This is a genomic window from Actinomyces urogenitalis (genome assembly GCF_002861525.1).
Lineage (GTDB): Bacteria > Actinomycetota > Actinomycetes > Actinomycetales > Actinomycetaceae > Actinomyces > Actinomyces urogenitalis.
Window position 1 is genome coordinate 1 of sequence record NZ_PKHA01000004.1, and the last position, 57,027, is coordinate 57,027.

Sequence of the window (57,027 nt, forward strand, 5' to 3'; positions counted from 1 at the left end):
AAGTAGGGTGGAGCACGTCGAGGTCTTTCGGGATGGCGAGCGTGAAGAACTTCCATCATCCGGGAGACCTCGACCCCTACCCGGCCACCGACGCGCTCAACCGACTACACCCTCGTTCGTGAAGAGCCGGTTTCCTCTGCTTATTTCACGAGCCAGCTTCCTGCTGGCGGGTGGTGCTGATGGGGCTCCGGTCGTGGTGCCCGAGGGTACTGGCCTTCGTGCTGCTCGCGGCGGGGTCGTCTGCCTGCGGTCCTGAGACGGCTGAGCGGGAGGTCGGTGCTGACGTCTCGTCCATGTCCCCTAGTGACATCTCCCCGGACGGAACGGTGTCGGTCTCGGGCTTGACGATCAAGGACTATGAGAAGGGGAGCCTGCCTTCCTATCCCTATGAGGGGGTTGACCCCAGGCTGTGGGGTTACGCCTATGACCTCCACGTGGCCTCGTGCATGGTGGACCGAGGTAGAGTGGCGCCACCGGTGCAGGAGTTTGACTGGAACGCCCCAGAGGCGGAGACGCTTTCTGGTGGATGGGGCCGACCCCGAACGGTTGACGAGGCAAGGCAGTACGGATACCACGCTGCCCCCTCAGAGCTCCGTGACTTTGTGATGGCGGCCGAAGCCTTCCTCGCCTCTCAGGGGGAGGCCTACCACGAGGACTTTGAGGACTGTAGACGCCGTGTGATGGAAGACCCCGTATTTGAGCGGGCCGGCCAGGCTATGAAATACATGCCGCAGGCGTCTGGATTTGAGGAGAATCCTGCGCTCAAGGAGGCGATGGCTGCATGGCGTGAGTGCATGGCTCCGCTGGGGATTCCGGACCTGCCTGAGGACCGTCCGGGCCCTGCTCCGTCGGTGATGGAGCGTTTTGGCCTGGGCGGGGCTGATAACGCTCGGTATGCCGACCTGTCGACTCTGACGGAGGAGGAGGTCGAGATCGCGGTCCATGAGGCGCAGTGCACCGAGAACAGCGGCTATGACCGGCTGGCCTACGGCCTGACGTGGGAGGCCGATGACAGCTACCTTGCGGACCATGCCCCTGAGTTCGCGGCTGTTCTGGAAGAGATCCGCGAGCAGGAGCAGACGCTGAAGGACTACATCAACGCCCATCGCAGCGTGGTGGATTGAGAAGATGACGTTCCCTGGACCCTCTGATCCCATGGACACGCAGGAGGCTGACGCCCCTCGCCCGCAGCGACGCCGTCGGCTCGTCCTCCTGGCCGTCGTCGTCACCGTCGCAGTGGTCGCCGGGACCTGGTGGCTGGCGCGCAGCGTCCAGTCCCCGGCCCAGCGTGACGCGGCCGCGGCACCGCCCACCGTCCAGCCGGTCACGGTGGCGGTGGCCAGCGGCGACCTGCACGATGAGATCACCGCCGCTGCCACGGTCGTGCAGACCGAGACCCAGACAGTGACCCTGCCTCTGGCGGACGGACGGAGTGTCGTCAGCCGCCAGCTGGTCGCGCCGGGCCAGCAGCTGCGCGCCGGTCAGGTCCTTCTTCACGTCAACGGCCGTCCGCTCATCGCGCTGCCCGGGGCCTTTCCCGCCTACCGGGACCTTGTCCAGGGCGACCAGGGCGACGACGTCGTCCAGCTTCAGCAGGCCCTGGCGAGCCTGGGCTACAACGTGCGGGCGGACGGCGACTTCGGAGCAGCCACCGCCAGCGCGCTGAGGAACCTATACACGGATCTTGGCTACTCCGTGCCCACGACCACCAGGCAAGCAGGAGGGACAGAAGGGGACGGGGCTGATGCCACGCAGCGGGGCATGTCCTCCTCGGGCCCCGGTGCCCAGGAGAGGAAGGACGCTCAGGCTGGGACGGCTACCCAGACGACGCTGCTCACGCTCCCCCAGGCCGAGGTCGTCTACGTCCCCAGTCTCGCCTCCTGCCCTGTCGTCACCGAGCTACCCGCCCAGGGGCAGGTCCTTGACGCTGCCACCGCCGTCATGACCGTGGCTGGCGGCGCGGCCCGCGTGGAGGCCCAGATGCCCAAGGGGACGGCTGACACCCTCAGCGTCGGGACCAGGGCGCGCGCGGTGAGCGCAGCGGGAGAGCTCTCCCTGGCCCTGTCCCAGACGCGTCTGGTGGAGCAGGACACCGCCAAGGGGAGTGAGGCCGGTGCTCAGCAGGCCGCCCCCCCCCAACGCCGGGGTGGGCGGCGCGATGGGCTCCTACCTAGGTGGCGCCCAGTCCGTCGCCGTCTTTACCCTGGAGGGCGGGGGAGAGCTGCCTGGGCCGGGGGAGGAGCTTGTGCTCACCATCGAGCGCACTCCCACGATCACCGGCGCCCTGCTTGTCCCCAAGCGTGCCGTGTCTACCGTCGCTGACGGGGCGCACACCGTCCTGGCCAGGCAGGAGGACGGCTCCTTCCTCACCGTCCCGGTGGCCCTCGAGGGGTGCGTGGGCGGGCAGTGCGCGATCACCGCCGACTCCCTCGCGGTGGGCGACCAGCTCCGGGTCGACCAGTCATGACCGAGCTCCGCCTGGAGGCGGTCAGCCGCACCTACCCCGGTGCTGTCCCCGTCAAGGCACTGCGTGAGGCGGAGCTGGTGATCCGGCAGGGTGACTTCGTGGCGATCGAGGGACCCTCCGGGGCGGGGAAGTCCACCCTGCTCAATGTCCTGGCCCTGCTGGACACCCCGACCGCAGGCCAGTACCTCATTGATGACGTGCCTGCCACTGACCTGGACGACGGCGAGGCCGCGCGCATGCGTGCCCGGACCTTCGGCTTCGTCTTCCAGTCCTTCCACCTCATCCCCCACCGCAGCGCCGTGGAGAACGTCATGCTCGGGCTGGCCTACCAGGGCGCCACCGTCGACCACGCCCGGCGGCGGGCGCTGAGGGCGCTGGACTTCGTGGGCCTGTCCCACCGCAGCCACATGCCGGTGGACCGTCTGTCCGGAGGCGAGCGCCAGCGCGTGGCGATCGCCAGGGCTATCAGCGGTGGCGCACCGGTGCTCCTGGCCGACGAGCCGACCGGCAACCTCGACTCCGCCTCCTCGCAGGCAGTGATGGACCTCCTCCAGGAGCTGAGCGGGGCCGGCACCACGGTCGTCGTCGTCACCCATGATCCGGCGGTGGCGGCGCGTGCGGACCGGCGCGTGCGGGTCGTTGACGGGCGGGTGAGTGAGGAGACCCGGCGCCTAGACCCCGGCTCCGCCCAGAGGCCGGGGCAGGTTGCCAGCCGTGAGGACGGTGACGGCCCCGCTGCTGCGGAGGCTGGCGCGCTCACTCGCCCCTCCACGGTGCGCTGGCGCATGATGCTGCATGACGTCGCGCGCACCCTGGACGCGGAGCCGGGGCGCACCCTCAGGCTCGTGTCGGTGGTGGTCGTGGCCGTCATGCTGTGCCTGACCATCATCGGCCTGGCCTACACGGCCCGCTACCAGGTCTCAGCCGCCTTTGACGCCCAGCGCAACCGCCGGGTCGCTGTCGGTGTCCAGGAGGACTCCCTGACCGGCGTCGGCCCGGCCCAGGTGGCGGCCGCTCCGGACCGGGAGGGGATGGCGCGTGTCGCCTCGGTCGCGGGTGTCGAGGAGGTCATGGCGCTCAGCGTCCATGAGGACCTGGAGGCGACGACGGATCCCAGCCTGCCGACCTCAAGCGTGAGGGCCTACGGGATCACCCCCGCCACCCCGGTCTCCCACCTCCTGGGTGTCCAGGAGCTGGCTCCCGGGGTCGACCTGTCCCGTGGGCTCGGCGAGGGACAGGTCCTCGTCGGCGCAGCCGCTGCCGCCTCCCTTGGGCTCGGCCCTGTACAGGCCTCACCGACGCTGTGGGTCGAGGGCGTCCCCTACGAGGTCGTCGGGATCATCTCGCAGGCGGGGCTGAGGGCGGAGATAATGAGCGCCGTCGTCATGAGCCAGGAGCAGCTCTCGGGGCTCTCACCCGCCCGTGAGGCGGGCGTGGAGATCTGGGTCCAGCCGGGGGCCGCCCAGGAGGTGGGCAAGGTCGCCGCCGTGGCCTGGCTGCCCGAGCTCGCTGAGCAGACCACGACGCTGGCGCCGCCGGACCCGCAGGCCATGCGTGAGGTCCTGGAGTCTGACGTGCGCAACATCCTGCTCACCCTCACTGCCGTCGCGGTGCTCGCGGGGCTGGCGACCCTGTCCAGCGCCATGAACACTGCTGTCCAGGCCCGCCACGGTGAGCTGGCGCTGCGCCGTGCCATCGGCGCCCGCCGGATCCACCTGCGCGTGCTCATCGCGGGGGAGTCCGTGCTCATCGGCCTGGTGGGCGGGTGCGTTGGCGTGGTCGGCTCGGTGCTGGTGATCCTTGGGGTGACCATCGCCCAGCGCTGGCAGCCGGTCATCGAGCCCCTCACCCTGCCCCTGGGGGTGCTGCTCGGCGTGGTCGCAGGTCTGTCGGCGGCGCTGCTGGCAGCCCGTCGGGCCAGCCGGATCGATCCGGCGGCGGCGCTGCGCTAGGTGAGGCCGGGGCCTGGTGGCGCAGCCTGCTCGTGCGTCGCGGCTGCGATCGGTCTTTCTCAATTTGTCTACACAAACGGGTGGCGTCTCGCCCAGCAGCGATGTATTCTCGATCATGTCCGAAACGATTCGGACATTCTGGCCCTCCACCTCAAGGAGCGACAACGATGTCACCGTCAAAGGCTGTCAACACTCTCGACCCCACGTACTCCCAGCTCACCATCGGCGTGTGCCCCGACCAGTGGGGCGTCTGGTTCCCGGACGACCCCAAGCAGATGAGCCCCCGCCAGGCCTGGGAGGAGATGGCTGAGGCCGGCTTCGAGGTGATCGAGACCGGGCCCTTCGGCTACTTCCCGACCGACCCCAAGGAGCTGCAGAAGTGGTGCGACGAGTACGGCATGCGCGTGGTCGCCGGCACCGGCTGGGGAGTCCTTCACAAGGCTGAGGCCTGGGAGACCACCCTCACGACCTTCCGTGCCATCGCCGAGACCCACGCCGCCGTCGGTGCCGAGTACATCGTCCACCTCCCCCCGCTGTACCGCGACGACAAGACCTGGGAGTGGACCGACGACCGAGTCCTGAGCGACGACGCCTGGAGGCTCTACATCGAGCACGCCAACGCCCTGGGGCAGATGCTGCTCGACGAGTACGGCCTCAAGATGGTCCTCCACCCCCACGGTGACTCCCACATCGAGACGCCCGAGGAGATCGCCCGTGTCCTCGACGCCACTGACCCGTCCTACGTCAACCTGTGCCTGGACTCCGGGCACGTCGTCTACGGCGGCGGTGACCCGATCGAGCTGTGCAAGAAGTACCCCGAGCGCATCGCCTACGTCCACATCAAGGCCTTCGACGAGGACATCACCCGCCAGGCCCACGAGAAGGACTGGCCCTTCGGTGAGGCCGTGACCAAGGGTGCTTCGGTGTGCCCGCCCAAGGGTCTGCCCGAGATGCACGCCTTCGTTGACGCCCTGGCTGCCCTCGACAAGCCGCTCTACGCGATCTGTGAGCAGGACTGCTACCCCTGCGACCCGTCCTTCCCCAAGCAGAACGCGATCAACATGCGTCAGTACCTGGCTGAGTGCGGCCTGGGTCTGGCCTGACCTCGGTCTGAACCTCTCCACCCCCCTGACTCGCTGTGGGCACCGCCGCGCTCCGTACGACGGTGCCCACAGCACCCCCACCACACCATGACTCAAGGAAGAGATACTGACATGACTGTTCGCATTGGACTCGTCGGCGCCGGCGGCATGGGCCGTGCACACCTTGCCCGCATCCACAATGACCTCGCGGGCGCCAAGATCACTGCTGTGGCCGACATCGTCCTGGACGCAGCCCGCTCGGCGGCCGAGCCCTACGGTGCCAAGGCTTATGACAACTCCGAGGCGCTGATCAACGACCCCGAGGTCGACGCCGTCGTCATCGCCACCTTCGGCAAGGTTCACGCTCCCGACGTCATCAAGTGCATCGAGGCAGGCAAGTACGTCCTGTGCGAGAAGCCGCTGGCAACCACTGCTGAGGACTGCCTGGCCATCATGGAGGCTGAGCAGAAGGCTGGCAAGAAGCTCGTCACTGTGGGCTTCATGCGTCGATTCGACGCCGCCTACAACGAGATGAAGGCTGTCCTGGACAAGGGGGACAACGGTGAGGCGCTGCTGGTTCACAACCGTCACCGCAACCCTTCGGTTCCCGAGTCCTACACCTCGCGCATGGCGATCGACGACACCGCCATCCACGAGATCGACACCATGCGCTGGCTGCTGGGAGAGGAGATCACCGAGGTCCGCGTTGACCGCCCGAAGCTGACCACCCGCCGCTTCGACCACCTCATTGACCCGGTCGTCGTGGTGATGCGCACGGAGTCCGGCGTCCTCATTGACGATGAGGTGAACGTCAACCTCGAGTACGGATACTCCATTGAGTGTGAGCTCGTGCTGGAGAACGCGGCTGTGCGCCTGGGGGACCAGGAGAAGATCTTCATCCGTGACATCCACGGTGACCGCAACGCCATGTGCCAGTCCCACATCGACCGCTTCCAGGCTGCTTTCAACACCGAGTTCCAGTCCTGGATCAACGCGGTGGCTGCTGGTGAGCACACCGGATCGACGTCCTGGGATGGCTACGCTGCCACCGCAGTCGTGGACGCAGCGGTGGAATCGCTTGAGAACGACGGCAAGGTTGTCAAGGTTGCGCTGGTGGAGCGCCCCGCCTTCTACGCGTGAGTTGTCCTGACACATTAAGTCTGGACATTTACCCCTTGTTAAGACATACTTGTCCTAGCGACGAGGATGTCGACGTCAGAGAGGAGGACCCAATGGCTGACATTGCCTTGGATCCGAACATGTATTACATGACGATGTCTACTCCGGACGCGCTGCGTAAGGCACGCGAGCTCGGCTTCGACTTCGTTGAGCTCTCCCCGAACCACGAGCTGCACCTGTGGCACCACTACCCCAAGGCCGACCGCGCCTTCCTCGATGAGATCCTCAAGGCGCAGAAGGACACCGGGGTCAGGGTCCGCACCCTCAACCCGGTGTTCAACTGGTCCTCGCCCGATGAGGCCGAGCGCCAGGCGCAGGTGCGCAACTGGCGCCGTCTACTGGAGATCGCTGACGCGCTTGACGTGCGCGACATTGTCTCGGAGTTCTCCGGCGACCGTAACCAGGCCAGCCGCTCTGAGCAGCAGTGGTACCGCTCGATGGAGGAGCTTGCTCCCGACTTTGAGCGTTACGGGATCCGCCTCAACATGGAGGCTCACCCCTATGACTTTGTTGAGCTCCATGATCGTGCTCTTGAACTGGTCCGCTCCATTGACAAGGACTGGATTGGCTATGAGTACTGCTGCCCGCACACCTTCCACCTGTCTGACGGTGCAGGTGACGTGGCGCGTATGATCCGCACGGCGGCGGAGGCTGGCAAGCTGCGTGAGGTTCACGTGGCTGACGGCTTCAACCACCGGGCCAACGACGGTAACCGCTACATCATCAACCCTCCGGGTGCTGACGTGACGGTTCACCAGCACAACGCCATCGGGCAGGGTGAGGTCCCCTGGGATCAGGTGTTCTCTACCCTGCGCGAGGTCGGATTCGACGGCGTGCTAAGCGTGTGCATCTTCGGATGGCACGAGTACGCCGACGACTACAACCGGGCTGCCCTGGCCCGGTTGAAGGAAGAACTCGGCTGATACCTGAGGGCGCCGGGAGGCGTGCGGCGTTATCGCGCCCTCTCGGCCGGTCTCCGAGTCCCTTCTTCCTCTCACTGGTTCCGTGGTGATGCGGGGCCACGCGACGCCGTCGGTCATACTGGCGGGTCATCCCTGACCTAGCGACGAGGCTAGGTCCTTCTCTCAAAGGAGAATCTGTGTCACACGCCCCTGTTACAGCGACTGACCTGTCGCGTGAGCGGCTGGAGGAGCTTGTCAAGACGACGCCTGCCTCCGGCAAGAAGCGCTCCCTTGGCCTGATCGCGCTGGTCGCGACCTTAGGCTCCCTGCTCTTCGGCTACGACACCGGTGTCATCTCTGGTGCTCTGCCGTACATGTACCTTCCTCACGCTGCCGGAGGCCTCGGCCTGACCACGGCCGAAGAGGGGTGGATTGGCGGCCTGCTATGCCTGGGTGCCGCGCTGGGTGCCTCGGTGGGCGGCAAGCTGAGCGACAAGTACGGTCGTCGTCACAACATCACGCTGCTGGCCATCATCTTCTTCTTCGGGGCCGTGGGCTGTGCCCTGAGCGTCAACATCTGGATGCTCTACGTCTTCCGGGTCATTCTTGGCTTCGCCGTCGGAGGCGCCTCGGCTACCGTCCCGGTCTTCCTCGGGGAGACCGCGCCCAAGCGCATCCGTGGCACCCTGGTGGCCCTGGACCAGATGATGATCGTCTTTGGTCAGTTCCTGGCCTTCTCCATGAACGCCGCCATCGCTCAGGTCAACGGCGGACCTCACGTCACGACGGCTGACGGGACCCTGGACTACACCACGAAGGTCGCCAACGACGTCGCCAACGGCCTGGCCGTCACCGGCGGAAACGGACACACCTGGCAGTGGATGCTCATCCTGGCCTCGCTGCCCGCCATCGCGCTGTGGGTCGGTATCCGCATGATGCCTGAGTCCTCACGATGGTACGTCGCCAACCTCCGGATCCCCGAGGCCATCGGCTCCCTCAAGCGCGTGCGTAACGAGGCCAAGGACGGCTCCATCGTCGACGAGATCGACGAGATGCTGGAGGTACGTCGCAAGGAGGCCAGTCAGGAGAAGTGGCGCCTGGGCCAGATCTGGAACACCAGGTGGACCCGTCACCTGCTGGTCATCGGTATCATCCTGGGCCTGGCTGACCAGGTCACCGGTATCAACACCGCCATGTACTACACGCCCAAGGTCCTGGCTGCCGCGGGCTTCCCGATGACGGACGCCATCTCCCTCAACGTGATCTCCGGTGGTATCTCCTTCATCGGCTCGGCCGTGGGGCTGTGGCTCGTCACCCGCTTCGCCCGCCGTCACGTGGGTATCTACCAGGAGGCCGGCATCGTGGTCTCCCTGGGCCTGCTGGCAGCCGTCTTCTACTTCCTCATCCAGCCCTACCAGAACGCGGACGGCGACATCTCCGGCGCCCCGGCCTTCGCCCCGATCCTCGTGCTCGTCATCGTCTGCCTGTTCGTCTTTGTCAAGCAGTCCGGTACGGTCACCTGGGTCCTGGTTGCCGAGATCTTCCCCTCGAAGATTCGTGGTACCGCGATGGGTCTGGCTGTCGGAGCACTGTGGATCGGCAACGCGCTTGTCTCCATCGTCTTCCCGATCATGATGAAGAACCTGGGCGGCGCAGGTACCTACCTGGTCTTCTGCCTGCTCAACGTCCTGTCTCTGCTCTTCTACATCAAGTTCGTTCCTGAGACGAAGTACCACTCTCTGGAGGAGCTCGAGGAGCGCTTCGAGAAGGAGTACAGCTGATCGACGGCACGTGTCCGGCGCTGACCTGAGGGTCGGCGCGGACCTCGCCTGAGACGGACACCTCGGCACCCCGACCGCACACGTGGTCGGGGCGCCGTCGTCTGTCGGGGCGATGATGAGCGTCTGGCGCGTCTGAGGGCGGGGCTGTTGGGGCCTGGGGGTGGTGCAAGGAGCCCGTCGTGCATGACACGGGCCCCGGTGGGGGAGAGGGCGGCGTACTTGTCCCCGGTGGCGGCGTGCCTGCGGGGCGGGGGCGTGGCTGCCTGGTGACGGCGTACTTCTAGTCGGTGGGGGCGTGGCTGTGCGTTGACGGCGTATCTGACGACGTTCTCAGATACGCCGTCAACGCACAGCCACGCCCCCAACAACCCCACGCACGCCCCCAACAACCCCACGCACGCCCCCAACAACCCCACGCACGCCCCCAACAACCCCACGCACGCCCCCAAGCAGCTGATGAGGGCTCCTTGGCGCGAGAGGGGCACTGGAGCCTGGGTGAGCCAGGAATGCATCACATGAGTCTCTGCGAGAGGAGTCGCCGGAGACGTCAGCCGCCCCTCTGCGCCGGCGTACCGTCGTGCCGGAGCCGGAAGGACCACGTGCTGACCGTCGCTCTCCTGGGTACAGGCTTGATCGGGCGTCCGCTCCGAGAACCTTGCCCCCAGACATCGCGTTCTTCACCGGCCTCGCCGCCGCCTTGGGCGACGGTTATGGGCTGGTCGGTCCCCACCTGCCCTCATCCGGGATCCCAGGTGCATGGCTCCTGCGCCGTCGCACAGACGCATGAGGATCAGGACGCCGGAGGTGACGCGGTGTCCTAGCCGAGCAGCAGTGAGGTGAGCGTGGCGACCAGAGCGACGAAGCCTACGGAACGCCGTTGACTCCGCGGCGGGGTGCGGACGGGAGGCTGCCGCACGAGATGTATTTATGTCCTGACAAAGATGTGTCGGTGGGGTAGTGTTGAGCACGAACGAGGACGCGGGAGCGCCCCAACCGCCCAGCCGAGAGAGACTGAACCATGACGAGCAACGAAGCACTCCAGATCCCCGAGACGATGCGTGCCGCGGTGCTGCGCGACCACGCCAAGGGTCTCGAGGTCGAGACGATCCCTACCCCCCGTCCCAAGAACGGCGAGGTCCTCATCAAGGTCGCGGCCTGCGGCCTGTGCCACTCTGACCTGCACGTGATCGGCGGCGCGATCGCCTTCCCGCTGCCCGCCGTCCTGGGGCACGAGGTCACCGGTACGATCGTCGAGGTCGGCCCCGGTAACGAGCACACCGGCCTCAAGGTCGGTCAGAACGTCGCGGGCGGCTTTCTCATGCCCTGCGGCCAGTGCGACGCCTGCGCCCGCGGCCATGACGAGCTGTGCGGCCCCTTCTTCGACCTCAACCGCCTCAAGGGTGTGCTCTACGACGGGACCACACGCCTGTCCAGCCTTGATGGCGAGCCCATCTACATGTACTCCATGGGCGGCCTGGCTGAGTACGCCGTCGTTCCTGCTACCGCGGTCGCCCCGGCCCCTGAGTCCATCGACCTCGTTCCCGCCGCCATCCTCGGTTGCGCTGCCATGACCGGTTACGGCGCGGTGCGCCGCGGCGCGGACCTGCGCTTCGGTGAGACCGTCGCCGTCGTGGCCACCGGTGGTGTGGGCACCAACATCGTCCAGATCGCGGCCGCCATGGGCGCCTCGCAGGTCATCGCTATCGACGTCTCCGACGAGAAGCTGGCGCCGATGTTCGGCTACGGCGCGACCGCCGTGGTCAACTCCGTGACGCAGGACGCCCGCGAGGAGGTCTTCCGGCTCACCGGCGGCAAGGGTGTGGACGTGTCCTTCGAGGCCCTGGGGATCCCGGCCACCTGGAAGACGGCGCTCAACGTCCTGTCCGACGGCGGTCGTATGGTTCCGATCGGCCTGGGCGCCGGTGTCCAGACCGCTGAGGTGGAGATCAACCGTACCGTGCGTCGCTCCCAGTCGATCCTGGGCTCCTACGGTGCCCGTACCCGTCAGGACCTGCCGGCCGTGGTCGACCTGGCCGCGCGCGGCATCATCAACTACAAGGACGTCGTCTCCCGTCGCTTCCCGCTCGAGGAGGCAGGAGCCGGCTACGAGGCGCTGCGCAACCGTGAGGTCCAGGGCCGCGCCGTCGTCGACATGAGCCTGTGAGCGCTCAGCAGGCTTGAGCACCTGAGCTGAGCCGCGCACACGTCAGGGGCGCCCGCCACCGAGGAGGTGGCGGGCGCCCCTGACGTTGTCATGATGTGGCGCAGTTTGGCACGGTGACGTGGTGCTCCGGTACGGGCGAGGGGAGTGTTGGATGAGGCGCTGGCAGCGCGTGAGTGCTCAGCCAGATCACACAAAGACCGGTGGGCCACTATGTCCGAATGGAATAGTGACCCACCGGTTCAGAGCCAAGCAGACTCAGCGTTTCGCTAGCGCCCGGGCATCACATGCTCACAGAGTGAACAGCGTGGACTCGATGTACGTGCGTGCCTTCTCGCCGTACTCGTGCGGGTTGGCCACAGCCGGGTCCTGCTCAGCCTCGACCAGGATCCACTTGTCGTAGCCGTGGTCGATGAGGAACTTGTAAGGCTCGGTAAAGTCGATCATGCCGTCGCCGGGGACGGTGAACATACCGTTGAGGAAGGAGTCGAGGAAGGAGCGCTCAAGCTTCTTGGACTCTTCCATCTTCTCCGGACGCACATCCTTGAAGTGGACGTGCTTGATGCGGTCGATGGTGGCCTCAAGCAGACCCATGACGTCGCCGTCGCCGACGAAAGCGTGACCAGTGTCGAACAGGAGGGAGACCTTGGACGGGTCGGTCATCTCCATGAGACGGATGGTCTCCTCCTTGGTCTGGACCACCGTGCCCAGGTGGTGGTGGTAGACCAGCTCAAGGCCGTGCTCGTGGGCGATGTCGCCCAGACGGTTGAGGCCCTCGGCCAGCACCGGCCACTCCTCGTCCTTGAGCACGGGCTTGTTGGTGAAGATGCAGATGTCGCGGTCGCCCTGCACCGATCCAGTCTGCTCGGAGACCACGATGCGGGTGGCGCCCAGGTACTGCAGGTACTCACAGTTGGCAGTGAACTCAGGGATGACGGCGTCAATGCCATCACGCACGATGAAGGACGAGAACCACTGCGCCACGATCTTGATGCCGCGGGCGTCAGCGCGCTCCTTTGTCTCCTCCTTGCTGGGGTACCAGCCGGCGACCTCGGTGCCGAGGTAGCCCAGGTCGGCAAGGTCGAGCAGCTCGTCCTCGAGGGTGTTGTAGGCGCCGACCTCCTTGACATCGTCGTTGCGCCAGGCGATGGGGTGCATACCCCATGAGATGCCGTGCGGGTCATTGATGGCAGTGGCAGGGGCGAGGCGGAATGCCATGTCAATCTCCTTTGATAGAGGCTAGATGAGGGTGGCCCATGGGCCGGTCGGAAGAGGGGTCGATGGTGCGCTCGCTCTTCCGGTTGCTCACGCGAGTTATCTTATTTGTCCGAACGAATCGCGGTCAATGACAACGAGTGTCACTCGGCGATACCTCGCCTGAGGGATGCATATGTCAGGAGTAACGCTCTTCCATGTCGTGCTCAACCTGCTCAAGGGATCGTCCCGACGTTTCAGGCATGATCTTGAACAGGATGACGGCGACGATGAGGTTGAGCACACCGTAGAGCGCGTAGGTCAGACCACCGCCAAGAGATTCCATCATGGGCGGGAATGTCCAGGTGATGATCGCGTTGGCGATCCACATGCAGAAGATGGCAGTGCCGTTCATGACGCCGCGAACGTTGGCGGGGAAGATCTCACCCATCATGGTCCACACCACGGTTCCGTTGGAGGACTGGACGATGAGCATGAACACGGCCATCAGGCCCAGGATGAGGTAGGCGGTCCAGGCAGGCGGCGTGGTGCCGGCGGACATGTGCGGGGCGATGGCCAGCTGGAAGGTTGCGGCGATGCCGAGCAGGCACAGGCCCACACCGGTGACGTCGGCGATGAGGATCTGACGACGGCGGAAGCGCATGATGAGCCAGATACCCAGAGCGGAGCCAACCACGCTCATCACGCCGTTGGCGACCTGTGCCGTGATGGATGCGGAGGTGGACATGCCGGCGTACTCCAGCACCTTGGGGGCGTAGTACATGACCGTGTTGACGCCGGTGGTCTGGTTAATGACAGCGAGGAAAATTCCAACTAGCAGAAGCCTACGCAGCCACGGGGTAGACCAGACATAGCCCAGTCCCTTGGCCCGCTGCTGCTCGAGCAATTCATGCTGGCGAGACTCTGCCATCTCCATGAGCTCGTCCTCGAGCGGGCCGTCCTTGCCGGGCTCGCGCACCCGCTTGAGGGAGGCAATGGCGTCATACAGGCGCTCCTTGGCGATGTACCAGCGAGAAGACTCGGGCATGAGGCGGATACCGATCCACAGTGCGATGGCGGGAATCGAGCAGAGCACCAGCATGTAGCGCCAGGCCTCGCCGTTACCGGAAGTGATGGTGAGCTGGTCGAGGAAAGCGTGGAACTGCTCGCTGGTCATCGATCCACCCTTGGATGTTTGCAGGGCGGTGAGGGTGTCGTAGGAGTACGCCCCAGGCTCAAAGAGGCCGGAAGGATCAGCCTCGATGGTGAGCTGGGGGCCACCCTTGGCCGTGTTGATGATTGCATTCATGGTGAATGCGAGCAGCTGGCCGGTGACGATCATGAGCTGGTCGATGGCGACGATCGAACCGCGGATGCGCTTGGGCGCGGTCTCTGCCAGATACACCGGCACGGTAGCGCTGGCGCCACCCACGGCCAGGCCGAGGATGACGCGGAACGGGTACATCACCCATACGTTGGGAGCGAAGGTAGTCCCTAGAGCGCCAACGAGGAAGATGATGGCGAGCAAGGTGATGTTGTGGCGGCGACCGTAACGGTCGGACAGCCGTCCACCGAACAGCGCGCCAAGTGCCGCACCGATGAGCAGGGTTCCGCCGATCGCTCCCTCTTCGAGGCTGGTCAGCTGCAGGCCCTTGGCGGCGTCGGGCATGTACATGTACGGCAGGGCGCCGGAGATGACTCCGGTGTCGTAGCCGAACAGGAGGGAGCCGAGCGTGGCGACGGCGGCGATGGAGAGGATGCCTCTGTGCTTGCCGGAGGCGGGTGTGTGGCTGACGGCCTGCGCCATCTGCTCGCGGGTGATCCCCTTCAAGGAGATCCGTTGAGCGCTGGTGGTCATGCCTTGTCCTTTCTGAATATCTGAGGCTCGGCGTCGTTGTCCGGCCTTGAGAAGGCGGGAAAAATGGGGTGCTCAGGCGTCAAAGGTGGTGTTGCCCTGGACTCGGGGAACGTCATGCCACTGGCCGTCGGCTGCGGAGGCGACGACGGCCTCGTCGACCTCGGCGGCGCACCAGGCGTCAGCGGCCGAGGGCGCCAGCTGCTCACCGGTGAGGACGGACTTGAGGAACTGGGCGGCCTCGATGGACTTCATGTCGTCAAAGCCCATCGAGGTGCCGATGGCGGGCTGGTAACGGCTCCAGTCGCCCCAGGCCGGGCCGGCCATGGCGCGGGTGTAGCCGTGGGTGGGGCCGCCGTCGACGGTGGTGCACACCTCGAGCTCGTTGAGACGCTCGAAGTTCCAGCGGGCCGAGCCGTTGGTGCCGTAGACCTCGACGACGTACTCGGCGCGCGGGCCCACGCTGACGCGCGAGGACTCCATGGTGCCGATGACGCCGCCGTCGAAACGGACCAGCATGGAGACGTAGTCCTCGTTCTCGACCGGGCCGCGCTCGTCGCCGATCTCGAAGCCGGAGTGCCCGAAGCCCAACTTGGTGGGGATGGGACGCTCGGTGATGAAGGTGTCGGTGGCGGCGGTGACCGAGGCGATACGACCGACGACGTACTGGGCCAGGTCGGCGCCGTGGCTCATGAGGTCGGGAACGACGCCGGCACCGGCCTTCTCGCGCGAGGCGCGCCAGGTCAGGGGCCCCAGGGGGGAGGAGTTGTAGTCGGCGATGAGCCACACGCGCACGTTGGTGATGCGGCCGAGCTTGCCGGTGCGCACGAGCTCGCGCATGTACTCGATGGCGGGGGTGTGGCGGTAGTTGAAGCCGACGGCGGTGACCAGGCCGGCCTTCTCGGCGGCCTGGGCCACGGTGCGGGCCTGCTCGGCGCTGACTCCCATGGGCTTCTCGATCCAGAAGGGCTTGCCGGCCTCGATGGCGGCCAGGGCGATCTCGGCGTGGAGGAAGTTGGGGGAGCAGATCGAGACGACGTCGATCTCGGGGTCGGCCAGCAGCTCGTGGTAGTCGGCGTAGGCGCGCTCGAAGCCGAGGTCCTCGACGGCGGCGCGCTGGACCTCCTCGATGGGGTCGGCGGCGGCGACCAGGCGGGCCTCGACGCCGAGCTCGGGGAAGCGCTCGGAGACCGAGCGGTAGGAGCGGGCGTGCAGGCGCCCCATCCATCCGAGGGAGATAACGCCGACGCCGATCGTCTTCTTTGCCATGGTGAGTGAGCTCCTTCGTGCCGTCATTGGCGTGTGTGGGAGTGTGGTGGGCACGCGCCCCGTCGTTGGTAACGCGCGTCACCACTTTGTACAGACAAAATTAGCAGCGTGCACCTGGGTGCGCAAGAGGTGGTGTGAGAACCGACCTGGTCAGGTCGCGCGTTCCGCCTGCCCGCCAGGGCGCCGACGAGGAGGACAGGGGTGGCTCAGCCCTCAGAAAGAGGCTGTGAGGAGTCGCGGACCACCAGTCTCGCCCCCACGACCCGGTGCACCGGGGCCTGCGTGGGCTCCTGAAGAAGGAGGGACACGCACTGAGCCGCCAGCAGGTCCGGTGACTGGTCGATGCTGGTGAGGCGGAACTCGGGGCGGTCGGCCCACGGGGAGTTGTCGTAGGACACCAGCGCGACGTCACGCCCTGGGCGCAGGCCTGAGGCCAGCAGGGCCGTGTGCAGGTCAAGCGCCAGGACGTCGTTGTACGCCACCGCGCCAAAGCGCCCTGCCGTGCGCGAGCGCGCCGCAGCCAGGGCGGGCGTGGCGCCGTCGTCGCAGACCACCGCCTGGAAGCGCATGCCGAGACGCTTCGCGGCCAGGCGGCACGCCTCGCGACGCTCGTCGACCAGCGTCTCGTGCATCGATCCTGACGGGCTGAAGAACACCGTCTCGGACACGCCCTGGCTCGCGAGGTGATCAGCGATCTGCGCGGCGGCGTCGTCCTCGTCGAGCCGGACGACGTTGAGCGTGTCGGTGTCCAGGCGGCGGTCCATGACGACCAGGGGGAGCTGGGCGGACAGCTCACGCAGCTCCGTCAGTGACAGGGAGGTGCCGGGCAGGATGAGGCCCTCGGGCCGCATGGACAGCACGTCGTCGATCGTGGATCGCTCCACCTGGTCCGTCAGGTCCGAGACGAAGGAGGCCAGGATGTAGCCGGCCTGTGAGGCGTGGCGCCGCAGGGCCCGCAGCAGCAGGTCGAAGAAAGGGTTGTCGAGGTAGGGCACGATCACCGCCAGGCGTCGCGAGCGACGGGAGGCGAGCTCGGTGGCCGCGTTGTTCGGCCGGTAGCGCAGGGTGCGGGCCGCCTCCAGGATCCGCTGGCGGGTCTTGTCCGACATGCGGCCCCCGCCCTTGAGGGCCAGGGAGACCAGGCCACGAGAGACCTTCGCCAGGTCGGCGACGTCCTGCTGGGTGGCAGGCGCTCGGCGAGCAGTGGGAGCGGCCTCAGGCACGGGAACCTCCGAGGGGTGGCGGGTGTGCTCCTCAGGATAGGGCGGATCACACGAGCAGGTAGATCGCCGAGCCGATCGTCAGCAGCGTGACCAGGGGGTTGAAGACCTTCTCGTTCATCCGGGTGGCCAGGGAGCGGCCGGCAAAGGCGGAGACGATGACCACCGGGACCAGGACGGCGTCCGTCGCCAGGGTGCTGACGTGGATGATCCCCAGGCCGATCGAGAAGGGGAGCTTGACCAGGTTGACCAGGAAGAAGAACCAGGCGGTCGTGCCCAGGAAGGTGGAGATCGAGAAGCGTGAGGCCAGGAAGTACATCGTGGTCACCGGGCCCCCGGCGTTGGCGGCCATCGTCGTGAACCCTGCCAGGGTGCCGTAGACCGCGCGTCCGGCGCGCCCCTGGACCTGCGGCGGCCTGGGCAGGCGCATGAGCAGCAGGGTGACGGCGATCAGGGCCAGGAGCAGCACGCCGATGAACCGCTGCGTCGCGCCGTCGGAGGCCACGTGCAGGAAGGCGGCCCCCAGCACCACGCCAGCCAGCACACCAGGAACCAGGCGCCGCAGCGTCGGCCAGTCGGCGTCGCGGCGGTACATCCAGATCGCCAGGACGTCGCCGACCAGGAGGAGGACGAGCATGGTGCCCGTGGAGGCCTTGGCGGGCAGCACGGCGGCGAACAGTGCGACGGCAAGGGTCGCGGCTCCGGGCAGCGCGGTCTTGGAGACCCCGATCGCCGCTGCCGCGATGACGAGGACCACCCAGGTCGAGGTAGACAGCATTGTCAGCACAAAGGCATCCTAGTGTCACGGACGGACGATTCGCACCTGCTCTGAGGACCTGCGTCGTCGGAGTCCGGGCCCCGACCCTACCGGTGACAGGAGACGGTCGATGAAGATCGCACGAAGCTCAGCGCAGCGCCGTCTGCGCCTCCTGCTGGCGTGCACCGGCGTGGCTACCGGCGGTGCCTGGGGCTCGGTGGCGCTCGCCCTCGCTCACGACCACGCCAGCGCCTCGCTGCTGCAAGGACAGGCGGCGACGGCGGAGACGGTGAGGATCATCGTCCTTCTGGCTGCGCTGCCGCTGGGCGCACTGGTCGGGGCGCTGCCCCTGGACCTGGTCTCCCACGCGCTGGGACGACGGCCGGCGACGTTGGTGTGTGCCACCTTGGTCATGGTCGGAGCCGTGGTCGGGGCCGTGAGCGCCGCCGTGGCCTCCACCTGGGGGCAGTCGGTCGGGGCGCTGGTCACGGGTCTGGGTGTCGGCGGCTTCACCATCGTGACGCCCAAGCTGGCTCACGAGCTGGCCGAGCGCGGGCACCGCAGGCTCGTTCCCCGTCTTGCTGCCTCGCTGCCAGCAGGAGCGGGCCTGGCGCTGCTTGCCGGTGAGGCCGGTGAGCTGCTCCTGCCGGGCCAGGCCCTGGTGCTCGGGTGGCTGGCCCCCTTGACCTCCGGCGTCCTGGTCGTCCTGGTCGCCACCAGCCTGCCTGAGACGCCTCACTGGTACGTCGCCCACGGCAAGGTCGAGGCCGCTCACGCTGCCCTGCGCCGGATGACCGATCCGCTCGAGGCCGCGGTCGGGATCGACTGGGTGATGATGGACGCCGGGATGCTCGGTGAGCAGAAGGCGCTGAGCGCGAGCGACCTGCGCGTGGACCGGGTGCGCCGGACCGTCGTGGTCGGTGCGGTGCTTGAGCTGGTCCAGGGGCTGCCGCTGGGGCTGACGGCGATCTGCCTGACGCCGGCGGCCCTGGCGCTTCGTGCAGGAGGGTGTGCGCCGGTGTGGGGTGTCGCCGCGCTGGCGTGCGCGTGGATGGTGCTGGGGATCGTCGCCAGGCGCCGTCGTCCCGAGCACATGCTGCTGGCCTGGGTGCTGGCTGGTACCGGGATGGCGGCCTGCGGCCTGGTGCTCCTGACGCTGCTGGGGCGCATGGGCCTGGCTGGGGACCAGTGGGTGCTGGTGGTGGTGTCCACGATCCTCGTCGCCGCCCACTACGTGCTTATCGCCCCGGCCTGCACCGGCGGCACCGATCCGCTGGTGCCGCCCTGGCTGCTGCGCTCCCAGCGTCGCGCTGAGGCCGTCAACCGCCCGCTTGTCCAGCTCGTGTCAGTCCTGTGCCCGACGCTCATGCTCGCGCTGGGGGTGAGTGGCCCGGTCGTCCTCGGGGTGTGCCTGGGGCTGCAGCTGACAAGTCTGCTGCTCGTGCTGCTCGCGCTGCCGCGGCTGGCTACGGCGCTGCGCTGAGGAGGGGGCGCGGCGGCGCCGCGGCTGGCAGTGGGTATTGCGTGCTGCTGAGGCTGTGGCGGTGGTTGTGGTGCTGGTAGGGGGTGTGGCGGTGGTTGCAGTGCCGGGGTGAAGACGGTGTTGACAGCAATGAGGGTGACGGTGCTCTTGGCGGCGTGCCTGCGTGCTGTGAAAGCGTGCCTGTGCGCTGTGGGCGTGTCCTACGACGTCGTCACGCACGCCCTCGTCGTGGAGGCACGCCCCGTCATTGGGAAGCCACGCCGCCACAACACGCAGGCACGCCGCTATGTGGTGCGTAGGCCTCACGGGGGTGGCCGGGCTTTGGTGGCCGGGCTTTGGTGGCCGGGCTTGGCAATACGTGCCTTGGTGATCGAGCCGTGGCGCACGAGCCTGGCGCACAGGCTTTTGGGAGGGTCGGGCCTAGGCAGTGGGCCTGGGGGCTTGAGCACGTCCCAGCCGGACGCGGCCCGGACACGACAAGAGCGCCGACCCTCGTTGGGCGGCGCTCGCGGTGCTGACGTGACCTCGTGGTGGCCTGACGGTGTCGGGCGTCCCGGTCTACGTCGCTGCGCGGGCTTCGCTGGCCGCGCAGCTCAGGAAAGCCCGGGGGGCTTCCCGGACCTTTTCGGGGAGCCTCAGGCGCTCATCAGGTTGATGCCGGTGTAGGTGCCCACGAAGGCCGCGATCGAGCCGGTGACGCCCGAGGCGATGAGCAGCGGGGCGGAGGCGGTGAGAGCGCCGACGGCAGCCATGACGACGATGACGGCGGCAATGATGGCCATACCGATCTTGAAGGTGAGCAGGTCGGCAGCCTTGACCTCAGCCTCGGAGGAGGCGGTGGACTCAGGGGTGGTGACAACGACCTGGTCGATGACGGGAGCGATCATGGTGGTGTTCCTTTCGGTTCCGCTGTGCGGAACCGTGAAGGAGGCCCCGCACGGCTGTGTGCCCGACCGGTCTGGTCGGATCCGACCCCGGTGGGCCGGTGGCTTCAGCATAGACAGGTCGTCGACGCCTTGTCGAGGTGATTGTCCATACAAACTATGAGGGATGAGTCGCACACTCGACTGCCCGGTTACTAGGGGCGGCCAGCGTCCCTCCGCCGGCTGCGGCCTGTGGCAGGCACCCCTGCCGTCTCCTCGCTATCCTGGGCCGGTGACGACCAATCCCCACGCCACCGCCTCGCACGCGGACCCGCAGGCCACCGGCCCGGTCCTCGTCGTCGACTTCGGTGCGCAGTACGCCCAGCTCATCGCCCGCCGCGTGCGTGAGGCGAGTGTCTACTCCGAGATCGTCCCGTCCTCGATGCCGGTGGAGCAGATGCTTGCCAAGCACCCGGCGGCCATCATCCTGTCCGGTGGCCCCTCCTCGGTCTATGCCGACGGCGCCCCGGGCATCGACCCAGCCGTCTTCGACGCAGGCGTGCCGGTTCTCGGCATCTGCTACGGCTTCCAGACCATGGCCCAGGCCCTGGGCGGCACGGTGGGGCGCACCGGCACGCGCGAGTACGGCCACACCGAGGCCAAGGTCGACGCCAGCTCCTGCCTCTTCGCCGGCACGCCGCTGGACCAGGCCGTGTGGATGAGCCACGGGGACGCCGTCCAGGCCGCCCCGGCGGGCTTCGCCGTCACCGCCTCCACGGCAGAGACCCCGGTGGCGGCCTTCGAGAACCGCGAGCGCGGCCTGTACGGTCTGCAGTGGCACCCCGAGGTCCTCCACTCCGCCTACGGCCAGAAGGCGCTGGAGAACTTCCTGCACGAGGCTGCCGGCATCCCGGCCACCTGGACGGCTGGCAACATCATTGACGAGCAGGTCGAGGCCATCCGCGCCCAGGTCGGCGACGCTCACGTCATCTGCGGCCTGTCAGGCGGGGTGGACTCCTCGGTGGCCGCGGCGCTGGTCCACCGCGCGATCGGTGACCAGCTGACCTGCATCTTCGTTGACCACGGCCTGCTGCGCGCCGGCGAGCGTGAGCAGGTGGAGCAGGACTACGCCGCTGGCATGGGCATCCGCGTCATCACCGTGGACGAGTCCGAGCGCTTCCTCTCCGCGCTGGCTGGGGTGACGGACCCTGAGACCAAGCGCAAGATCATCGGCCGGGAGTTCATCCGCTCCTTCGAGGCGGCCCAGCGTCGCGTCATCGAGATGGTGGGTGAGCAGGGGGGCGAGATCAAGTTCCTCGTCCAGGGCACGCTCTACCCCGACGTCGTGGAGTCCGGTGGCGGTACCGGGACGGCGAACATCAAGAGCCACCACAACGTCGGCGGCCTGCCTGACGACCTCAATTTCGCCCTGATCGAGCCGCTGCGCACCCTGTTCAAGGACGAGGTGCGCGCGATCGGTCGCGAGCTGGGCGTGCCGGAGAAGATCGTGGCTCGCCAGCCCTTCCCGGGCCCTGGCCTGGGGATCCGCGTCATCGGTGAGGTGACGCGCGAGAACCTGGAGATTCTGCGGGCGGCGGACCTCATCGCTCGCGAGGAGCTGACGGCCGCCGGCCTGGACGAGGAAATCTGGCAGTGCCCGGTCGTCCTGCTGGCTGACGTGCGCTCGGTGGGAGTCCAGGGCGACGGCCGCACCTACGGTCACCCGATCGTGCTGCGCCCGGTCTCTTCCGAGGACGCGATGACGGCGGACTGGACCCGCCTGCCTTACGACGTCTTGGCGCGGATCTCCACGCGCATCACCAACTCCGTCCCGGAGGTCAACCGCGTGGTTCTGGACTGCACCTCCAAGCCGCCGGGCACCATCGAGTGGGAGTGAGGTCGGCCCTTAACTCCCTGGACGACGGCGGCCGGTGACCTGATGAGCAAGAGGTCACCGGCCGCCGTCGTCATGCTCGAGGGAGCCTCTGGTCCGTCTGACGCCATGGTGAGAGCAGGCCTGCCTGACCGTCCCTGCGGCGCTCGGCCTGGCCCGCGGGCCAGGCGAGGGGCGACGTCGTCGGTGAGGCCGTGGAGCGCACCCGCCCCCTTGCTGCCTTCCAGGACCTGGCAGGCCCTGGAAGGCGGGCGGTCACCGGCAGAGGCTGGAGCCGTTCCTCGAGTGTGCAGGTAGGGGCATGAGCGTGCACCTGGGGGCTGCACACTCGTACCAGCACCTGCACGCTCACGCCTGGACCAGGAGAACCGATGCAGTACACGACCCTCGGGACCACGGACATCACCATCCCCCGCCTGTGTATCGGCGGGATGAGCTTTGGCGAGGTCTTCCCCGACTCCCACCAGTGGGTCATCGATCAGCCTGCGACCCAGGAGGTCATTGCTCACGCCTTAGACCTCGGCGTCAACTTCATTGACACCGCCAACACCTACGCCCACGGCACCTCAGAGAGCTTTATCGGCCAGTCGCTGAAGAACCTGGGCGTGGCCCGCAAGGACGTGGTGCTCGCCTCGAAGGTCTACTTCAATGACGGGCACCTGTCCGCCGAGGCGATCGAGCGCGAGATCACCGGCACCCTGGAGCGCCTGGGTACGGACTACCTCGACCTCTACATCATCCACCGCTTCGACTACTCCACGCCGGTGGAGGAGACCATGGAGGCGCTGGACCGCCTGGTACGCGATGGCCGCGTGCGTGCGCTGGGTGCCAGTGCGATGTACGCCTACCAGCTCCACTCCATGCAGGTGGTGGCCGACGAGCATGGCTGGACCCGCTTGGCCAGCATGCAGAACCACTACAACCTGCTCTACCGCGAGGACGAGCGCGAGATGATCCCGGTCACCCAGAGGTACGGGATGAGCCTGACGCCCTACAGCCCGCTGGCCTCGGGGCACCTGGCGCGTCCGACCTGGGACTCGGCCTCCTCCCGCTCGACCACGGACGCCACGATGCGTGCCAAGTACGACTCGGCTCGCGCGCTGGACATGCCGATCATCGAGCGGGTCGCGCAGGTCGCCTCGCAGCATGAGGTAGCGATGTCGGACGTCGCGCTGGCCTGGTTGTGGGCCAAAGGCGTGGCAGCGCCGATCGTGGGGTGCTCGCGGCCGAGCCGGGTCGATGACGCCGTGCGCGCGCTGGACCTCACCCTCAGTGAGCAGGAGATTGCCTTCCTGGAGGAGCCCTACCGCGCTCACGAGCTCGTGGGACCGCTGGCCCGCCCGGGTGAGAAGGCGCTGGCTGGTGGCACCAAGGTCGAGGACCTTCGACGCCGCTGACCCCCTGCCGGCCGCGACGTGGGACGGACTCGCAGCCCGTCCCACGTCGTTGTTGCCGTTCGACACACGGGATCGGGGCCTGCCCACTGGGCAGGCCCCGATCCCGTGTGAATGAGGCCAGGAAGCCGATGCAGGCCTAGGAGGCTGACAGGCCTTCAGGCTGTGGCGCTGGGACTCGCCGGCATCGCGGGGCAGGGTCGCTCCGCGACGCCGATGGGTCTTACTCGGTCTTACCGGTGTCCTCGGCCCAGACCTTCTCGATGAGCGGGAAGGTGGACCAGGCCTTGGGCCATCCGCAGTAGAAGGCGAGCTGGGTGACAACCTCGATCGCCTCAGCCTTGGTGATGCCGTTCGTCCGGCCGATGCGCAGGTCCGCCTCCAGCTGGGGGAAGAGGCCGGAGGAGAAAAGCGCGGCGATGGTGATGAGGGAACGGTCGCGGGCGGGCAGCTCGTCCTCGCGGGACCAGACCTGGCCGAACAGGACGTCGTCATTGAGAGCGGCGAACTGAGGGGCGAGGCGGCCTAGCTGGTCGCGGCCGGCAGTCTGCTTGACAGCCATGGTGGTGCTCCTAGAGGTCAGGGGACATGGACGGCAGCCTGGGGCGGTCTCCCCAGACGCGGGTGACAGTCCCCAGGCGGGACGACGGTGCAGGCGGGCTGCGTCGTCGTCCCACCTCGCAGTCAAGGTCGGGACAGTCCGGTGATCCAGGGCGTGTCAGGGCCTGCTTAGTCGCGAGTGTGCAGGTGCGTGCGCGAATGAGCACTCTGGGACTGCACACTCATGGGCGGACCTGCACACTCGCGAGTCAGTAGAGGGTGCTTCCGCCCAGCTGCTGGTCCTTGACCAGATCCCCCAGCAGCCAGCGCACGATCTCGGGGTCGTAGTGGTCGAAGATACGTGGGAAGGAGGGATCGTTCAGCGTCTCAAAGGCCGCCAGGTCCTCGGCGTCCAGCATGAAGTCCATGACGTCGATGTTCTCCTCCATGCGCTCGCGGCGCACGGTCTTGGGGATGACGATCACGTCCTTCTGGATCAGCGCGCGCAGGGCGACCTGGCCGGGCGTCTTGCCGTACTTCTGGCCGATCCTGGCCAGCACGGGGTTGGCGAAGATGTTGTTCTGGCCTTCGGCGAAGGGCGCCCAGGCCTCGTGAGCCACGCCGAGGTCTTGCATGAGCCCGTGGGCCTCGGCCTGCTGACGGAAGGGATGGGTCTCGACCTGGTTGACCGCAGGTGGCACCTCGGCAAGCAGCGCGACGTCCACCAGGCGCTCGGGATAGAAGTTGGACACGCCGATGGCGCGCAGCTTGCCCGCCTGGTAGGCCTCCTCCATGGCGCGGTAGGCGCCGGGGTAGTCACCCATGGCCTGGTGGAGGAGCATGAGGTCGATGTAGTCGGTGCCGAGCCTGCGCAGGGACTCATCGATCGAGATCTTGGCGCGCTCGTAGCTCATATTCGACACCCAGATCTTGGAGGTGATGAAGACCTCCTCGCGGCTGGTGACGCCGTCAGCAATGGCCTGCATGACGCCGGCGCCCACGCCCTCCTCGTTGCCGTAGGCCTGGGCGGTGTCGAGGAGGCGATAGCCCACCTCCAGGGCGGTGCGCACGTGCTCGGCGGTCTGCTCCGGCGGAGTCTGGAAGACGCCGTAGCCGAGCATCGGCATCTGGACGCTGTTGTTAAGAGTGATGACGGGAATGGTGGTCATGGAGTCTCCTGGGTCGGTGTCTGGGGCTGAGATGGTCGGGCCGGTGGCGGGACGTCGGCGGAGCCGAGCTGCGTCGTCGTCCCACCCGGGAGGGGGCCGGGTCTGGCAGAAGGGCGTGCTGAGGAGGGCGCGAGCCCGTGTGGCCTCTCAGACCTGCTGGGAGTAGTCGTTCGGGCCCCAGACCCACTCCGGGGCCTGATCGGGAACGGTGTAGTAGGCCTGCTGGGGGATGGCGTTGATCGCGTCAACCTCGTCGTGGCTCAGCTCGATCGAGGCAGCTGCGAGGTTGTCAGCCATGTGGGCCGGGTTGAGGGTCTTGGGGAAGATGACGTTGCCCTCGGCCAGGTGCCAGGCGAGGACCACCTGGGCCTGGGTGGCGCCGGTGCGCGCGGCTGCCGCGACGATGGCGGGCTCGGCCAGAAGGGAGGGGTCGCCGTGGCCCAGCGGGTACCAGCCTTCGTAGAGGATGCCGGTGTCCGCAAGCTCCTTCTTCAGGGCGTGCTGGTTCCAGCGGGGGTTGATCTCCACCTGGTTGACGGCTGGCGGAATCGTGGCGACGTCGAGGATCTCACGGGTCTTGGAGGCGGAGAAGTTGGACAGGCCGATGGAACGGAGCTTGCCGGCCTGAACGGCCTCCTCTATCGCTTTCCAGGCCGAGACGTACTCGCCGTAGGGCTGGTGGAGCAGGAGGAGATCAAGGTAGTCCAGCCCCAGACGCTCCAGGGTGGCGTCGATGTCCTTAACTGCCTGCTCATAGGGGTAGGACTGTGGGAAGAGCTTGGAGGTGATGAAGACCTCCTCGCGGCGGACCAGTCCGTCAGCGATCGCCTCATGCACCACCTCACCCACGGCAACCTCGTTGAAGTAGGCGTTGGCCGTGTCGATGTGGCGGTATCCGGCCTCAAGCGCCTGGCGCAGGTGAGTGCGCACCTGCTGGCTGGTCATCTGGAAGACGCCGTGTCCCAGGGCCGGGATAGTGCAGCCGTTGTTCATCGTGAAAACGGGGATCGTGGTCATGGCACTCCTGGTTGTCTTGTGCTGATCGTTCATATGCCTACGCGGTCTGACAACGAGTCTGCCCCTGGAAAAGAGGGTTGTGAAATGCCAAAATTGGAAAGAAATATGTTTTCAGTGCATAAGGGGCATCGTGGACTTTGATCAGCTGCGCCAGCTTGAGGCCATTGCGAGGCTCGGAACTGTCTCGGCCGCCGCCCGTGAGCTCCACCTGTCTCAGCCGGCACTGTCTCGTTCGCTGGCTCGGCTGGAGAAGGAGCTGGGGCATCAGCTCTTTGAGCGTGCGGGGCGTCGGCTGGTTCTCAGTGACGTCGGAGACGTGGGCCTGGAGCACGCGCGAGCCCTGCTCCGCGCCGAGGCTGCGATGCGTGCGGCGGTTGACGAGGCGGCGCGGCGACTGCGCACCCTGCGCGTTGGGACGGTGGCGCCGGCACCGTTGTGGCGGCTGACGGCTCTGACGGTCGAGCGCTTTCCTCAGCGGCTCATGACCTCTTCGATGCTCAGTGAGCAGGAGGTGGCCTCGGGCGTGCGCGAGGGCAGTCTCGACCTGGGCATCACGCTGCGTCCGCACAGCCTGCCGACGGTGCATTCGGCCCCGCTCATGGCCGAGAACCTCGCTGTTGTCCTGCCTCGCGACCATGGGCTGGCTGGGCACGAGGACGTCAGCTTTGCTGAGCTGGACGGTGAGACCTTTCTGCTCTTCTCGGACATCGGCTTCTGGCGTGGTGTGTGCGACGAGTACCTGGCGGGCTCGACCTTTGTGCTCCAGCAGGACCGCGAGGTCTTCCGGTCGATGGCGGCCAGCACGGAGCTGGCCTACTTTGTCACGGACGCTCCGTCACTGGCGGGGGTCCCAGCGGGCCGGGTCGTGGTGCCGATCCGAGACACGAGCGCGCACGCGACCTTCTACCTGGTGTGTCACGAGGAGGCTAGGCCTGAGGCTGAAGAGGTCTTCGCCTGGGTGCGTTCGCGCTGAGCCCTGTGTGGAGAGCGTTTGCAGGCCCAGCCTGCTGAGTCGCGAGTGTGCAGGTGCGTGTACGAACGAGCGCCCTGTGACTGCACACTCATGGGTGGACCTGCGCACTCGACGTCTTGCTTCGAGAACGGAAGCGAATCTCATCCACCCTATTGACCGATCGGCAAAAATGGGGGAGGTTAGTACCGGAGACAACACGGCTGCCCGACCGGGCGGACCGGCCCCCCCTGCAAAGGAGCAATGCGATGGAGCGGTATGAGATCGACCACCTGGCGACGGTGAGGGCTGCTGCCCCCGAGTCCGTGGTGCTGCTGGCCAGTGACGGGAGCTTCCCGCTGGCCGCCCCCGGCAAGATCGCCCTGTTCGGCGCGGGCGCCCGGCGCACCGTCAAGGGTGGTACCGGATCGGGGGACGTCAACTCTCGCCACGTCGTCACGGTCGAGGAGGGGCTGGAGAACGCCGGTTTCGAGATCACCACCAAGGCGTGGCTGGACGCCTATGACGAGGTCGCCAACGCCAACCACGTCGCCTTCGTTGCGGACCTGAAGAAGCAGGCCAAGGCTGCGGGTGTGCCGGCCATCATCTTCGGCATGGGCGCCGTTGAGCCGGCACCTGCCTATGACCTGCCGCTGGAGGGTGAGGGCGAGGCTGCGGTCTACGTCCTGTCGCGCGACTCGGGTGAGGGCAACGACCGCAAGCCCCAGGCCGGGGATGTGCTGCTGACCGACTCTGAGGTACGTGACATCAAGGCTCTGGCCTCTCGCTTCGAGCGTTTCCTCCTGGTCCTCAACGTCGGCGGCGTGGTGGACCTGACCCCAGTGGCGGACCTGCCCAACATCCTCCTGCTCTCCCAGCTCGGTGCGATCACCGGTGACGTCTTCGCCGACGTCCTCCTGGGCAAGGCCTACCCCTCCGGCCGCCTGTCCACGACCTGGGCCGCCTGGGGCAGCTATCCCGACGCCGGTGACTTCGGCGACCCGGACGACACCTACTACACCGAGGGCGTCTACGTCGGCTACCGCTACCTCGACTCGGTCGGCAAGGAGCCGATCTTCCCCTTCGGTCACGGCCTGGGTTACACCACCTTCGAGATCGGTGAGGCTGCCATCGCGGTCGAGGGTGGCGAGATCGCCCTGACCACGAGTGTGACCAACACCGGTTCGCGGGTGGGCAAGGAGGTCGTCCAGGTCTACGTCTCCGTCCCGGCCGGCGACCTCGATCAGCCCTTCCAGGCCCTGGCTGCCTTTGCCAAGACCGAGGAGCTCGCTGCCGGCGCCAGCCAGGAGCTGACCCTGCGCTTCGACCTGACCGACCTCGCCTCCTACGACGCCGCCAAGGTCGCCACCGTCCTGGAGGCGGGCGACTACGTCGTGCGCGTGGGCTCCTCCAGCCGCGCCACCAAGGTCGCCGGCGTCCTCACGCTGGGTGAGAGCGCGATCGTGCGCAACGCTCACGACGTGCTTGGTGACCCCGGCTTCACTGACTGGCGCCCCGAGCAGCCGGTCGCCGTCGTCGTGCCCGACGACGCACCTCGCCTGGAGATCCAGGCCAGCGACCTGCGTCGCGAGGACGCTGGCAAGGCCGTGGACCTCACCGAGGCGCTGGAGTACACGTGTGGCCTGTCCGATGACGAGCTGAGCTACCTCGTGCTCGGCCAGTACCACGACTCAGCGGACAAGCAGTCCGTCATCGGCCAGGCCAGTGAGGACCTGGTGGGCGCTGCCGGCCAGACCACCACCCGTCTGGAGGGCCTGCGCACCCTCGTCATGCCGGACGGGCCCGCCGGCCTGCGCCTGGCCTCGAAGGTCGGCGTGGACGCTGACGGCCCCTTCCCCGTGGGCGCAGCCTTTGAGGGCCTGTTCGCCGAGCTCCTGGACGAGGAGTCGTTGGCGGCCCTGGGCGTGGACCCGAGTGTGGCTCCGCGCGTGCCCGAGCGCACCTTCGAGCAGTGGGCCACCGCGATCCCGATCGGCACAGCTGTCGCCCAGACCTGGAACCCCGAGGTGGCGCGTGCCTACGGTGACCTCGTGGGAGCGGAGATGGAGCACTTCGGTGCCCACCTGTGGCTCGCCCCGGCCTTCAACCTGCACCGCACCATCTTGTGCGGCCGCAACTTCGAGTACATGAGTGAGGACCCGCTCCTGGCTGGACGCATGGCGGCTGGCATCACCCACGGCGTCCAGGCGCACCCTGGTCGTGGCGTGACGGTCAAGCACTTTGCCTTCAACAACCAGGAGACCAACCGTCTGAACTCCAACAGCCACGTCTCCCAGCGCGCGGCCCGGGACCTGTACCTGCGCTCCTTCGAGATCGTGGTGCGCGAGGCGCAGCCCCACGCCCTCATGACCTCCTACAACCTGGTCAACGGTGTGCACACCTCTGAGAGCGCCGAGCTGCTGGAGACGATCCTGCGTGAGGAGTGGGGCTACCAGGGCCTGGTCATGACCGACTGGGTTGTGGACGGCATAACCCGCACCGACGCGCCGCACCCGCGGGCCACCGCTCCGGCCACGATCAAGGCCGGCAACGAGCTGTTCATGCCCGGCTGCGAGAACGACCGTCAGGCGATCCTGGCCGCCCTGCGCGGCGAGGAGGGGGCGATCGTCGCTCTCAGCCGTGAGGAGCTGGCCAAGCAGGCCGCGCGCGTGGTGCGCATGGTCTGGCAGCTCGCCGGGCGCTGATCGCAGCCTGGCCCCCGGGGCTGAACGCGTACGACGGCGACCGGGTGAAGAGACATATCCTCTTCACCCGGTCGCCGTCGCGTGTGCCGGGCGTTGCGCCTCAGCCTGGGAGCGTGGAAGCGCGGGGCGTGTCAGCATGCCGGCGCGCTCAGCCAGGAGCGGTAGGCCTCGGCCTGACGCTCCAGGTCCGCGTCGCTGATCTGCATGGCCCCGGCCGTGACGAAGGGCTCGACGAAGCGGGTGCCAATGAGCTTGCTGGTGGTGGCAAAGGGCAGCAGGAGCTGGTCCACGGTGACCTGGTACAGGCCGGTGGGCGTGTAGCGCTCGGCAGCCGCTCCTGGCGAGACAGCCACAGCCAGCTCCTTGCCGTGCAGGGCCGTGCCGGTGGACCCGTAGGCCCAGCCGTAGGTCAGCACGTCGTCCTCCCACTGCTTGAGCAGGGCGGGGGAGGAGTACCAGTAGAGGGGAAATTGCCAGACGATGCGGTCGGCTGCCTCCAGGACGCGCTGCTCGGCCTCGACGTCGATGCGGAAGTCAGGGTAGAGGCCATAGAGGTAGCGCACCTCGACGCCGTCGATGGCCTCGGCGGCGTGGGTCAGGCGCGCGTTGACGCGCGAGGTGGCGATGCTGGGGTGGAAGACGAGGACGGTGGTCTTCATGAGGATTCCTTCAGTGGTCTGAACAGGGTGAACGGCCCCACGGTAGGACCCATGCCTGTCACGAGCCAGGTACGGTCAGTGCCCGTCACCTTCGGTGGTCTTCCTCAGGCGCAGGGGCAGGAGTGGAGGGGAAGACATGCGGCCCGGGGATGCCTGCTAGTGTCAAGACACCTTGAGTGAAAGGACCGTCATGGCACTCCCACAGCCCCAGCCCACCACCTGGCAGCAGTCCACCGGCATCGACGCCTCCCGCGCGGCGCTGGTCGTCGTTGACGTCCTGGGAGGATCGGGTGAGGTGATCGAGCCGCTGCACGAGATGGCGGCCAACGCCGTTGCCCTGGCACAGGGGGCGCGCGCTGCCGGGGTCCCGGTGTTCTTCGCCTGCGACAACCACCTGCCCGGCACCGATCTGGAGACCGAGCTGTGGGGTGCGCACTCCGTGCGCGGAACCGAGGACTCCAAGCCCCTGGACGCCTTCCAGGTCACCGACGCCGACTACGTGGTCCCCAAGCGCCGCTACTCGGCCTTCGTGGGTACGGACCTGGACCTCACCCTGCGCGAGCTGGGGCGGGAGGTGCTCATCGTCGTCGGCTTTGACACGAACATCTGCGTCCTGCACACCCTGGCCAGCGCCTACTACCTGGGCTACCGCACGATTGTGCCTGCGGACGCCACCGCGAGCTTCCTCGTGGGTACCCAGGACGGCGGCCTGGAGTACTTCTCGCGCGTCTTCGACTCCCGCGTGGTGACGATGGCGCAGGTGCTTACCGAGCTTCAGGGCTGAGGGGGCGGCGCAGGCCCTGAGGCTAGGCCAGGGTGCGTGGCAGGATCGGGGCATGACCACCGGCGACTCTGCCCGTTCCACGTACGTCCAGGCCTACTCCTCGCCCCTGGGACCGATGACGCTGGCTGCCTCCACCGGCGAGGGCCTGCCTGACGGCGGCGCGCTCACCGGCGTCTGGTTTGACGGCCAGGCTCACGACCGCGCCGGACTGCCCGACGACGCCGTCCTCGTCAGTCCGGGGGACGACGGCGAGCCGGTCGTGCTCGCCGCCGTGCGCGTATGGCTGGACGCCACTTTCGCAGGCACCGACCCGGGCAAGCCTCCGCTGCTTGCACCGGCTGGTACCGACTTCCAGCTCCGGGTCTGGGAGCAGTTGCGTGCCATCCCGCGCGGGCAGACACTGACCTACGGGCAGATCGCTGCCCGGTTAGAGCCGGTCCTGGGCCGGCCCACCTCGGCCCGCGCGGTAGGCGGCGCTGTGGGGCGTAACCCGCTGTCCGTCGTCGTGCCCTGCCACCGGGTACTCGGAGCCGACGGGGTGCTCACGGGCTACGCCGGCGGCCCCGAGCGCAAGGCCTGGCTGCTCCGCTCAGAGGGAGCGGCCGTGACCGCGCTCGCTGGTGGTGAATCGCTCTCGTGACGCGACGCGTCGGTGGGTTACGCTCACGCGGCTGCAGGGCAGGACTATGGCCTGTGCTCACAGGCCAGGTTGAGCACGCCGTCTGAGGGCGGGACCGCGCTCGCGGACCAGGCCTCGCCCGCTGGCCTGACGCCTCACCACCTCACTGTCCCGGAAGGTCCCATGCTCGAGCTCCGCGCCGTTACCAAGGCCTACCGCACCGCCACGCTCGCCCAGACTGCCCTGGACGCGGTCAGCGTCTCCTTCCGGGACAACGAGTTCGTCGCGGTCCTGGGCCAGTCCGGTAGCGGCAAGACCACGATGCTCAACGTCATCGGCGGGCTGGACCGCTTTGACTCCGGGGACCTCGTCATCGACGGCATCTCCACCCGGGACTACAAGGACCGGGACTGGGATGCTTACCGCAACAACCGCATCGGCTTCGTCTTCCAGGCTTACAACCTCATTCCGCACCAGAGCGTGCTGGCCAACGTCGAGCTGGCGCTGACCCTGTCCGGGGTCTCCCGGGCGCAGCGGCGTGAGCGGGCCCTGGCGGCGTTGGACTCGGTGGGCCTGGCAGATCATGTGCACAAGCGCCCCAACCAGCTCTCTGGTGGCCAGATGCAGCGCGTAGCGATCGCCCGCGCCCTGATCAACGATCCCGAGATTCTGCTGGCGGATGAGCCGACCGGCGCCCTGGACTCGGCGACCTCGGTACAGGTGATGGACCTGCTGCGCGAGGTCGCTGCCGATCGCCTGGTCATCATGGTCACCCACAACCCCGAGCTGGCCCACGAGTACGCCACGCGGATTGTTGAGCTGGCTGACGGGCGAGTCGTGGCCGACTCTGACCCGTACGAGCCGGATAGCCAGGACGCTCGCGAGGCGAAGGAGGCCCGGCGCACGCGCATGGGGACGCTCACGGCGCTGTCACTGTCCTTCAACAACCTCATGACCAAGAAGGGCCGCACGATCATGACCTCCTTCGCGGGGTCGATCGGGATCATCGGCATCGCCCTCATCCTGGCTCTGGCCAACGGCGTCAACGGCTACATCGCGCGTACCGAGGAGGAGGCCCTGACCTCCTACCCGCTGTCGATCCAGTCCACCGGCGTGGACCTGGCCGGTCTCATGCGCGCCGGCGAGGGCGAGCGGGCCGAGGCCAAGGACGGGGAGATCCTCATGACCGAGGGGATCACCTCCACCATGGAGTCCACCACCACCAACGACCTGGCCTCGCTCAAGACCTTCCTGGACTCTTCCGGCTCGGGTGTGGCCGGGCACGTGGCGGCGATCGAGTACTCCTACGACGTCTCGCTCCAGATCTACCTCGCGGACACCTCCGACGGCGTCGTGCGTGTCTTCCCGGACCAGGCCATGAGCCCCATGACATCGGCGATGGGGGACAGCCCGCTGTCAGCGATGACCTCCTTTGACGCCTTCCACCAGCTGCCCGAGGCCAGCACGCTGTATGAGGACCAGTACGACGTCGTCGCCGGGCACTGGCCCCGGTCCGCCAACGAGCTGGTGGTGGTCACGAGCCAGCGGGGCACCCTGGACAACCTCTACGAGTACACGCTGGGCCTGCGCCCCCACGCTGAGCTGCAGACGATGATGAGCGACTTCATGGCTGGTCGCGCCGTGCAGATCGGGGCAGAACCAGCGGGCGCCTCCCCAGCCGCCACGAGTGCGGCGCGAGCCGACGGCGCAGGCCCGGCCACGCCGTCGGCCGGACCGAGTGCCACGGCGACGGCGAGCAATGAACCGGCCGTGCACAGCTACTCCTACGACGACGTGCTCGGGCGGACCTTCTCCCTGGTACCTGCAGCGGCGCGCTACGCCTACGACGCCGAGCACCGGGTGTGGACCGACCGCTCGGACCAGGAGGAGGTCATGCGCCAGGCGGTGGCCGCGGGGCAGCAGCTGCGCGTGGTGGGGGTGGTGCGTGCGACCGACGACACCACCACCCTCCAGCCCGGCATCGCCTACACCCCGGAGCTGACCCGCCAGGTGGTGCGCGAGGCCGCCGACGCCCAGATCGTGCGCGCCCAGCTCGACCACCCGGACACGGACGTCTTCACCGGACGCACCTTCGCTGATCTCGCCGAGGGCGTGGGCGGCGGGGAGCTGGATATGTCCTCGCTGTTCACCATTGACGGCGAGAAGCTCACGGCCGCCTTCCAGGTGGACCCCAGCGCCCTGCAGACTGACCTGACGGGTCTGGACCTGGGCGCGCTGAGCCTGCCTGACCTGGATACCAGCGGCCTGGACTTCAGCGAGGTGGACCTGAGCGGTCTCGACCTGGCTGCCCTGGCGGGTCAGGTGGACCTGTCGGGCCTGGACGCCAGCGACCTGGACCTGGCGGACCTGGCCACGCGCTATCCGCAGCTCGGGCAGATCGACTACGGCGCCGTCGTCGCCTCGGCCCTGGAGGACGGCGTGATCAAGGACGGCGCCGGGGAGTACCTGGCGGGCGTGGCGGGCTCGTTGCTCCAGGGCTTCATGGACTACGTGGCTTCCCAACCGGGCCAGGACACCGACGGCGATGGCGTGCCTGAGCGCGACTGGGCGGGCCTGGCCCGCTCCTACCTCGCCCAACCTGAGGTACGCGAGCAGCTTGCGCAGGCGGCCGGCTCGGACCAGGTGGTCGACTCCGAGCTGCTGACCCAGCGGCTCATCCAGACGCTGGGTGAGGACCCTGCGGTGGAGGAGATCGCCTCGCAGGTCTCGGCGGACCTGGCAGGGGCAGTGGCCTCGCAGGTGGGTAGTCAGCTGACCGCCTCGCTCACGAGCGCGGTCTCCGGTGCGCTGGCCTCCTCGCTGGAGGCGAGTGTGGGCGGGGCGATGACGCAGATGATGACCTCGCTCCAGACCCAGATCGCCGCTCAGCTCCGCACCGCGATGGAGGGTTTGGCTACCTCGCTGGCCAGTGCGGTGAGCCTGGACGGCTCGGCTTTTGCCCAGGCCTTCCAGCCCACGATGGACCAGGACGACCTGGCCGCCCTCCTGGCGACCCTCATGACGACGACGGTGCCCACCTACGAGGGCAATCTCGCCTCGCTGGGGTGGGCGGACGAGTCCCGCCCCTCCCAGATCGACATCTACCCCACGAGCTTCGCGGACAAGGACGCGGTCAAGACGATCCTGGACGACTACAACGCCTGGGCGACCGAGGCAGGGCAGGACGCCAAGGTCGTCACCTACACCGACCTCGTAGGTACGCTCATGAGCTCGGTGACGCGGATCGTCAACATCATCACCTGGATGCTCATCGCCTTCGTGGCGATCTCGCTGGTGGTCTCCAGCATCATGATCGCGATCATCACCTACATCTCGGTGCTGGAGCGGAAGAAGGAGATCGGCATCCTGCGTGCGATCGGGGCCTCGAAGTCGGACGTGCGGCACGTCTTTAACGCCGAGACCATCATCGAGGGACTCATTGCGGGCCTCATGGGCGTGGGGATCACGCTGCTCATCTCGGTTCCGGCCAACGCCTTTGTCCAGGCCCGGTTCAATGTCTACCCGATCGCCCACCTGCCGGTGAGTGCCGGGGTGGTGCTCGTGGTGATCTCGGTGGGGCTGACGCTTGTTGCCGGCATCCTGCCCTCGGGGCGGGCGGCCAAGGAGGATCCGGTCGAGGCGCTGCGGGCTGAGTAGCCGGGCCACGGCCCTGCGTGCCGTCAGTGGGGGCCCGCCCTGCCCGGGAGCGTAGGGTCAGCAGTGACCACGACGGTGCTGAGGGAAGGACGCAAGGCGATGGCTGAGTTCAGGGCGGCGACGGACAAGAAGGTCGCGGTGCTCGTGGCCCCGGGGCTGGAGGAGGTTGAGGCGCTGGCGCCGCTGGACATCCTCTTCCGCGCCGGTATCCCGGCGCACCTCATCTCCATCACGCACTCGCGGCAGGTGACGAGCTCTCACCAGGTGGTGCTCAGCTGCACCGCGACCCTGGACGAGCTGTCCGAGGCCGATCTGGACTCCTACGACATGGTTTTCCTGCCTGGTGGGATCCCGGGTACCCCGAACCTCAAGGCTGACGCGCGGGTACGTGAGCTGGTGACGCAGCGCGTGCGTGCGGACCGCCCGGTGGCTGCCATCTGTGCGGCGCCCTCGATCCTGGCCGAGTTGGGGCTGCTGGAGGGGCGGCGGGCGACAGCGAACCCGAGCTTTGTCCAGGTGCTGGCAGATCACGGGGCTCAGGTCAGCGAGGCGAGCGTCGTCGTCGACGGACGGCTGCTCACGAGCCGGGGTATGGCCACGGCCGTGGACCTGGGCCTGGAGATGGTGCGCTTCTACCTCGGTGACGTGGCTGTGGAGGAGATGAAGGAACGGATCGTCTACCAGGGCTGAGGCCTGGTGCGCCTACGCGCCCGGTGATGTGAACGTGGCCTGGCCAGGGCGGAGGCGTTTCCTCCTGCCTGGCCAGGCCACGTCATCAACGTGCCATGTAGACGAGCCTCAGAAGTCGACCTGGTCAGGGTCAGAGTGCTCGGTGTCGTCGACGACGGCGCGTACGGCCTCCATCTGGGCGGGACTGAGCTCGAAGTCGAACAGCTCGGCGTTGGAGCGGATGCGCTCGGGCGTGACGGACTTGGGCAGGATGGCGATGTCCTGCTGCAGCAGCCAGCGCAGGGCCACCTGGGCCGGGGTCCGGCCGATCTGGGCGGCGACGGCGCCCAGCGCAGGATCGCCCAGGACGCGGCCAGATCCCAGCGGGCTCCAGGCCTCGACCGCCAGGCCGTTAGCCTTGGAGCACTCGGCGGCGTCCCACTGGCCGAAGCCGGGGTGCAGCTCGATCTGGTTGACCATGGGGGCCACGCTGGCGTCAGACAGGAGCGCCTCCAGGTGCTTGCGGGTGAAGTTGGAGACGCCGATCGCCCGGGCGCGGCCGGAGGCGTAGATCTCCTCCATGCCGGACCAGGTGGAGGCATTGAGGGCGCGCCAGTCCTGCGGGTGCTGGCGGGAGTTGGCGGGCCAGTGGATGAGGTAGAGGTCCACGTAATCCAGGCCGAGGCGGGACAGGGACTCCTCGATCCCGGCCAAGGCGGCGTCGTGGCCGCGGTGGTCGTTCCACAGCTTGGTGGTGACGAACAGGTCCTTGCGGCTCAGGCCGGCCTCAGCCAGGCCCTCGGCGATACCGCGGCCCACGGCTTCCTCGTTGCCGTAGACGGCGGCGGTGTCGATGTGGCGGTAACCGGCGGCGATTGCCTCCTTGACGCCGGCCGTGGCCTGGGCGGCGTCGGTGACCTGCCAGGTGCCGTAGCCGATCATCGGCATCTGGGTGTTGTGAGCGAGAGGCGTGGTGCCATCCAGGGTGGTGATCATGAGGATCCTTCCGCAGGTGCGGGACGTGGGGGCGCGCGGTGCGGTGCCGTGGCCAGGCTAGGGGAGCAGGTGCTGGGACGGGACCGGTGTTGCTAGGAGCGAATCGGGGAACAAGGGCGTAGGAGAGCTCGGGGAGACGGGCGGCGAGTATTTCCCATGGATTTTTCAGGTTCCCGGGGGGTGATTGTTCAGGGTGGGCGGGTTACATATGAGTCACCGCCGGACGGAACAGGTCACGAGGGTTGGGGAACCCGATGACCGGCCTGGACCGAGACGGCCACGAGTACTAGGGAGCTCGGGGCAGTCGCTTCGGTGAAGGAGGAGCGCTCCGTGGGCCTGGGAACCCACGTCGAGCACCTCAGTGACACAGGCCCTCGGGCCCGGGAGACCGGGCCCGAGGGCTTCGTCCTGTGTGAGCCGCGGTGGGCTGGGGTCGCCTGGCTGGCTGTGTCAGTTCGTCGCTTTAGGTCTTGGACCGTCGATCGCCATGCTTGCCGCACCCGAACCGACTGTCCAGGGCCTGAAGCGACGCGCTCGGGGGAGACGACCCGCCAGAACAGGACTTCAGCGAGCGGGACGGCGTTTGGGCAGGACCGCGATGACGAGCAACGCTGCCCCGGCCGCTGCCAGCAGGACGATCGCCGCGCTGACCGGGTCGATCCTCAGCCCTAGTCCCGTAGCCAGCAGCACCACGCCGATCGTGACCAGGATGAGGCCCCACAGGAGGGTCCCCGGGCGCGGGCCGGAGCGACGAGCCGGCTCCTCGGCCTCGGGCCCCCTGGCCAGCGAGGATCCGGACCACACGACCTCGGGGTCCTGCGGATTCGCGCCGAGGCTGCGTGCCTGCTCAGCGCTGGAGGCGGAGATGGCGGATGCGCGTCCGGCCTCCTCGCCGCTGCGTGCGCCAGGCCAGGGGCGGGTGGAGCGGATCGCCTCCAGAGGGTCGGTCGGCGCCAGGTCATCTGCCGTGGCAGGCGCGGACCAACCTGCCTGAGACAGCTGCTCGGTGGCGGCAGTCGTGGGCAACGCCTCGGTCGGCGCAGCGCCTGGAAGGACCTCAGTGACCTGAGGGGTCTTCTCCGCGGCTGCCTCAGCATCTTCCGGAGACATGACGGTGGTCGGCAGATCGGCAGGCGAGGGGGCGGACATCGGCTGGGTGGGGGAGGTCATGGCTTCTTCTCCTGGTAAGGGTTGCTGAGACGATGGGGTGGCGCTCATGCGGCGGGCTGAGCGGACTGGGTAGCGGTGGGCTCGGCCTCAGCGGACGGGCTCGGGGTGGCTGAGGGATCCGTGGCGGTGGTGGTGCCCTCCTTGGGCACGGAGCCCGTGGCAATGACCTGGTCTAGGCAGCTGGCCATCGCCGCCTTAGCGGTCGGGGTCAGCGAGCTGAGGTTGTCCAGCGTGACCCACTCGTCGGAGTTCTCATAGGAGTTCAGGTCCTCCTCGTCCTGGCTGGCGTACTGCTTGGCGGACAGGGCCTTGGCCTGCGTCAGGCACTGGTTGGCCTGCCCTGCGGAGACGACCGGGTGCGTCATGTCAGGAATCGGTAGATCAGAGTCGGAGTGAGTCTTGCCCTTGACATCCGTCCACGAGTCGACGATCCAGTAGTCGCCCATCTTGTAGCCGGCCCAGAATGGTGAGCCTGCTGCTCTCTCGGACACGGAGATCTCTCCCATGCCGAGCACGGCCTTGATGCTCAGTGCCGGTTCCTCCGCTGCGGCATTCTCCGAGCGCAGCGTGGCGTGGGTGGACAGGCCGTCGTTCTCGTAGATGACGGTGGACAGCAGGCGCTCTCCGGAGAAGGTGAATCTCTCCGGCCACGTCGTGCTGGTCAGGTCGGTCTGGGCACCGTCAGCCGTCCAGCGCCCGTGGACGTCGCCGTGCAGAGTGCCGAGGTTGACAGCGGTGATGGCCTCCATGCTCTGGGTCTGCTTGGTGAGCAGACGAATCGCGCCACTGCCGACCTCGATCGTGACGTTCTTGACCGGGTACGGGCCGTCGCCGAGCTTCGTGAGATCCACAGTCACGTCAGCGGCTCCGTAGGATCCAAGGTCCAGCACCTTGTCCCTCGACTGGGCAGCGTCCTGGAGCATCCGGTCAGTGACGGTCACGACCACGGGACGCAGCTCGACGGCGCCCGAGACAGATCCGGAGGGAAACGCGGTTCCCAGGGCGAGGACGGGGACGGCCGCGAAGGCGGCCAGCCAGCCGAAGCCGGTCATCCAGCCACCACGCCGACCTCGCAGCGCGCTGATGGTCACCCCCAGCCCCAGCAGGCCGACGACGGCACCCGCCGCCACGAGCCCGGCGCCCAGCACACCCAGCGTGCCAGTCGAGACCCCCAGGACGCTGGCTGCCAGCGCGAGGAGGGCCAGGCCCAGGACGATGAGCGAGACCGTGCGGCCAGGACCGGGGACTCGTGGCTTGGGGGGACGCGGAGGCTGGACCGGCTGGAGCGGGCGTGCCGGGGCGGCGGCCGACGGCGGTGGCGTCGACACTCTGGCACCTCCAGGTGCTCCGCTGTAGGTGTAGACCGGTCGTGGGCCACTGCCAGCCGGCGCCTGGGCAGTTGAGGGCGCTGGTCCGGGCTGAGGCGTAGCGGCCGGTGCCGGCGCGGGCTGAGGCGTAGCTGCAGGTGCCGGTCCGGGCTGAGGCGCGGCTGCCGAGCGCGGCGCCTGCCACGCCGCCGCGCCCTGAGGAGGCACAGGTCCTGCTGCCATTGCCGCAGTCTGAGCCTGACGGTGCTCACGCCGACGCTGGATCACCCGTACCACGGCCCAGACGACCAGACACACGACGGCCACGTTGAGACCGAACCATGCCATACCGGCGATCACGTGGCCGAGGCCCTCACCGACGAACCACCCAGGCAGTATGCCGTGGTCACTGAGCGCCGCACCGGCGAGGATGGCGGCAATCGCGCCAGCCAGGCCGGCGTCGACATCGCCCTCCAAGGCCTGCTGGACGTGAATGCGCCCGTCACGCTCCTCAGGTATGAGCGCCCAGCCCAGCCCGTAGATGATGAGCCCGACGCCGGTAAAGACGCACAGCACCGCCCACACGCAGCGCACGAGCACGGGATCGACGCCGAGGCGACGTGCCAGCCCACCAGCCACACCACCGACCCACCGCTGCTCGGTGCGGACCAGGCCGGTGCGACGCACGGAGTCAAAGAAGCCATCGGTGGGACGCGGACCCCCAGGGGCCTGGTAGTGGTAGCCGGTGGGGTCTGGCTGCGGGCCTGGGTGCCCAGGACCCGCCTGGTAGCCAGGGCCCGCCTGGAAGCCGGCTTCGGCCTGCGCGGACGGGCCAGCGGACTGCTCGCCGCCCTGGGCGGGATCGTGGGGGGCCTGTGAAGGCTGCTCGGGATTGCTCATGGCTCTATGCTCCCGGGCGGGCCTGTCCCAGCGCGATGAGGGGAGACCCTGAGCCGCCCCTGATTCCTCGACTCCGCGCCCCTGGTTCCACCCTCAGGGAGGTATTTCTGTCTCACCCACGTGCCACGATGGAGCCATGACGACGACGGCCACACCACGACGCGCCTCCACGCGCCTGCCGCTGCGCCGCCCTCTGCGTGCCTCTGCGTCCGCCGTGGTCCCCGGTGCTCACGGCACGCCCCTGCCCCAAGAGGCTCCACGCCGTGTGGTCGGCGGAGTCTGTGCCGGTCTGGCCGCGCACCTGGGACTGGCGGTGGCCGGGGTCCGTCTCGCTATGGTGGCGGCTGCCTTCATGGCGGGAGCGGGCGTCCTGCTCTATCTCCTGCTATGGGCCTTCGTACCAGCCGGCGATCCCTGGGCTGAGGCCGCCGGTCAAGTCCCGCCAGCGCGCGCCCGGCTCGCCTCACGCCTGCAGTCCCCCTCCGACGGCGCCTCACGTCTGTCCGCCAACGCCACCACGCTGCTGGGTGGAGGCGCGCTCGTACTCGCCGCGCTGCTCATCACCGTGTGGCGGGCCGGCTACCTCCCGGCCGGGCAGTGGTTGCTGCCGGCCCTGGTCATCGCAGCAGGCGCAGCCCTGTCCTGGTCCCAGATTGACGCTGTGACCGGGCCTGAGCGTGACCGCGGCGCCACACTGCGCCTGGCAGGCGGGGTCGTTCTGGCCGCCGTGGGCATCCTCCTGGTCATCGGCGCGGACACCCCTCCACGGGTCCTGCTGACCGGAGCGCTGACGGGCGGTGCGCTGGTGATCTGCATCGCGCTCGTGCTCGCGCCCGTGTGGCTGCAGACCAACCGGGCCATGAACCAGGCCCGCGCCGCTGAGGTGCGCGAGGCCGAGCGCGCGGACATCGCCGCTCACCTTCACGACTCTGTCCTGCAGACCCTCACCCTCATCCGCAAGCGGGCGGACGAGCCTGAGACCGTGGCCCGTCTGGCGCGCTCCCAGGAGAGGGAGCTGCGTGCCTGGCTCTATACCGACCGTCCGGAGGCCGGCACCTCGGTGGCCGATGCCGTGCGGGACCTGGTGGGGGAGATCGAGGACCGCTACGGCGTGGGGATCGACCTGGTCATCGTCGGGGACCGTGCCCCGGACCGTGAGACCGAGGTCGTCGTGGCCGCGGCGCGTGAAGCCCTATCCAACGCCGTGCGCCACGGCGCCCCACCGGTCAGCGTCTATGCCGAGATCGCGGCGGAGAGCCTGGAGGTCTTCGTGCGAGACCGTGGGACCGGCTTCGATCTCGACGAGATCGCTTCCGACCGCCACGGCGTGCGCGAGTCGATCATCGCCCGCATGTCTCGCCACGGTGGCCAGGCCAGGATCCGCCGTCTGGAGCAGGGCACCGAGGTCCATCTGGCACTCACGTCCTCCCTCCCCGCATCTTCCTCGTCCTCCTCGCACCGTCCCACCTCCGTATCCTCAGGATCATGATGGCCTCGACCTCCTCCCTCCCCGCCGGCTCTGCCTCACAGGAGACTGGCAGCGGGGCTCCTGCCCGCCTACGACTCCTCGTCGTTGACGACCACGCCCTGGTACGTGCCGGGGTGCGCGCTGAGCTGACCTCCCACGCCGCCGACCTCGAGGTGGTGGCCGAAGCGGACGACGTCGAGGGTGCGATTGCTGCGGTCCACGCGCTTGCGCCCGACGTCGTCCTCCTCGATGTCCACCTGCCCGGCGGCAACGGTGGGGGAGGGACAGAGGTCGTGGCCTCCTGCCATGACGTGCCTGCCACCCGTTTTCTGGCGCTGAGCGTCTCCGACGCCTCCGAGGACGTCGTCGGCGTCATCCGCGCGGGCGCCCGGGGCTACGTCACCAAGGCCATCTCCACCGCGGACCTGGCCCAGGCCGTGCGACGCGTGGCCGCCGGTGACGCCGCCTTCTCCCCGCGGCTGGCCGGATTCGTCCTGGACGCCTTCGGGGCAGGGACGGGAGAGGTCGCCGTGGCCGACTCCGAGCTGGACCGCCTGTCTGCGCGTGAGCGCGAGGTCATGCGGCTTATCGCCCGCGGCTACACCTACAAGGAGTGTGCCTCCGAGCTCTTCATCTCGGTCAAGACGGTGGAGACACACGTATCCGCTGTGCTGCGCAAGCTTCAACTGTCCAACCGCAACGAGCTCACTCGCTGGGCCGCCGCGCGGCGCATCGTGTGAGGCGGTCACCGGGGGTGAGCAGGATCGTGGGAGGATGACCGACGTGAACGAGGACCGGACCCTGAGTACCGTCGTCGCGCATGTGCGTGACGGGGGGCTCGTCATCATCCCGACCGACACGGTCTACGGCATCGGCACTCTCGCCTCGGACGCGGCCGCCGTTGCACGCCTGCTGGCAGCCAAGGGCCGCGGGCGCCAGATGCCCCCGCCCGTTCTCGTCGCAGGGCCTGACCAGCTCGACGGCGTGGTCGGAGCGCTGCCGCCTGCCGCCCAGGCGCTGATGGAGGCCTTCTGGCCCGGTGCCCTGACCATCATCCTGGACGCCGCACCGGACCTGGGCTGGGACCTGGGGGAGACCGGCGGGACTATCGCTGTGCGCATGCCTGACCACCCTCTCGCCCTGGAGCTGCTGCGCGCCACCGGCCCGATGGCGGTCACCAGCGCTAACCACACCGGTCAGCCCCCGGCTACAGACGCTGCCAGCGCGCGGGTGGCCTTCCCCGGCCGCGTGCGCGAGGCCGGCTCACCGGGCGCCGGCTCGCCCGACCGCAGCGAGGGGGACATTCTCCTGCTCGACGGCGGAGCCACCCCGGGCCCAGTCCCCTCCACGATCGTCTCGCTGGCCGGGGATCATGCCTACTCTCCCCGTATCATCCGCGACGGCGTGCTCTCACTCAGCCAGCTCGCCGTCGTCCTGGACCCGGTCCTCACGCAGGCGGGAGCGTCCCCGATGACGGCCGGCAGCGAGGTCCCGCGTCCGTGAGGCTCTACCTGCTCATCATGCTTATCGCGGCGGCTGTCACCTACCTGACGGTCCCCGTGGTCCGGCACGTCGCCTTGGTCACCAACGCCCTGACGCCGGTGCGTGCCCGAGACGTGCACTCCACGCCGATCCCCCGCCTGGGTGGGGTGGCGATGTTCGCGGGCTTCGCCACGGCGATGGCGGTGGCTTCGCGCGTGCCCTTCCTCGGAGGCGTCATCGACCGCTCGGCCTGGGCCGTGGTGCTGGGAGCGGGGCTGGTGTGCCTGCTGGGTGTCATCGATGACCTGTGGGACCTGGACTGGCTGACCAAGTTCTCCGGGCAGGTGCTGGCGGCCGGCCTCATGGCGTGGCAGGGAGTCCAGCTCATTACCTTCCCCATTGGCGGGCTGACCATCGGTTCCTCGCGCCTGTCACTGATCTCCACGGTGCTCGTGGTGGTTGCGGCAATCAACGCCGTCAACTTCGTCGACGGTCTGGACGGGCTGGCGGCTGGCATCATCGGCATCGGTGCCAGTGCCTTCTTCGCCTACGTCTACGTGCTGACGCGCATAACCTCGCCGGGCTCCTACACCTCGCTGGCGGCTACGGTGGTCGCGGCGCTGCTGGGCATCTGCCTGGGGTTCCTGCCGCACAACTTCCATCCCGCCAAGATCTTCATGGGGGACTCCGGCTCGATGCAGCTGGGGCTGCTGTCCGCCGCGGGCACGATCATCGTCACCGGCCAGATCGATCCTGGTGCCTTCGCCGGGCAGACGGCCCTGCCGGTCTTCCTGCCGATCCTGCTGCCCCTGGCCGTCCTCCTGCTGCCGCTGACGGACATGATGATGGCGATCGTGCGGCGTACCCGGGCGGGCCACAGCCCCTTCCATCCCGACCGTATGCATATGCACCACCGCCTCCTGGCTGCCGGGCACTCCCACCGCCGTGCCGTGCTCGTGATGTACCTGTGGGCCGCCGTCGCCTCCTACTCCGTGGCAGCGATGGCCTTCTTCCCCCTGCGCTGGGTGCTGCCCGGGGCAGGAATCGCCCTGGTGTTCACCGTTCTCATGACGGTTGACCTCATGCCGGGCCTGCGTCAGGCCTGGCGCCGACGCATGACGACCCGCCGGATCCGCCCGAAGGACCTTTCATGACTCCCACGCCACCGCCTCCTGGCCCGCTCAGCCACCAGGAGGTCTTCCGCCGTACTGCTCGGCGTGTGCTCGTCGTCGGCCTCGTGCTGGCGGCCCTGGCCTTGGCAGGGGGAGGGGTGACAGGCGGTCAGGCCTGGTCCGGTGTGCTGTGGGGAGCCGGGGCAGGAGCCGTGCTGACGATCGTGACGGCGGCGGCACTGGCTGTGCCGTGGGATCGCTACCCGCTGCTGGCCTCCAGCGGCGTCATGATCTCCTTCGCCGCCAAGATCGTGGTCATGGTCGCCGTGGTGGTGCTTGCCGGACCGTACAAGGCCAGCTTCTCTGCGGGCTGGTTCTTCGCCAGCCTGGCTGTGATCCTTCTCGCGGTCACGGCTGTCGAGGTCGGCAGCCTGGCCACAGGCCGCACACTGACCGTCCAACCTCCTCAGGACACCGACGACTGAGGTGGACCACGCGTCACTTTCGGCTAGAGTGACGCACGACGCCGTCCCGTCCCGACGGTATCCCATCATCCAAAGGAGGTCTGGTGATCAGGAGCGCTGCCCTGGCGGCCAGCCTGTCCGCACTCGCACCGGCTGCGAGCGAGGTCGACGGCTTCGAGCCTCCTTCAATCTCGGACTTCTTCCCGGAGAGTTTCGCCTTCGTCGGCACGCCCTTTGAGCTCAACCGCATCATGATGGTGCGACTGATCATGGTGGCCGCCCTCCTGCTCTTCTTCGGCATCGGTGCCGCGCGGGCCAAGGTTGTTCCCGGGCGCTTCCAGAACGTGTGCGAGATGCTGCTGGACTTCGCCCGCGTCAACATCGCCGAGGAGATCATCGGCAAGAAACGCGCCCAGCCCTACGTCCCCATCATCACCACGATCTTCCTGGGCGTGCTGTTCATGAACATCTCGGGCATCATCCCGGGTCTGAACATCGCTGCCACCAGCGTCATCGGTATGCCGATCGTCTACGCGGTGGTGGCCTACATCGCCTTCGCCTACGCCGGGGTCAAGAACCACGGGGTGGGTGGGTTCCTGCGCGGATCGGTGCTGCCTGGTGGCGTACCCAAGCTGCTGTGGCCGCTCATCATCCCCATCGAGTTCCTCTCCAACCTCATCATGAGGCCGGTGACCCTGACCATCCGACTCCTGGCCAACATGGTCTCCGGCCACCTACTGCTGGCCCTGTGCTACGCAGCGACCAACTACTTCTTCCTCTACGCCGCAGGGGCCATGAAGGCTATGGGCGTGGTGACCTTCTCCGTCGCGATCGTCTTCGTGCTCTTCGAGCTCTTCGTCGCGGCGCTGCAGGCTTACATCTTTGCTCTGCTGACGGCTGTGTACATCGAGTCCTCGATCAACACGCACTGACCTGACCTTCCGCACATCTCAATACCTCTCACACCAGCGAGCAGGCACTGGCCCGTTCGTGCGAACACAAGGAGAAACCATGGAGGGAAACCTCGCGACCATCGGCTACGGCCTCGCCACGCTCGGCCCGGGCATCGGTATCGGCCTGCTCGTGGCCAAGACCCAGGAGGGCACTGCCCGCCAGCCTGAGGTTGCCGGCGCCCTGCGCACCAACATGTTCATTGGTGCCGCCCTCATCGAGGCTCTGGGTCTGCTCGGCTTCGCCGCGGGCTTCGTCTTCTGATCTGGGGCGGTCGCCTCCATGACCTCACTAACCCTGTCCACGGCCCTCGCGCCGGCGGTCCTGGCTGCCTCTGGCAGCGAGGGCAATATCCTGCTGCCGCACAGCTATGACCTGGTGTGGGGCACGATTGCCTTCCTGCTGATCGCTGGGCTCCTCATCTTCTTCGCTCTGCCCCGCTTCACCGCGGTGCTGGACGAGCGCACGAAGAAGATCGAGGAGGGCCTGGCCCTGGCTGACAAGGCCAAGGAGGACCAGAAGGACGCCGAGCTCAAGGCTGCGCGCCTGGTTGAGGACGCCCGCCGCGAGGCGGCCCAGATCCGTGACCAGGCCCAGGACGAGGCTCGACTCATTATCGCTCAGGCCCGCACCGAGGCCCAGGCTGAGGCCGGACGCGCCCTGGAGGCCGCCCAGCGCCAGATCCTGGCTGACAGGCAGGCCGCTCAGATCTCGCTGCGCTCCGACGTCGGCCTCCTGGCGACCTCGCTCGCGGAGAAGATCGTTGGTGAACAGCTGAGCGACGCCGCGGTCTCCTCCCGGGTCATCGACCGCTTCCTGGACAGCCTGGAGTCTGACACCGACGCCCTGGCCCAGGAAGCCGCCCACGGGGAGGCTCGGTGAACACCGGAACCTCCGCGTCTCGGGACGCGGCTCGTCAGGCCTGGGACCCCGTGCTCGTCGCTGCCGGCGCCGCGGGGCAGGAGCTGGGTGAGCAGATCCTCGCCCTGGCTCACCAGGTTGCCAAGGCCCGGCTCGCCGGGCCGCTGACGGACCCCGGTCGCGACGGCGAGGACAAGGCGGCGCTCGTGGGCCGTCTGCTGGAGGGCAAGGTCGACGCGCGCGTCGTCGAGCTCCTCCAGGGGATGGTGCGTGGGCGCTGGTCCGCCCCCGTCGACCTCATCTCCTCTCTCCACGACCTGGGTATCGCCTCGGTCCTGGCGGGTGCACGCGCCGACGGGACGGTCGACGACGTCGAGCAGGAGCTCTTCGACGTCACCGACGTCATCACGGCCAACCGTGACCTGCGTCAGGCGCTCGAGCCCTCGCGGCGCACGACGACGGAGGACCGGGTACGTCTGGCCCGCTCCCTGTTCGCCACGCGCCTGTCGGCACCGGCGATGAGCCTGTTGACCTGGTGCGTGCGTCACCGTACTGAGGGCGGCGTCCCGCGCAACCTGCGCCGCGTCACCGAGCTGGCAGCCGCGATGCAGTCACGCGTCATCGCTGACGTCGTGACCGCTGTGCCCATGACCCGTCAGCAGGAGGGGCGCCTCATCGCGGTCCTGCAGCGCAGGCTGGGAAGCGACGTCGAGCTCAACACGATGGTCGACCCTGCCGTCGTCGGCGGGGCCAAGGTCACCGTCGGGAACGTTGTCATTGACTCCACCGTGAGCTCTTCCATCCACGACCTGCGGGCGGCTCTGGCGTCCTGACGCCGCCCACACCACACGTCCCGGTCCTTGGACCGGTTCCACCACCCACAAGGAGACGACAGATGGCTGACCTGACCATCAGGCCGGAGGAGATCCGCTCCGCGCTCGACGAGTTCGTCGAGTCCTACAAGCCCGCCGAGGTGGCTGCCGAGGAGGTCGGTCACGTCGTCTTCGCCGCGGACGGCATCGCCCACGTCGAAGGCCTGCCCGGCGTCATGGCCAACGAGCTGCTGACCTTCGAGGACGGCACCGCGGGACTGGCGATGAACCTGGACGAGCGCCAGATCGGCGTCGTCGTCCTGGGCGACTTCACCGGCATCGACGAGGGCCAGGTGGTCCGCCGCACCGGAGAGGTCCTGTCCGTGCCGGTAGGCGACGGCTACCTGGGACGCGTCGTCGACCCGCTGGGCCGCCCGATCGACGGCCTGGGCGAGATCGCCTCCGAAGGCAGGCGCGCCCTGGAGCTCCAGGCTCCCGGCGTCATGTCCCGTAAGTCCGTGCACGAGCCCCTGCAGACCGGGCTCAAGGCCATTGACTCGATGATCCCGATCGGTCGTGGTCAGCGCCAGCTCATCATCGGTGACCGCAAGACCGGTAAGACCGCGATCGCCCTGGACACCATCCTCAACCAGAAGGCTGCCTGGGACAGCGGGGACCCGGACAAGCAGGTGCGCTGTATCTACGTAGCTACCGGCCAGAAGGGCTCGACCATCGCCTCGGTGCGCGCCACCCTGGAGGAGCGCGGTGCCCTGGAGTACACGACGATCATCGCCTCCCCGGCCTCAGACCCGGCGGGATTCAAGTACCTCTCGCCCTACACCGGTTCGGCTATCGGCCAGCACTGGATGTACGCCGGCAAGCACGTGCTCATCGTCTTTGACGACCTGTCCAAGCAGGCCGAGGCCTACCGAGCGGTATCGCTGCTGCTGCGCCGTCCGCCGGGCCGCGAGGCCTACCCCGGTGACGTCTTCTACCTGCACTCGCGTCTGCTGGAGCGTTGCGCCAAGCTCTCCGACGACCTGGGCGCCGGCTCGATGACGGGACTGCCCATCATCGAGACCAAGGCCAACGACGTCTCCGCCTACATCCCGACCAACGTCATCTCCATCACCGACGGTCAGATCTTCCTTCAGTCCGATCTGTTCAACGCGGACCAGCGTCCCGCCGTCGACGTGGGTATCTCGGTCTCCCGTGTGGGTGGCGCGGCCCAGATCAAGGCGATGAAGAAGGTCGCCGGTACGCTCAAGCTCACGCTTGCCCAGTACCGCTCGATGCAGGCCTTCGCGATGTTCGCCTCTGACCTGGACGCCGCCACGCGCCAGCAGCTCACCCGCGGTGAGCGCCTCATGGAGCTGCTCAAGCAGCCGCAGTTCACGCCCTACCCCGTGCAGGAGCAGGTCGTGAGCGTGTGGACGGGCACCAACGGCTACCTCGACGACCTCGAGGTCAGTGAGGTCCTGCCCTTCGAGGCGGCTCTGCTGGGCTACCTGCGTCGCAGTTCCTCGGTGCTGGAGACCATCCGCTCCACCGGGCAGCTGACCGAGGAGACCGAGGCCCAGCTCAAGGCAGACGTCGAGGCCTTCCGCAGCTCCTACGCGGCTGGCGACCACTTGCTGACCGGCGAGGTCGCCGCTGCCGAGGACGAGGCCCCGGCCGAGCGCACGAGCGAGCAGATCGTGCTCAAGAGGGGCTGACGTGGCAGGCAACCAGCGCGTCTACAAGCAGCGGATCCGCTCCACCCAGACCCTCCAGAAGGTCTTCAGGGCGATGGAGCTCATCGCCTCCTCGCGGATCGGTGTTGCACGTCGCAACGCTCAGGAGGCGGGGCCCTATGACCACGCCCTGAGCCAGGCGGTGGCCGCCGTTGGTACCCACTCCAGCCTTGACCACCCCATCACCCAGGAGCGCAGCGACACCAAGCGGGTGGCGGTCCTCGTGGTCACCTCGGACCGAGGCATGGCCGGCGCCTACTCCGCCACCGTCCTGCGTGAGTCGGAGCGGCTGATCGACCAGCTCGTCGAGGAGGGCAAGGAGCCGGTGGTCTTCACCGCCGGACGCCGGGCCCTGTCCTACTTCTCCTTCCGCGAGCGTGAGGTCGAGCGGTCCTGGACCGGCGAGTCAGATCGCCCCGGCGAGGAGATGATCGAGGACATCGCCCAGGCTCTGCTGGAGAGCTTCCTGGCTCCTGCCGAGCAAGGGGGCGTCGCCGAGGTGCATATCGTCTTCACCCGGTACGTCTCCATGGTCTCCCAGGTCCCCGAGGTCCGGCGGATGCTTCCGCTGACCGTCGTGGACGTGGACGGTCCCAGCGAGCTGGACCGTGAGGACCACGTGCGCGGCACGGAGTACCAGAAGGCTGAGGCCACCGGTGCTGCCCCGCTCTACGAGTTTGCTCCCTCAGCTGAGCTGGTCCTGGATGCGCTGCTGACCCGCTACGTGCGCAGCCGCATCCGCAACGCCCTCCTCCAGGCCGCGGCCTCGGAGCTGGCCAGCCGCCAGCAGGCCATGCACACGGCCACGGACAATGCTGAGGACCTCATCAACACCTACACCAGGCTCGCCAACCAGGCGCGCCAGGGAGACATCACCCAGGAGATCTCTGAGATCGTCTCGGGTGCCGACGCCCTGGCCGCTGAGTAGCGATCCCACAAGCCCACCGACCACTGCCAGACACGGACACGGAAGATACGGATCATGGCTGACGAGACCACCACCGCCCCGGCGGCAACCCCCGGGACCGGACGCATCACGCGGATCATCGGCGCCGTCGTCGACGTCGAGTTCCCGCCCGACGCCATCCCGGAGATGTACAACGCCCTCAAGGTGACCATCAAGGGCACCGGCGAGGGGGACGAGGACCACGAGATCACCCTCGAGGTTGCCCAGCACCTGGGGGACAACATCGTGCGCACGATCTCCCTCAAGCCCACCGACGGCCTGGTGCGTGGCTCCCAGGTTCGTGACACCGGCGCCCCGATCACCGTGCCGGTCGGTGACGTGACCAAGGGTCACGTCTTCAACGTCACCGGTGAGGTCCTCAACCTCGCCCCGGGCGAGAGGCTTGAGGTGACCGAGCGCTGGCCGATCCACCGCCAGCCCCCGGCTTTCGACCAGCTCGAGGCCAAGGAGCAGATGTTTGAGACCGGCATCAAGGTCATCGACCTGCTCACCCCCTATGTCCAGGGTGGCAAGATCGGCCTGTTCGGTGGTGCGGGTGTGGGCAAGACCGTCCTCATCCAGGAGATGATCCAGCGTGTGGCCCAGAACCACGGCGGTGTCTCCGTCTTCGCCGGTGTGGGTGAGCGTACCCGTGAGGGTAACGACCTCATCGTCGAGATGGACGAGGCCGGCGTCTTTGACAAGACCGCCCTCGTATTCGGCCAGATGGACGAGCCGCCGGGCACGCGTCTGCGTGTGGCGCTGTCCGCGCTGACGATGGCGGAGTACTTCCGCGACGTCCAGCACCAGGACGTGCTGCTGTTCATCGACAACATCTTCCGTTTCACCCAGGCCGGCTCTGAGGTCTCCACGCTGCTGGGGCGCATGCCCTCGGCCGTGGGTTACCAGCCGAACCTGGCCGACGAGATGGGTCAGCTCCAGGAGCGCATCACCTCCGCGGGCGGTCACTCAATTACCTCGCTGCAGGCCATTTACGTGCCTGCTGACGACTACACCGACCCGGCTCCGGCCACGACCTTCGCGCACCTGGACGCCACCACCGAGCTCTCTCGTGAGATCGCCTCCCGTGGTATCTACCCGGCCGTGGACCCGCTGGCCTCCTCCTCGCGCCTGCTTGCCCCCCAGTTCGTGGGCGAGGAGCACTACGAGGTCGCCACCCGCGTGAAGTCCATCCTGCAGAAGAACAAGGAGCTGCAGGACATCATCGCGATCCTGGGTGTGGACGAGCTGTCCGAGGAGGACAAGGTCACGGTCAACCGTGCCCGCCGCATCGAGCAGTTCCTGTCCCAGAACACCTACATGGCTGAGAAGTTCACCGGCGTTCCGGGCTCCACGGTGCCGCTGAGCGAGACCATCGAGGCCTTCAAGCGCATCGCCGACGGCGACTACGACCACGTGCCTGAGCAGGCCTTCTACAACATCGGCGGCATCGAGGACCTCGAGCGTCGCGCCGCTGAGCTTGCCGAGAAGTGACCATGGCGGGTACGCGTGAGCTGAGCGTCGAGGTCGTCTCCCGTCGCGGGGGGACGGCCTGGCAGGGCAGCGTCCGCAGCGTCTCGGTCCCGCTGATCGACGGCGAGCTGGGTGTGCTGCCTGGTCGTCAGCCGGTCCTGGCTCTGCTGGGCCGTGGCGGGGTACGGATCGAGACCGTGGAGGGTGAGTCTGTGACCCTTGAGGTTGCCGGCGGCTTCTGTTCGGTGGACCAGGACGTCGTCACGGTGGCGGCCGACCGCGTCGACTCCGAGATCACCGGAGACGACGCCTCGGACATTGACCTGGTCAGCGAGCACGTCGTGGCGACCGACTCGGAGAACCTGGACTGAGATGACGGCAACGGGCTGGTGCGTGCTTGCGGTGCTTGCCGCCGCGCTGGTGCTCGTCGCCCTCATCCTTCTGCGGGTGCGCCTGCTGGCCAGCCAGGTCGGTTCCTTTGAGTGCGCGCTGCGCCGTCCGCAGGACCGCCGCTGGATGAGCGGGGTCGCCTGCTTCGGTGACGAGGCGGTGGAGTGGTACCGGCTCATCTCCCTGTCCTGGCGCCCGAAGTTCCGTATGCCTCGCCAGGACATGGTTCTGACGGACGCACGACGGCGGGGTACCGCCGGTCGCGTCGTCGACGTGGCCTGCCAGGTGGGCCAGGCACGCTACGACCTGGGCATGCTGGAGGACTCCCACTCGGCCCTGGTGGCGTGGCTGGAGTCGGCGGCGCCCACGCAGCCGCGACTGTTCTAGGCGTCCCCCGGCGCCATGCCTACCAGGGTCTGCCAGCCCCTCCGGTGGCAGGGCCTGGGACTAAGCGGGACGACGGCGCAGCCTGGCCGAGCGCTGCCACCCCGGCGCCGATCGAGGCGATCCTGGGGGTCGGGCTGTACGGCACGGCGGGGCCCTGGAGGAGGCGGGCCGGGTGATGGCGACAGGAGGCTACGGACTGCCGGGTGGCTAGGCCGTGCCAGGCAGTGCCGGTAGGCTGCCCGGCGTGCGTGTTGTCATTGCCTCCTGCTCCGTGGACTACTCCGGTCGCCTGGACGCCCACCTTCCCCGAGCCAAGCGCCTCATCATGGTCAAGGCCGACGGCTCGGTGCTTGTCCACTCCGACGGCGGCTCCTACAAGCCGCTGAACTGGATGAGCCCTCCCGCGCGGCTGGCGGAGGTCGAGGTAGACGAGGAAGACGCCGAGATCGGCGTGGTCCAGCGCTGGGAGGTCTCGGCCACCAAGACGGACGACCGGCTCGTCATTCGTCTGTTCGAGGTCTTCTCGGATGAGTCGATGGACCTGGGCGTGGATCCGGGACTGACCAAGGACGGCGTGGAGGCTCACCTGCAGGAGCTCCTGGCCGAGCAGACCGAGCTCATTGGGCCCGGCTGCCGACTGGTGCGCCGGGAGTACCCCACCCCGATCGGCCCGGTGGACCTGCTCGTCCGCGATGGCGAGGGCCACGCGATCGCGGTGGAGGTCAAGCGCGTGGGCGGGATCGACGGTGTCGAGCAGCTGACCCGCTACCTCGACATGATCGACCGCGACCCGCTGCTGACCCCGGTCCGCGGTGTCTTCGCCGCCCAACAGATCAAGCCGCAGGCCCGGGTCCTGGCCGAGGACCGCGGTATCCGCTGCCTCGTGCTGGACTACGACGCCATGCGTGGGATGGACGATCCCAGCTCGCGGCTATTCTGAGCCCGTCCGCGCACGAGACCCAGGCCCCTGCTCCCGGTGCCAGGCAAGGAGGCTTGATGACGACGTCGAAGCTCAGCCCCGCCCGTCAGCTGGCGGCCCCGGGCTCGTCTGCCCGTGAGAAGTCGCTCCTGCGCATCGTGGCTCAGGGCCTGGTGGCACAGACCCAGGCGCCGGACCCGGCGGAGGCAGTGCGACGCCAGCTGGCCATCCAGGGCCAGCAGCCGTCAGCTGTGCCTCACGCGATCCTCTCGCGCGTGCCGGTAGGACTGACACGTCAGGACGTTGACGCAGCCTTCCAGGCCGGAGCACTGGTTCGCTCCTGGCCCATGCGCGGCACGGTGCACATCACCACGGCGGCGGACCACCACTGGATGCGGGTGGCCCTGGCCCACCGCATGGATGGCTGGATGGCAGGCGACCGCCGGGACTACGGCCTGGATGAGACTGTCCTCTCACGGGCAGGCACGACGGCGCTGGCGGCGCTCGGCGCAGCCCGCCGCGAGGGCCGGGCGGGGCTGACCCGCGCTGAGCTCGTCTCCGCCTGGCAGGAAGCCGGCGTGCTTCAAGGACTGCTTAAGCGCGGGATGCCGCAGCCTGCTGCACGCCGCCACCTCATCCTGGCCCTGCACGTCACCGGCGTCCTGGTCCAGGGCCCGCGACAGGGCAATGAGCACCTGCTCGTGGACGCCACACAGCTGCCCGGCGCGCATCTGGGGCCAGGGGGCAGTGGCGGCGGGCATGGCGGCGACGGACACCGCCAGGCGCTCGCCGAGATCGCCAGGCGGTATGCCACGAGCCACGGCCCGGTCAGCGCGGCCGACCTGGCCCGCTGGACCACTCTGCCGGTGGGTGAGAGCCGGCGGGCGCTGGAGGACGCCGTCGAGATCACCAACGCCGCGGGCTTCGCTGCCGGCCAGGTCGACGCTGCTGAGCGCGGCTTTGTGCCTCTGGTCCGTGCGGTCGCCGAAGGAGGCGATCGCGGCCGGGTACGGGCGCTGGAGGGCCAGGCAAGCGTGCAGGCGGCTGCGCCGTCGTCGGGCTCTCGGCGGGCAGATGACGTGCTCTACATGCGCGCTGATCTGCCCGACCTGTTGGCCGGCAGCCGGGCGGCCGCCCAGGGCACGCTGTTCCTGGCCTCCTTTGACGAGCTGCACGTGGGCTACAAGGACCGCCTGTGCCTGACGAACGAGGCGGGGGAGCACCTCATCTGTCCCTCCAGGAACGGCATGTTCCGACCCCTCCTGGTGGACCGGGGGCGCGTGGTCGCTGTGCGTCCGGTGGGTCAGGGGCTCACGTGGGCGCAGGACGCCAGACGATCAGCCAGGCTCGAGCGAGCTGTCGAGCGGGCGGTTGGGCGGATGGAGGCCCGGCTGAGCGCCGGTCGGGGCTGAGAACGTACGGGTGCCGGGCCAGCGCTCGGAGCCGGGGCGGCTCGCCTGGCTGGTCTGGACCACTTGGCATAGGCTGGCCCCTATGAGCACCGTTGCTTTCACTGGCCGAGTTGTTACCCCCTTCGAGATCATTGAGGACGGCGCGGTCGTCATCACTGACGGACATATCGCCTGGGTCGGCGAGACCAGCCAGGCCCAGCGGGCCGGTTTCGGTGAGGAGATCGCCCACGCCACCGCGGCGCCGGAGGACGGCTACCTCATCCCCGGCCTGGTGGACGTCCACTGCCACGGCGGGGGCGGGGAGTCCTTCCCCAACGCCACCACGCGCGAGCAGGCGATGACGGCGGTCATGGAGCACCGCCGTCACGGCACCACCAGCTTGGTGACCTCATGCGTGACGGCCAGCGGCGAGGTCCTCAAGGAGCGCACCCGCCTCTTCGCCGACCTCGCCGAGGAGGGCGAGATCGCCGGGATCCACTACGAGGGCCCCTTCGTCTCCGTCGAGCGCTGCGGCGCCCAGGACCCCACCTACATCACCGACCCCGACGCCACCCTGACACGCGAGCTGCTGGAGCTCGGGCGTGGGCACGTGGTCACCATGACCATCGCGCCGGAGAAGCCCGGGGTGACGGGGGATGACGGCGTCATCGAGGCACTGCTGGCTGGCGGCGCCCTGCCCTCCTTTGGACACACTGACTCCGAGTCGGCGCCGGTGCGCCAGGCGCTTGACGATGCTGAGGCCCGCATCCAGGCGCGGCTCATGGCCGGTGAGCCCGTGCGCTCACCGCTGCCGACGGTCACCCACCTGTTCAACGGCATGCGCCCCATCCACCACCGCAAGCCCGGACCGGTGCCCTCCTTCCTGGCAGGGGCAGCGGACTGGCGCTGCGTCGTCGAGCTCATTGGCGACGGCGTGCACCTGGCCCCGGAGATCGTGCGCGAGGTCTTTGACCTCGTGGGCAAGGAGAACATCGTCCTCATCACCGACGCCATGGCCGCAGCCGGGATGGCGGACGGCGAGTACGTGCTCGGCTCCCAGCCGGTCACGGTCGCCGGAGGCGTTGCTCGTCTGACCGACGGCGGTGCTATCGCGGGCGGGACCGCGCACCTCATCGACGTCGTGCGCACGACGTGGAAGGGAGGAGTGGACCTGCTCGACGCGGTCTACTCCGCCTCGGTCCAGCCGGCACGCGTCATCGGCGACGAGAGCATCGGTGCGCTTGAGGCCGGACGGTGGGGTGACGTCGTCGTCACGGACGCTGAGCTCAACCCTGTGACGGTGGTGCGCCGCGGCGCCGTCGTCAGTGACTGACCTCGGTCAGGGCGCCCGTGGCGACGTCGTAGACGAAGCCGCGGGCGCGCTGTCCTGCCGGGACGTGCGGGTCTGAGGCCAGGGCCGCCATCATCTCGCGCAGGTCCGCCTCGGCGGACCGGAAGCCCCCAGGCCGCCAGGTCGGGCGGATCCCGGTGCGCTGAGCCAGACGGTCCGCAAAGTCCTGGTCCGTCAGGCCCTCCATCCCACAGTCCGTGTGGTGGACCAGGGCGATCTCCTCCACCCCCAGGGCGTGCTGGGTGATCGCGAGCGAGCGACGGACGTCGTCGGTCAGGACGCCGCCGGCGTTGCGGATGACGTAGGCCTCGCCGTCGTCCAGCCCCAGGACCGCCAGCGGGTCCAGACGGAAGTCCATGCACGCGACGACGGCCAGACGGGGCTTGGGAGAGCGTGAGGCAGCCATAGACCTAGTGTGCCGCAAAGGCGCTCGCGCGTGCGCGGACGCGCGAGCGTCAGGCGAAGACGACGGTGCGGTGGCCGTTGAGCAGCACCCGGTGCTCGGCGTGCCACTTGACGGCCTGGGCGAGCACCCGGCGCTCGACGTCCTGGCCCTTGCGCTGGAGCTGGAGGGCGGAGTCGGCGTGCGAGGCGCGGGTGACGTCCTGCTCGATGATGGGGCCCTCATCCAGGTCCGGGGTCACGTAGTGAGCGGTGGCACCAATGAGCTTGACGCCGCGGTCGTGGGCCTGC

General features: G+C 68.2%; 50 protein-coding genes (1 of these 50 only partly in view). 35 read left to right on the forward strand and 15 right to left on the reverse strand.

Annotated features, from left to right (window positions below; translation table 11 throughout):
- Positions 1 to 293 precede the first annotated feature (293 nt).
- The 9 genes from CYJ26_RS05030 to CYJ26_RS05065 all read left to right on the forward strand — a co-directional run bounded on the left by CYJ26_RS05030 (position 294) and on the right by CYJ26_RS05065 (position 11,527).
- Positions 294 to 1,124 (forward strand): hypothetical protein, encoded by an 831-nt coding sequence (locus tag CYJ26_RS05030; protein ID WP_145990765.1) that lies wholly within the window; start codon positions 294 to 296, stop codon positions 1,122 to 1,124.
- A 4-nt stretch (positions 1,125 to 1,128) separates the two neighbouring features.
- Positions 1,129 to 2,322: a peptidoglycan-binding domain-containing protein gene (locus CYJ26_RS05035; protein ID WP_101638076.1), complete on the forward strand. Its 1,194-nt coding sequence runs from the start codon at positions 1,129 to 1,131 to the stop codon at positions 2,320 to 2,322.
- Entirely contained in the window at positions 2,306 to 2,467 is a 162-nt protein-coding gene (locus CYJ26_RS10715) for a hypothetical protein (RefSeq protein ID WP_180950853.1), read from the forward strand. The genes CYJ26_RS05035 and CYJ26_RS10715 overlap by 17 nt, the downstream gene beginning before the upstream one ends.
- On the forward strand, positions 2,464 to 4,419 hold the full coding sequence (locus CYJ26_RS10720) for an ABC transporter ATP-binding protein/permease (protein ID WP_101638077.1): 1,956 nt from the start codon (positions 2,464 to 2,466) through the stop codon (positions 4,417 to 4,419). Before CYJ26_RS10715 ends, CYJ26_RS10720 begins: the two co-directional genes overlap by 4 nt.
- A 167-nt stretch (positions 4,420 to 4,586) precedes the next feature.
- Entirely contained in the window at positions 4,587 to 5,522 is a 936-nt protein-coding gene (locus tag CYJ26_RS05045) for a sugar phosphate isomerase/epimerase family protein (RefSeq protein WP_101638078.1), read from the forward strand.
- A 111-nt stretch (positions 5,523 to 5,633) separates the two neighbouring features.
- Positions 5,634 to 6,641 carry a Gfo/Idh/MocA family protein gene (locus CYJ26_RS05050; protein ID WP_101638079.1) on the forward strand — a complete coding sequence of 336 codons (1,008 nt, stop codon included), beginning with the start codon at positions 5,634 to 5,636 and terminating at the stop codon, positions 6,639 to 6,641.
- 92 nt (positions 6,642 to 6,733) lie between these two features.
- Entirely contained in the window at positions 6,734 to 7,603 is an 870-nt protein-coding gene (locus CYJ26_RS05055) for a sugar phosphate isomerase/epimerase family protein (RefSeq protein ID WP_101638080.1), read from the forward strand.
- A 176-nt stretch (positions 7,604 to 7,779) separates the two neighbouring features.
- A complete protein-coding gene (locus tag CYJ26_RS05060) occupies positions 7,780 to 9,363 on the forward strand; it encodes an MFS transporter (protein WP_006548477.1) in 1,584 nt (527 codons plus the stop codon).
- 1,018 nt (positions 9,364 to 10,381) lie between these two features.
- Positions 10,382 to 11,527: a zinc-binding dehydrogenase gene (locus CYJ26_RS05065; protein WP_101638081.1), complete on the forward strand. Its 1,146-nt coding sequence runs from the start codon at positions 10,382 to 10,384 to the stop codon at positions 11,525 to 11,527.
- Between the two features lie 288 nt (positions 11,528 to 11,815).
- Here CYJ26_RS05065 and iolE read toward each other — a convergent pair whose 3' ends face one another.
- The 5 genes from iolE to CYJ26_RS05090 form a co-directional block, all read right to left on the reverse strand.
- Positions 11,816 to 12,742 (reverse strand): myo-inosose-2 dehydratase, encoded by a 927-nt coding sequence (gene iolE / locus CYJ26_RS05070; protein ID WP_101638082.1) that lies wholly within the window; start codon positions 12,740 to 12,742, stop codon positions 11,816 to 11,818.
- Between the two features lie 175 nt (positions 12,743 to 12,917).
- On the reverse strand, positions 12,918 to 14,576 hold the full coding sequence (locus CYJ26_RS05075) for an MFS transporter (RefSeq protein WP_006548481.1): 1,659 nt from the start codon (positions 14,574 to 14,576) through the stop codon (positions 12,918 to 12,920).
- Between the two features lie 72 nt (positions 14,577 to 14,648).
- On the reverse strand, positions 14,649 to 15,842 hold the full coding sequence (locus CYJ26_RS05080; RefSeq protein ID WP_034237071.1) for a Gfo/Idh/MocA family protein: 1,194 nt from the start codon (positions 15,840 to 15,842) through the stop codon (positions 14,649 to 14,651).
- 206 nt (positions 15,843 to 16,048) lie between these two features.
- Positions 16,049 to 17,065: a LacI family DNA-binding transcriptional regulator gene (locus CYJ26_RS05085; protein WP_006548484.1), complete on the reverse strand. Its 1,017-nt coding sequence runs from the start codon at positions 17,063 to 17,065 to the stop codon at positions 16,049 to 16,051.
- 46 nt (positions 17,066 to 17,111) lie between these two features.
- Positions 17,112 to 17,849 (reverse strand): sulfite exporter TauE/SafE family protein, encoded by a 738-nt coding sequence (locus CYJ26_RS05090; protein ID WP_006548485.1) that lies wholly within the window; start codon positions 17,847 to 17,849, stop codon positions 17,112 to 17,114.
- 100 nt (positions 17,850 to 17,949) lie between these two features.
- Between CYJ26_RS05090 and CYJ26_RS05095 the strand changes: the two genes are divergently transcribed.
- A complete protein-coding gene (locus CYJ26_RS05095; RefSeq protein WP_006548486.1) occupies positions 17,950 to 19,302 on the forward strand; it encodes an MFS transporter in 1,353 nt (450 codons plus the stop codon).
- Between the two features lie 635 nt (positions 19,303 to 19,937).
- On the opposite strand, the gene CYJ26_RS05100 is transcribed toward CYJ26_RS05095, so the two are convergent.
- Entirely contained in the window at positions 19,938 to 20,189 is a 252-nt protein-coding gene (locus CYJ26_RS05100) for a mandelate racemase (protein WP_101638083.1), read from the reverse strand.
- Between the two features lie 268 nt (positions 20,190 to 20,457).
- Between CYJ26_RS05100 and guaA the strand changes: the two genes are divergently transcribed.
- Both guaA and CYJ26_RS05110 read left to right on the forward strand, forming a co-directional pair.
- Positions 20,458 to 22,062, forward strand: coding sequence for a glutamine-hydrolyzing GMP synthase (gene guaA, locus CYJ26_RS05105; protein WP_006548488.1), 1,605 nt, complete (start codon positions 20,458 to 20,460; stop codon positions 22,060 to 22,062).
- Positions 22,063 to 22,430: 368 nt separating this feature from the next.
- Positions 22,431 to 23,456 carry an aldo/keto reductase gene (locus tag CYJ26_RS05110; RefSeq protein WP_006548489.1) on the forward strand — a complete coding sequence of 342 codons (1,026 nt, stop codon included), beginning with the start codon at positions 22,431 to 22,433 and terminating at the stop codon, positions 23,454 to 23,456.
- 220 nt (positions 23,457 to 23,676) lie between these two features.
- Here CYJ26_RS05110 and CYJ26_RS05115 read toward each other — a convergent pair whose 3' ends face one another.
- The 3 genes from CYJ26_RS05115 to CYJ26_RS05125 form a co-directional block, all read right to left on the reverse strand.
- Complete coding sequence (locus CYJ26_RS05115; RefSeq protein WP_101638084.1) at positions 23,677 to 24,015, reverse strand: carboxymuconolactone decarboxylase family protein; 339 nt, start codon at positions 24,013 to 24,015, stop codon at positions 23,677 to 23,679.
- A 247-nt stretch (positions 24,016 to 24,262) separates the two neighbouring features.
- The gene (locus tag CYJ26_RS05120; protein ID WP_006548491.1) at positions 24,263 to 25,162 is read right to left on the reverse strand and encodes an aldo/keto reductase; all 900 of its coding nucleotides are present in this window, start codon (positions 25,160 to 25,162) and stop codon (positions 24,263 to 24,265) included.
- Positions 25,163 to 25,309: 147 nt separating this feature from the next.
- Positions 25,310 to 26,179 carry an aldo/keto reductase gene (locus tag CYJ26_RS05125; RefSeq protein WP_034237065.1) on the reverse strand — a complete coding sequence of 290 codons (870 nt, stop codon included), beginning with the start codon at positions 26,177 to 26,179 and terminating at the stop codon, positions 25,310 to 25,312.
- A gap of 130 nt (positions 26,180 to 26,309) precedes the next feature.
- Here CYJ26_RS05125 and CYJ26_RS05130 point away from each other — a divergent pair, with 130 nt between their 5' ends.
- Together CYJ26_RS05130 and CYJ26_RS05135 are read left to right on the forward strand one after the other, a co-directional pair.
- Complete coding sequence (locus tag CYJ26_RS05130) at positions 26,310 to 27,152, forward strand: LysR family transcriptional regulator (RefSeq protein WP_006548493.1); 843 nt, start codon at positions 26,310 to 26,312, stop codon at positions 27,150 to 27,152.
- Positions 27,153 to 27,397: 245 nt separating this feature from the next.
- Positions 27,398 to 29,833, forward strand: a complete 2,436-nt coding sequence (locus tag CYJ26_RS05135; protein WP_180950854.1) for a glycoside hydrolase family 3 protein — start codon at positions 27,398 to 27,400, stop codon at positions 29,831 to 29,833.
- A gap of 131 nt (positions 29,834 to 29,964) precedes the next feature.
- On the opposite strand, the gene CYJ26_RS05140 is transcribed toward CYJ26_RS05135, so the two are convergent.
- Positions 29,965 to 30,492, reverse strand: a complete 528-nt coding sequence (locus tag CYJ26_RS05140) for an NAD(P)H-dependent oxidoreductase (RefSeq protein ID WP_006548495.1) — start codon at positions 30,490 to 30,492, stop codon at positions 29,965 to 29,967.
- Positions 30,493 to 30,682: 190 nt separating this feature from the next.
- Here CYJ26_RS05140 and CYJ26_RS05145 point away from each other — a divergent pair, with 190 nt between their 5' ends.
- From CYJ26_RS05145 to CYJ26_RS05160, 4 genes are all read left to right on the forward strand, one after another.
- Entirely contained in the window at positions 30,683 to 31,276 is a 594-nt protein-coding gene (locus CYJ26_RS05145) for a cysteine hydrolase family protein (protein WP_101638085.1), read from the forward strand.
- 52 nt (positions 31,277 to 31,328) lie between these two features.
- The gene (locus CYJ26_RS05150) at positions 31,329 to 31,916 is read left to right on the forward strand and encodes a methylated-DNA--[protein]-cysteine S-methyltransferase (RefSeq protein WP_006548497.1); all 588 of its coding nucleotides are present in this window, start codon (positions 31,329 to 31,331) and stop codon (positions 31,914 to 31,916) included.
- A gap of 162 nt (positions 31,917 to 32,078) precedes the next feature.
- On the forward strand, positions 32,079 to 35,552 hold the full coding sequence (locus CYJ26_RS05155; RefSeq protein ID WP_101638086.1) for an ABC transporter ATP-binding protein/permease: 3,474 nt from the start codon (positions 32,079 to 32,081) through the stop codon (positions 35,550 to 35,552).
- A gap of 99 nt (positions 35,553 to 35,651) precedes the next feature.
- A complete protein-coding gene (locus CYJ26_RS05160) occupies positions 35,652 to 36,242 on the forward strand; it encodes a DJ-1 family glyoxalase III (RefSeq protein ID WP_006548499.1) in 591 nt (196 codons plus the stop codon).
- A gap of 108 nt (positions 36,243 to 36,350) precedes the next feature.
- On the opposite strand, the gene CYJ26_RS05165 is transcribed toward CYJ26_RS05160, so the two are convergent.
- From CYJ26_RS05165 to CYJ26_RS05175, 3 genes are all read right to left on the reverse strand, one after another.
- The gene (locus CYJ26_RS05165; RefSeq protein WP_006548500.1) at positions 36,351 to 37,217 is read right to left on the reverse strand and encodes an aldo/keto reductase; all 867 of its coding nucleotides are present in this window, start codon (positions 37,215 to 37,217) and stop codon (positions 36,351 to 36,353) included.
- 564 nt (positions 37,218 to 37,781) lie between these two features.
- Positions 37,782 to 38,387: a hypothetical protein gene (locus CYJ26_RS05170; RefSeq protein ID WP_006548502.1), complete on the reverse strand. Its 606-nt coding sequence runs from the start codon at positions 38,385 to 38,387 to the stop codon at positions 37,782 to 37,784.
- A gap of 44 nt (positions 38,388 to 38,431) precedes the next feature.
- Entirely contained in the window at positions 38,432 to 40,594 is a 2,163-nt protein-coding gene (locus tag CYJ26_RS05175) for a PspC domain-containing protein (RefSeq protein ID WP_101638087.1), read from the reverse strand.
- A 136-nt stretch (positions 40,595 to 40,730) separates the two neighbouring features.
- Between CYJ26_RS05175 and CYJ26_RS05180 the strand changes: the two genes are divergently transcribed.
- The 17 genes from CYJ26_RS05180 (at position 40,731) to CYJ26_RS05260 (ending at position 56,316) form a co-directional block, all read left to right on the forward strand.
- The gene (locus CYJ26_RS05180; RefSeq protein WP_081449151.1) at positions 40,731 to 42,083 is read left to right on the forward strand and encodes an ATP-binding protein; all 1,353 of its coding nucleotides are present in this window, start codon (positions 40,731 to 40,733) and stop codon (positions 42,081 to 42,083) included.
- Complete coding sequence (locus tag CYJ26_RS05185) at positions 42,080 to 42,802, forward strand: response regulator (RefSeq protein ID WP_006548505.1); 723 nt, start codon at positions 42,080 to 42,082, stop codon at positions 42,800 to 42,802. Before CYJ26_RS05180 ends, CYJ26_RS05185 begins: the two co-directional genes overlap by 4 nt.
- A gap of 34 nt (positions 42,803 to 42,836) precedes the next feature.
- Complete coding sequence (locus CYJ26_RS05190; protein WP_006548506.1) at positions 42,837 to 43,565, forward strand: L-threonylcarbamoyladenylate synthase; 729 nt, start codon at positions 42,837 to 42,839, stop codon at positions 43,563 to 43,565.
- Positions 43,562 to 44,698, forward strand: a complete 1,137-nt coding sequence (locus CYJ26_RS05195; RefSeq protein ID WP_034237056.1) for an MraY family glycosyltransferase — start codon at positions 43,562 to 43,564, stop codon at positions 44,696 to 44,698. The genes CYJ26_RS05190 and CYJ26_RS05195 overlap by 4 nt, the downstream gene beginning before the upstream one ends.
- Complete coding sequence (locus CYJ26_RS05200) at positions 44,695 to 45,141, forward strand: hypothetical protein (RefSeq protein WP_229082984.1); 447 nt, start codon at positions 44,695 to 44,697, stop codon at positions 45,139 to 45,141. The genes CYJ26_RS05195 and CYJ26_RS05200 overlap by 4 nt, the downstream gene beginning before the upstream one ends.
- 83 nt (positions 45,142 to 45,224) lie before the next feature.
- Entirely contained in the window at positions 45,225 to 46,052 is an 828-nt protein-coding gene (atpB, locus tag CYJ26_RS05205; protein ID WP_034237055.1) for a F0F1 ATP synthase subunit A, read from the forward strand.
- A 79-nt stretch (positions 46,053 to 46,131) separates the two neighbouring features.
- Positions 46,132 to 46,335 carry an ATP synthase F0 subunit C gene (gene atpE / locus CYJ26_RS05210; RefSeq protein WP_006548510.1) on the forward strand — a complete coding sequence of 68 codons (204 nt, stop codon included), beginning with the start codon at positions 46,132 to 46,134 and terminating at the stop codon, positions 46,333 to 46,335.
- Positions 46,336 to 46,353: 18 nt separating this feature from the next.
- Entirely contained in the window at positions 46,354 to 46,953 is a 600-nt protein-coding gene (locus CYJ26_RS05215) for a F0F1 ATP synthase subunit B (protein WP_006548511.1), read from the forward strand.
- Entirely contained in the window at positions 46,950 to 47,765 is an 816-nt protein-coding gene (locus CYJ26_RS05220; protein WP_024036060.1) for a F0F1 ATP synthase subunit delta, read from the forward strand. The genes CYJ26_RS05215 and CYJ26_RS05220 overlap by 4 nt, the downstream gene beginning before the upstream one ends.
- Before the next feature lie 62 nt (positions 47,766 to 47,827).
- Positions 47,828 to 49,459, forward strand: coding sequence for a F0F1 ATP synthase subunit alpha (gene atpA / locus CYJ26_RS05225; RefSeq protein WP_034237054.1), 1,632 nt, complete (start codon positions 47,828 to 47,830; stop codon positions 49,457 to 49,459).
- A 1-nt stretch (position 49,460) separates the two neighbouring features.
- A complete protein-coding gene (locus CYJ26_RS05230) occupies positions 49,461 to 50,405 on the forward strand; it encodes a F0F1 ATP synthase subunit gamma (RefSeq protein WP_006548514.1) in 945 nt (314 codons plus the stop codon).
- Positions 50,406 to 50,459: 54 nt separating this feature from the next.
- The gene (gene atpD, locus CYJ26_RS05235; RefSeq protein ID WP_006548515.1) at positions 50,460 to 51,917 is read left to right on the forward strand and encodes a F0F1 ATP synthase subunit beta; all 1,458 of its coding nucleotides are present in this window, start codon (positions 50,460 to 50,462) and stop codon (positions 51,915 to 51,917) included.
- Positions 51,918 to 51,919: 2 nt separating this feature from the next.
- The gene (locus CYJ26_RS05240) at positions 51,920 to 52,267 is read left to right on the forward strand and encodes a F0F1 ATP synthase subunit delta/epsilon (protein ID WP_101638113.1); all 348 of its coding nucleotides are present in this window, start codon (positions 51,920 to 51,922) and stop codon (positions 52,265 to 52,267) included.
- Position 52,268: 1 nt separating this feature from the next.
- A complete protein-coding gene (locus CYJ26_RS05245; RefSeq protein WP_101638088.1) occupies positions 52,269 to 52,673 on the forward strand; it encodes a DUF2550 family protein in 405 nt (134 codons plus the stop codon).
- Positions 52,674 to 52,917: 244 nt separating this feature from the next.
- Positions 52,918 to 53,613, forward strand: coding sequence for an endonuclease NucS (nucS, locus tag CYJ26_RS05250; RefSeq protein WP_101638114.1), 696 nt, complete (start codon positions 52,918 to 52,920; stop codon positions 53,611 to 53,613).
- Positions 53,614 to 53,669: 56 nt separating this feature from the next.
- Positions 53,670 to 55,004: a DNA glycosylase AlkZ-like family protein gene (locus CYJ26_RS05255; RefSeq protein WP_101638089.1), complete on the forward strand. Its 1,335-nt coding sequence runs from the start codon at positions 53,670 to 53,672 to the stop codon at positions 55,002 to 55,004.
- Between the two features lie 82 nt (positions 55,005 to 55,086).
- Positions 55,087 to 56,316 (forward strand): N-acetylglucosamine-6-phosphate deacetylase, encoded by a 1,230-nt coding sequence (locus tag CYJ26_RS05260; protein WP_034237053.1) that lies wholly within the window; start codon positions 55,087 to 55,089, stop codon positions 56,314 to 56,316.
- On the opposite strand, the gene CYJ26_RS05265 is transcribed toward CYJ26_RS05260, so the two are convergent.
- Together CYJ26_RS05265 and purU are read right to left on the reverse strand one after the other, a co-directional pair.
- The gene (locus CYJ26_RS05265) at positions 56,306 to 56,740 is read right to left on the reverse strand and encodes a beta-class carbonic anhydrase (RefSeq protein WP_006548521.1); all 435 of its coding nucleotides are present in this window, start codon (positions 56,738 to 56,740) and stop codon (positions 56,306 to 56,308) included. The two genes, CYJ26_RS05260 and CYJ26_RS05265, sit on opposite strands and share 11 nt — an antisense overlap.
- 49 nt (positions 56,741 to 56,789) lie before the next feature.
- Positions 56,790 to 57,027: the end of a formyltetrahydrofolate deformylase gene (purU, locus tag CYJ26_RS05270; RefSeq protein WP_244902032.1), read on the reverse strand. The gene runs 674 nt beyond the window's last position; the window shows 238 of its 912 coding nt (coding positions 675-912); its start codon lies beyond the right edge, outside the window; its stop codon occupies positions 56,790 to 56,792.

What these genes read in the sequence shown, in the direction of transcription:
- CYJ26_RS05120 (WP_006548491.1), bottom strand. Translation starts at nt 25,162, where the DNA reads ATGACCACCATTCCCGTCATCACTCTTAACAACAGCGTCCAGATGCCG.
- CYJ26_RS05140 (WP_006548495.1), bottom strand. Translation starts at nt 30,492, where the DNA reads ATGAAGACCACCGTCCTCGTCTTCCACCCCAGCATCGCCACCTCGCGC.
- CYJ26_RS05095 (WP_006548486.1), top strand. Translation starts at nt 17,950, where the DNA reads ATGAAGATCGCACGAAGCTCAGCGCAGCGCCGTCTGCGCCTCCTGCTG.
- CYJ26_RS05260 (WP_034237053.1), top strand. Translation starts at nt 55,087, where the DNA reads ATGAGCACCGTTGCTTTCACTGGCCGAGTTGTTACCCCCTTCGAGATC.
- atpD (WP_006548515.1), top strand. Translation starts at nt 50,460, where the DNA reads ATGGCTGACGAGACCACCACCGCCCCGGCGGCAACCCCCGGGACCGGA.
- CYJ26_RS05065 (WP_101638081.1), top strand. Translation starts at nt 10,382, where the DNA reads ATGACGAGCAACGAAGCACTCCAGATCCCCGAGACGATGCGTGCCGCG.
- CYJ26_RS05185 (WP_006548505.1), top strand. Translation starts at nt 42,080, where the DNA reads ATGATGGCCTCGACCTCCTCCCTCCCCGCCGGCTCTGCCTCACAGGAG.
- CYJ26_RS05165 (WP_006548500.1), bottom strand. Translation starts at nt 37,217, where the DNA reads ATGATCACCACCCTGGATGGCACCACGCCTCTCGCTCACAACACCCAG.
- CYJ26_RS05050 (WP_101638079.1), top strand. Translation starts at nt 5,634, where the DNA reads ATGACTGTTCGCATTGGACTCGTCGGCGCCGGCGGCATGGGCCGTGCA.
- CYJ26_RS05170 (WP_006548502.1), bottom strand. Translation starts at nt 38,387, where the DNA reads ATGACCTCCCCCACCCAGCCGATGTCCGCCCCCTCGCCTGCCGATCTG.
- CYJ26_RS05055 (WP_101638080.1), top strand. Translation starts at nt 6,734, where the DNA reads ATGGCTGACATTGCCTTGGATCCGAACATGTATTACATGACGATGTCT.
- CYJ26_RS05035 (WP_101638076.1), top strand. Translation starts at nt 1,129, where the DNA reads ATGACGTTCCCTGGACCCTCTGATCCCATGGACACGCAGGAGGCTGAC.
- CYJ26_RS05245 (WP_101638088.1), top strand. Translation starts at nt 52,269, where the DNA reads ATGACGGCAACGGGCTGGTGCGTGCTTGCGGTGCTTGCCGCCGCGCTG.
- CYJ26_RS05175 (WP_101638087.1), bottom strand. Translation starts at nt 40,594, where the DNA reads ATGAGCAATCCCGAGCAGCCTTCACAGGCCCCCCACGATCCCGCCCAG.
- CYJ26_RS05135 (WP_180950854.1), top strand. Translation starts at nt 27,398, where the DNA reads ATGGAGCGGTATGAGATCGACCACCTGGCGACGGTGAGGGCTGCTGCC.
- CYJ26_RS10720 (WP_101638077.1), top strand. Translation starts at nt 2,464, where the DNA reads ATGACCGAGCTCCGCCTGGAGGCGGTCAGCCGCACCTACCCCGGTGCT.
- CYJ26_RS05160 (WP_006548499.1), top strand. Translation starts at nt 35,652, where the DNA reads ATGGCTGAGTTCAGGGCGGCGACGGACAAGAAGGTCGCGGTGCTCGTG.
- CYJ26_RS05155 (WP_101638086.1), top strand. Translation starts at nt 32,079, where the DNA reads ATGCTCGAGCTCCGCGCCGTTACCAAGGCCTACCGCACCGCCACGCTC.
- CYJ26_RS05150 (WP_006548497.1), top strand. Translation starts at nt 31,329, where the DNA reads ATGACCACCGGCGACTCTGCCCGTTCCACGTACGTCCAGGCCTACTCC.
- CYJ26_RS05145 (WP_101638085.1), top strand. Translation starts at nt 30,683, where the DNA reads ATGGCACTCCCACAGCCCCAGCCCACCACCTGGCAGCAGTCCACCGGC.
- CYJ26_RS05240 (WP_101638113.1), top strand. Translation starts at nt 51,920, where the DNA reads ATGGCGGGTACGCGTGAGCTGAGCGTCGAGGTCGTCTCCCGTCGCGGG.
- atpA (WP_034237054.1), top strand. Translation starts at nt 47,828, where the DNA reads ATGGCTGACCTGACCATCAGGCCGGAGGAGATCCGCTCCGCGCTCGAC.
- CYJ26_RS05265 (WP_006548521.1), bottom strand. Translation starts at nt 56,740, where the DNA reads ATGGCTGCCTCACGCTCTCCCAAGCCCCGTCTGGCCGTCGTCGCGTGC.
- CYJ26_RS05255 (WP_101638089.1), top strand. Translation starts at nt 53,670, where the DNA reads ATGACGACGTCGAAGCTCAGCCCCGCCCGTCAGCTGGCGGCCCCGGGC.
- iolE (WP_101638082.1), bottom strand. Translation starts at nt 12,742, where the DNA reads ATGGCATTCCGCCTCGCCCCTGCCACTGCCATCAATGACCCGCACGGC.
- CYJ26_RS05125 (WP_034237065.1), bottom strand. Translation starts at nt 26,179, where the DNA reads ATGACCACGATCCCCGTTTTCACGATGAACAACGGCTGCACTATCCCG.
- CYJ26_RS05030 (WP_145990765.1), top strand. Translation starts at nt 294, where the DNA reads ATGTCCCCTAGTGACATCTCCCCGGACGGAACGGTGTCGGTCTCGGGC.
- atpE (WP_006548510.1), top strand. Translation starts at nt 46,132, where the DNA reads ATGGAGGGAAACCTCGCGACCATCGGCTACGGCCTCGCCACGCTCGGC.
- CYJ26_RS05110 (WP_006548489.1), top strand. Translation starts at nt 22,431, where the DNA reads ATGCAGTACACGACCCTCGGGACCACGGACATCACCATCCCCCGCCTG.
- CYJ26_RS05200 (WP_229082984.1), top strand. Translation starts at nt 44,695, where the DNA reads ATGACTCCCACGCCACCGCCTCCTGGCCCGCTCAGCCACCAGGAGGTC.
- CYJ26_RS05075 (WP_006548481.1), bottom strand. Translation starts at nt 14,576, where the DNA reads ATGACCACCAGCGCTCAACGGATCTCCTTGAAGGGGATCACCCGCGAG.
- CYJ26_RS05080 (WP_034237071.1), bottom strand. Translation starts at nt 15,842, where the DNA reads ATGGCAAAGAAGACGATCGGCGTCGGCGTTATCTCCCTCGGATGGATG.
- CYJ26_RS05215 (WP_006548511.1), top strand. Translation starts at nt 46,354, where the DNA reads ATGACCTCACTAACCCTGTCCACGGCCCTCGCGCCGGCGGTCCTGGCT.
- CYJ26_RS05180 (WP_081449151.1), top strand. Translation starts at nt 40,731, where the DNA reads ATGACGACGACGGCCACACCACGACGCGCCTCCACGCGCCTGCCGCTG.
- CYJ26_RS05100 (WP_101638083.1), bottom strand. Translation starts at nt 20,189, where the DNA reads ATGATCGCTCCCGTCATCGACCAGGTCGTTGTCACCACCCCTGAGTCC.
- CYJ26_RS05045 (WP_101638078.1), top strand. Translation starts at nt 4,587, where the DNA reads ATGTCACCGTCAAAGGCTGTCAACACTCTCGACCCCACGTACTCCCAG.
- CYJ26_RS05115 (WP_101638084.1), bottom strand. Translation starts at nt 24,015, where the DNA reads ATGGCTGTCAAGCAGACTGCCGGCCGCGACCAGCTAGGCCGCCTCGCC.
- CYJ26_RS05190 (WP_006548506.1), top strand. Translation starts at nt 42,837, where the DNA reads ATGACCGACGTGAACGAGGACCGGACCCTGAGTACCGTCGTCGCGCAT.